Below are 54766 nucleotides of genomic sequence, written 5' to 3'. Positions count from 1 at the left end.
CCAACATCACCTACATCCAGGTGGTGAAGGCCGACAGCTACCGCACCGACTCCCGCAACCAGCGCGTGCTCTACGACGAGTACGCCCGTCAGCGCGGCAGCATCATCTCGCAGTACGACGGCCAGGTGCTCGCCGACGTGGTGGCCACCAACGACAAGCTGAAGTTCCAGCGCCGCTACCTCAACGGGCCCATGTACTCGCCGGTCACCGGCTACTACTCGGTGAACTACGGCGCGGGCGGACTGGAGAAGTCCGAGGACGACATCCTCAACGGCTCCGACCCGCGGCTGTTCGTGCGGCGCCTTTCGGACATGGTGACCGGCCGCGATCCGCGTGGCGGCAACGTGCAGCTGACGATCAACCCGGCGGTGCAGCAGGCCGCGTACAACGCGATGACCTCCAAGGGCTACACCGGCGCCGTCGTGGCGATGAACCCGAAGACCGGCGAGATCCTGGCCATGGTGTCGACCCCGTCCTACGACCCGAACCCGCTCGCCTCGCACGACAGCACCGAGCAGCGCAACGCGTGGAACCAGTTCGCCAACGACCCGAAGAACCCGATGCTCAACCGCGCGATCTCGGAGACCTACCCGCCGGGTTCGACGTTCAAGCTCGTGGTGGCCGCGGCGGAGCTGGCGAACGGCGCCAAGCCGACCGACCAGGTGAGCACAGCGCCGAACGTGCAACTGCCCGGCACGAACGTGACGCTGGAGAACTACGGCGGCGAGACGTGCCCCGGCAACACCTTCGCCGACGCGCTCGCGCACTCGTGCAACGTGCCGTTCGCGACGTTCGCGGGCCAGCTGGGCGCGGACAAGCTGCGCCAGACGGCCGCGAACTTCGGCATCGGCATGACCGACCTGACGATCCCGCAGAAGGTCGCGGCCTCCGGCCTGGGCGCGCTGGACTCGACCGCCGCGCTGTACCAGAGCGGCATCGGCCAGCGCGACGTCCGGCTGACGCCGCTCCAGGACATGCTGATGGCCGCGACGGTCGCCAACGGCGGCATGGCCATGAAGCCGCAGCTGATCAAGAAGCTGCTCGCGCCCGACCTTTCCGACCTCGAGGGCTACACGCCGCAGGAGCTCACCGGCCAGCCCGCGATGTCCCAGGCCAACGCCGACATCCTCAAGCAGATGATGGAGGCCTCGGAGAACAACACCGCGGGCGGCGGCAAGCGCGCGAACGTCAAGATCGCCTCCAAGACGGGTACCGCCGAGCACGGCAACGACCCGAAGAACACCCCGCCGCACGCCTGGTACACCGCGTTCGCCCCGGCCGACGACCCGCAGATCGCGGTCGCGGTGATCGTCGAGTCCGGTGGTAACCGCGGGCTGGAGGCGACCGGTGGCACCGTGGCGGCCGAGATCGGCCGTGCCGCGATCAACGCCCAGCTCGGGGGTGGATAGCGGATGCTGTCCACCGGTCAGCTCGTGGCGGAGCGTTACCGCTTGGTCAGCCGGATCGCCGTCGGTGGGATGGGCGAGGTCTGGCAGGCCAGCGACACCCGGTTGGACCGCATCGTCGCCGTGAAGGTGCTGAAGGCCGAGCTTTCCGGGGACGCCGAGTTCCTGCACCGGTTCCGCACGGAGGCGCGCACCACGGCCTCGTTGAACCATCCCGGCATCGCCGCCGTGCACGACTACGGTGAGAGTTCGGCCGCGGCGGGCGGCACGACCGACGAGCCTTCGATCGCGTACCTGGTCATGGAGCTCGTCGAGGGCGAGCCGCTGGCCGGCATTCTCGCGCGCGAGGGCAGGCTGGCCGCCGACCGCGTGCTCGACATCCTGGAGCAGGCAGGCAACGCGTTGCAGGCCGCGCACGAACGCGGCCTCGTGCACCGCGACATCAAGCCGGGCAACATCCTGGTCACGCCCACCGGCACGGTCAAGATCACCGACTTCGGCATCGCGAAGGCGGCACACGCCGCACCCGTGACGAGGTCCGGCATGGTGATGGGCACCGCGCACTACATCGCGCCGGAGCAGGCGCTCGGCCACGACGCCGAACCCGCCAGCGACGTGTACTCGCTCGCGGTGTGCGGCTACGAATGTCTCGCCGGGCGCCGCCCTTTTCTGTCCGAGCATTCGGTGACCGTCGCGATGATGCACATCCGGGACCTGCCGCCGCCGCTGCCGCCCGACGTGCCACCCGGGGCGCGGGCCGTGATCGAGGCCACGTTGGTGAAGGATCCCCGGCAGCGTTATGCGACCGGTGGCGAGTTCGCGGCCGCGGTGGCCGCGGTTCGTGGCGGGCACCCCTTGCCTACGCCGTCCGGCCTGGTACAGGCTTACGCCCCGAACCCGATGGCGGCACCGATGGCGCCGACGGGCCCGAGTTCGCGTCCGTCGATGCAGCCGGTCAGTCCACCACCGATGGGACACCCGAGCGGCGTCGTACCGATGGCGGCCCCTCGGCGGCGGAACCTGACTCCGCTGTGGGTGCTGCTGGCGGTGTTGTTCGTGGGACTGGTCGTGGCCGCCCTGCTGCTCGTGCCTCGCTGGCTGAGCTCGCCAGGCGGCCAAAGACCGGATCCCCCGGCCCACACCGGCAACACGGTGCCCGGCGGGCTACAGGTCCCTCCCACCGTAGGAAGCTTCTACAGGGCATGATGAGCACACCTTGGACTGAATGGACAGGCTTTCCCCGATGAGCGCACCCAGATTGCTCTCCAATCGCTATGAACTGGGCGACACGCTCGGCTACGGCGGCATGTCCGAGGTTCACCACGGAACGGACGTCCGGCTAGGGCGCGAGGTCGCGGTGAAGATCCTTCGTGCCGATCTCGCCCGAGACCCCCAGTTCCAGGAGCGGTTCCGCCGCGAGGCCCAGAACGCCGCGGCGCTGAACCACCCCGCGATCGTCGCGGTGTACGACACCGGTGAGGCGCAGACCGAGTACGGCCCGCTGCCCTACATCGTGATGGAGTACGTCAACGGTCGCACGCTGCGTGACATCGTCAAGACCGAGGGTCCGATGTCGCAGAAGCGGGCGATGGAGGTCATGGCCGACGTCTGCGCGGCGCTGGACTTCTCGCACCGGCACGGCATCGTGCACCGCGACGTCAAGCCGGCGAACGTGATGATCACCAACCACGGCGCCGTGAAGGTCATGGACTTCGGCATCGCGCGAGCGATGCACGACGGCCAGGCCGCCATGACGCAGACCGCCGCGGTGATCGGCACGGCGCAGTACCTCTCGCCGGAGCAGGCACGCGGTGAGGGTGTGGACGCGCGGTCGGACGTGTACGCCGCGGGTTGTGTGCTCTACGAGCTCATCACCGGGGAGCCGCCGTTCACGGGTGACTCGCCGGTCGCGGTGGCCTACCAGCACGTGCGGGAGGACCCGAAGGCGCCGTCGTCGGTGAACCCAGCCGTGTCGCCGGAGCTGGACGCGATCGTGCTCAAGGCGCTGGCCAAGGGGCCGGCGAACCGGTACCAGTCGGCCGCGGAGATGCGGTCGGACATGGTGCGTGTGCTGTCCGGGCAGCGCCCGTCGGCGCCGATGGTCATGACCGCCGACGAGCGCACGCAGGTGCTGACCGGTGGCGGCCCGCCGGGGCACGCCGCCGACTACGAGGACTACGCCGGCGCCGACGAGGAGGATCCGAGCCGCCGTCGCCGCCGCCGGGCGTGGACCGCGGCCATCTTCGCGATCATCGGGATCGCCCTGATCGCGTTCATCGCCTGGCTCGCGGGAGCGTTCGACTCGCCGCCGGCCAACGCGTCGGTGCCCGACGTGAAGGGCCAGCAGCAGAGCATCGCGGAGCAGACGCTGCGCAACGCCGGGTTCACCAAGATCACTCCGGTGCAGGTGCCCTGCAAGATGCAGGAGAACGGGCAGCCGACCTGCAACAACCCGGACGACATCGGCCGCGCACTCGGCACGGACCCGGCGGCGGGCCGGTCGGTGAGCAAATCGACCGAGATCAAGCTGAACGTGGGCGCGAAGCCCACGCAGGTGGCGGTGCCGGACCTGAGCGGCAAGACACAGCAGGAGGCGCAGCAGGCGCTGACCGCGGTCGGGCTGTACCTGGACCAGAACGTCCAGGAGGTCGACGTGACCGACCCGAACTCCTACGGCAAGGTGGTCAAGCAGAGCGTCGGCGCGAACACCAACGTCGACGAGGGCACCACGGTCACCATCACGGTCGGCAAGACCCCGAACATGGTGCAGGTCACCGACTACACCGGTAAGCAGGTCGCGGAGGCCGAGGCCGGGCTGAAGGCCGCGGGCTTCAAGGTGTCGAAGCAGACGCAGGCCTCGGCCGCGCCGCAGGGCGAGGTCGTCAACCAGAAGCCCAACGCCGGGTCGGCGCCCGAGGGCAGCACGGTGACGCTGTGGGTGTCCGACGGTTCGCAGCAGCTGATCACCATGCCGAACGTGGTCGGCATGACGCCGGACCAGGCGCAGGCCGCGCTACAGGCCGCCGGCTGGGACGGTCAGGTGACCTACCAGGCCGACAAGGTCGCGAACAGGCAGCAGCAGGGCCTGGTCACCAGGTCCGCGCCGGCCGCGGGTACGCAGATGCAGAAGAGCCAGACGGTCACGTTGTTCGTCGGCGAGTCCGGTTCGGGTGGCAGCAGTTCGAGCAACAACCCGCCGACCTCGACCAGCGGGGGCCTGTTCCCCGGTCCCGGCGGCGGCTGATCCCCTCAGGCGCGGTGGCGGTACAGCGCCGTCACCGCGCCTGAGCTGAGCACGAGCACCCCCGCACAGACGATCAGGCCGGAGAGCACCGGCGCGAGCCGCGCCGAGTCCGCGGTCATGACCCGCAGCATCGGGTTGACCAGCGGAATCCACGGGAACCGCAGCACGACGCTCAGCGCGGCCAGTGCGACGATCACCGTGTGGCCGACGCGCGGCAGCACCAGCCGCGAACACGGCAGTCCCACCGCGATCCCCGCGAACGCGCACGCGAGGTGGGCCATGGTGCCGAGCCACACCGGTTCGGCGATCACGTCGTGGTGGCGAAGCACCGAGATGACCAGCGACAGTGCCGTCAGCCCCAGACAGCAGCACAGCACCGCGGCCGCGACGCCGCCGATCAGGACACTCGTGCGCCGGGCATGAACGCGGGTGATGAGCCGCTGCACCGGATCCTCCGCGTCGACGAGTGCGATCGTCAGCCAGCACGCGACGACCAGGAGCGCGCCCGCGCTGATCGCGTACAGCGGTAGCAGTCCGCCACCCGGATCGCTGTACAGGATCCCCAGTACGACCAGAAAGGCGAGGCTCGGCGGCAGCCACCGCTGCGAATGTGCCAGCAACGCCAACTGGTATCGCGTCATGTCTCGACCCTCACCACCGAAAACCCGCGCCGCAGCGCGGTCGACAACACCGCGTCCGACCGGCCGGGCGGCACCACGAGCTCGAGCAGGTCGCCGTCCCGGCGCACCTTCAGCACGTCCGGCTCCGCGTTCCAGTCACCCGCGCCACGCAACACGACACGTACGTGCCCGCCGTCGGCCGGCCGCAACTTTCCCTCGGACAGCAGCAGGACCCGCGAAGCGTGCGCACTCGCCCTCGGCGTGCGGTGTTCGCTGAACACGACGCTCGCCCCGCGCTCGCGTGTTTCCGCGATCAACTCGGCGAGCACACCGTGCGCGGCCGGATCGAGCCCGGACCACGGTTCGTCGAGCACGAGCAGTTCCGGTTCGGCCAGCAACGCCTGCGCCAGGCCCACCTTCTGGGCGTTTCCCTTGGAAAGGCTACGGATCGGCGCCGCAGGACCACCGGCGAGGGCGAGCCGTTCCAGCAGCTCACCGGCCCGCGAGTCCACATTGGACATGCCACGGACGCGGCCGAGATGTTCGAGGTAGCCGATCGCGCTCATCCGCGTCGCGGCCGGAAACCGGTCCGGCATGTAACCGATCGTCGGCCTGCCGTCGACCTTTCCCGCACTGGGCCGGGATATTCCGGCGACTATCCGCAGCAGCGTCGACTTGCCGGAGCCGTTCGTTCCGACGACGCCGAGTACCAGGCCGGGCTCGATCTCCAGTTCAAGCCCGGACAGGACCGGTTTCCCCCGCCCGTAGCGCTTACCGACTCCGACGAGCCGGAGCAGCGCGGTCACGCAGCCGCGGCCTTTTGCAGCGTCTCGACCTCACGCACCAGAGCATCCACAGTGGACTCGGCGACCGGGTGTCCCGCGCCTGCCATCCAGTTCGCGAGCATCAGGTGCCCACCCTGGGTCAGCACCGACTCCGGGTGGAACTGCACGCCCTCGACCGGCAGTTCCCGATGCCGCATGCCCATCACGACACCGGATTCGGTGCGCGCGGTGACCTCGAAGACGTCCGGGATCGTGTCCGGCAGCACCGTCAGCGAGTGGTAGCGGGTCGCGGTGAACGGGTCCGGCAGACCGGCCAGCACGCCGGCGCCCTCGTGCCGCACCTGACTGGTCTTGCCGTGCAGCAGCTCGGGAGCGCGGTCGACGGTGGCGCCCCAGGCGACGCCGATGGCCTGGTGGCCGAGGCATACGCCGAGCACCGGGGTGCGGGTGTCGGCACAGCGGCGTACCACGTCGATGCTCTGCCCCGCGCGCTCCGGCGTGCCGGGTCCTGGCGAGACGAGCACCCCGTCGAAGTCGGGTACGCGTTCGAGGTCGACCACGTCGTTGCGCCAGACGGTGCAGTCGGCGCCGAGCTGGGCCAGGTATTGGACCAGGTTGTAGACGAAGCTGTCGTAGTTGTCGACGACGAGTACGCGCATGGCGCAAGAATACTGGTGTCCAGATCGTGGACGGTACTTCATATCACAGTGAAAGTTAGGATCACCTCACTTTACCGTTGAAGGTGTGAGTCGTTCCCTTCGTGTCGCGATCGTGGGTGCCGGTCCAGCCGGTATCTACGCCGCCGACCTCCTCGACAAATCCACCGCCGAGGTCAGCGTCGACCTGTTCGAGCGCCTGCCCGCGCCGTTCGGCCTCATCCGCTACGGCGTCGCGCCCGATCATCCGCGCATCAAGGGCATCGTCACCGCGCTGCACAAGGTGCTCGACAAGCCCAACATCAGGCTGCTGGGCAACATCGACTACGGCACCGACATCAAGCTCGACGAGCTGCGCCAGTTCTACGACGCGGTCATCTTCGCGACGGGCGCGATGAGCGACCGCGCGCTCGACATCCCCGGCATCGACCTGCCGGGCAGCTACGGCGCCGCCGACTTCGTGTCCTGGTACGACGGCCATCCCGACGTGCCGCGCACCTGGCCGCTGGAGGCCCGCGGCGTCGCCGTCCTCGGCGTCGGCAACGTGGCGCTGGACGTGGCGCGCATTCTCGCCAAGACCGCGGACGAACTGCTGCCGACCGACATCCCGGCCAACGTCTACGAGGGCCTCAAGGCCAGTCCGGTCACCGACGTGCACGTCTTCGGCCGCCGCGGTCCGGCGCAGGCCAAGTTCACGCCGATGGAACTGCGCGAACTCGACCACTCGCCCAACGTCGAGGTCATCGTCAACCCCGAGGACATCGAGTTCGACGAGGGCAGCGTCGCCGCGCTGCGGGCGTCGAAACAGATCGACATGGTGGTCAAAACCCTGCAGGAGTGGGCGATCCGCGACCAGGGCGACCGGCCGAAACGGCTGCACCTGCACTTCTTCCACTCGCCGGCCGAGATCCTCGGTGGCGACAGGGTCACCGGCCTGCGCACCGAGCGCACCGAGCTGACCGGCGACGGCAACGTCCGCGGCACCGGCGAGTTCCACGACTGGGACGTGCAGGCCGTCTACCGCGCGGTGGGTTACCTGTCCTCGCCGCTGCCGGAGATCCCGTTCGACAACCGCACCGGCACCGTGCCCAACCGGGCGGGCCGCGTCCTCGACATCGACGAGGCCCAGATGCCCGGCGTGTACGTCACGGGCTGGATCAAGCGCGGACCGGTCGGCCTGATCGGGCACACCAAGGGGGACGCGGCGGAGACCGTGGAGTGCCTGCTCGCGGACGCGGAAAGTCTGACCCCGCCCAAGCAGGACGACATCCTCGGCTTCCTCGAAGAGCGAGGTGTCCCGTACACGACATGGGACGGCTGGGCCAGGCTCGACGCACACGAGCGCGCCCTCGGCGAGCCGCACGGCCGGGCGCGCGTCAAGGTCGTGGCGCGCGAGGAGATGGTGCGCGTCTCCCGCGACTAGCTAGTTGGGCACCGACACCTGGTTGAACGGCAGCAACGGGTCCACCCAGGGGAAGATCACGAAGAACAGCAAAGCGACGATCCCGACGACGAGCACGATCGAGATCACCAGCTTCGCGGCGAGCGGGCCGGGCAGGTGGCGCCAGATCCAGCCGTACATCTATCCCTCACCAATCGCTTGCAGGAGCTGCGCGTAGGTCGAACCCGGCGTCTTCGGATACTGATCGGTCAGCACGGCGTGCACGATCAGCCGCTGGCGGTCGGAAAACCGCGGGTGGCACGTGGTCAGCGTGAGCAGCGAGACCTCTTGCGCCGTCGGCAGGATGTCCACGGGCTGATGCGGCACCGGCGAGACCACGTCGCCCTGCGTCGGGCTGACGATCTCCCGGCCCGTGGTCTTCGCGTACGCGCCGCCGTCCGGCGCGTTGGTGCGCAGCGTGCTGACCCGTGCGCACTGCGGCTGCTTGCCCTTGCCGGTGGCCCAGTTCGCGATCTCGTCGTCGTGCGGCAGCACGCGGTAGACGAAGTAGTCCGTCTGCGTCTCCACGACGATCGCGTCGCACGAGTTGAGCAGGTCGATGTCGTTGAACGGAGCGCCCTTGCCGACGCGGTGCCCGGCGACGGCGAAGTTGCCCGGCTCGCCCGGCAGCGCGGTGCCCTTGTAGTGGCCGGGCCCGACCTCGAGCGCGGCCGCGTCGGTGCCTTCCTGGATGGTGAAGTGGTAGTCGGCGCCGAAGCTGGGGATGTAGAGCTTGGCGAAGGCCTTGCCGTCGATCAGCTCCGGGTGCAACTGGCGGCCGTTCGCCCAGTCGTTGTCGAGCGCGGATGTCGCGCTCGCCTGCTTCTGCGCGGAGAAGAGGTCGGTGACGTACAGCTCGTAGACCACGAACAACAAGACCACGAGCCCGGCCGTGATCAGCAGCTCACCGGCCGTGCGAATCGCCTTGACACCGCCTCCACGCGACGCTTTCGGCGGTGGTGCGTCCAGGATCGCCACGCGTGCTCCTCTCCGATTCCCGCTTACGTTAACGTGTGAGGAAGAAGGTGGGTGCGCGCGACGACGCCATGACCACCGGCGAGACACCGAGCACGCGAGGTTCCGATGCCGAAGTCCAAGGTTCGCAAGAAGACGGCGTACACCCCGCCCGCTGATCGGCGCACGCCTGTCAAGGTGCGTGCCGCGGGGCCGTCGCATCCGATCTACAAGATCGTCATGTTCGGGCTCATGTTGATCGGGCTGGCCTGGCTGGTGGTCAACTACATCGCGGGCGACAAGATCTCGTTCATGGCGGACCTCGGCAACTGGAACTTCGCCATCGGCTTCGCGCTCATGATCTCGGGTCTGCTGATGACGATGCGTTGGCGCTAGGTCAACAGAAGTTCATCCAAGTACTCCGAACGGCCGCTTGACACCTAATTACACCGATGTGACTAATCCCCATTGTGGATAACGCCTGTGGATAACTCCGCCGTGAGCTGGGCTCCCCGGCCCGCTCTGGTCGCCCTCGGGTGGGTCGGTGCGGCACTCGCGGCAGGCGGCGCGGTCTTCTCCGGCAGCCGGATGAGCGTCGTGTTGTTCTCCGTCGCGGCGCTCGCGCTCGTGCTGCTGTCCGCGCACGGCACGTTCGTCCGGCCCCGGCTGGTCGCCGACGCCGAGGGCCTGCGGGTCCGGGCCCTGCGCGGCACGCTCGAGCTGCGCTGGCCGGACACGCTGACCCTGCTGCGCTCCAACAAGCGGTTCGGGCGGGACAGCAGGACGCTGGAGATCTCCTCCGGCGACCATCTTTTCGTCTTCGGCTGGGTCGAGCTGGGCGCCGACCCAGCCGAAGTCATGGACGAGCTGAACCGCCTCAGGTAGAGCAGACCACCTGACCGCCACGCACGTAGCCGCAGGACAGGTTCGCCAGTTGCGCGTCACGCAGCAGCGCCAGGCCGACCAGCGCCACCACGAGCACGACGATGGCGCCGACCTGCCACTGCGTGCGCCGCTTCTCCGGCGCATACACCAGCGCCACCGTCGCGAGCGCCCCGACGATGAGGCCACCGAGATGCGCCAGCAGTGAGATGTTCGCGATCGACACCGAGATGACCAGGTTGATCACGATGATGCCGATCGCGGGCGCGGGGTTGAGCCGCAGCCGCAGCACCGCGACGAGAATGCCGCCGAGCAGCCCGTAGATCGCGCCCGACGCGCCCGCCGCCTGCTGCAGGACGTTGTCGAACAGGAAGACCGCCAGCGAGCCGCCCAGCAGCGAGACCAGGTACACCGCGGTGAACCTGATCTTGCCCAGCAGCGGCTCCAGCTCCCGGCCGAGCACCCACAGCGAGAACATGTTCACCGCGATGTGGATCAACCCGTAGTGCAGGAAGCCCGTGGTGAACAGCCGCCACCACTCGCCGTAGAGCACGATCGAGGCAGGCTGCTCGACCCAGTCCAGGAACAGCGGCGAGGCCTGGTTGTTCATCGCGCTGCCGGCCTGCGCCGCGGTGATGGCGTAGATCAGCACGTTGAGCGCGATCAGCACCGGCGTCACGATCAGGCGCTGTGACAGCCGCGCGCCCGCGACCGTGCGCGAGCCGTACCCCGCCGAGCGGTACCGCCGCCGCTGCGTGTGGGACTCGCGTCGGGCGAGCTGCACACAGTCGATGCACTGGTAGCCGACGGAGGCCTCGCGCAGGCAGTCCGGACAGGCCGGGCGCCCGCAGCGCACACAGCTCAGCCCGGTCTGCCGGTTCGGATGCCACCAGCAGCCCGGCAATTCCGTCGACGGGGTATGCGGAGAAGGAGGCTGAGTCACGATGCCTCCAACGTACCGGTTTGGTCAGCTTTCGCGGATGATCTCCACGCGCTCGATCACCACGTCGGCCAGCGGGCGGTCGGCGACACCGGTGGCGGTGTTGGCGATCCGGTCCACGACGTTCTGCGAGTCCTGGTCGGCCACCTCACCGAAGATGGTGTGCTTGAAGTTGAGGTGAGTGGTCGGGCCGACCGTGATGAAGAACTGCGAACCGTTGGTGCCCGGACCCGCGTTGGCCATCGCCAGCAGGTACGGACGATTGAACTGCAGCTCCGGGTGGAACTCGTCATCGAACTCGTAGCCGGGACCGCCACGTCCGGTGCCGGTCGGGTCCCCGCCCTGGATCATGAAGCCGGAGATGACGCGATGGAAAATCGAGCCGTCGTAGAACGGCCCCGACTTCTCACCTTTGGCGTTGGGCCGGGTGTACTCTTTCGTGCCTTCGGCGAGGCCGACGAAGTTGGCCACGGTCTTGGGCGCGTGATCAGGGAAGAGGTTCAGCCGGATGTCACCTTGGTTGGTGTGCAGAACGGCCTTGACCTTCGCACCAACGAGGGATTCATTGCTCTCAGTCACGCGGTCATCGTGCCATCCGCAGCGAGATCCGCCGGAAACGGGCAGGATAGGTAACAAGGAAACGACGATAAATCGAACGATTGACGAGGTGAAGGCCATGACCCGAGCCGCAGACTCGGTCGGCGAGCCGGTCAAGTCCGGCTTGTTGGGCCTGCGCAAACGCGCCGCGGAAGCCGGAAAGGCGGGCGCGGACGTGGCAGGCCGCGCCGTGCAGGCGGCCGAGCAACTGCTCGTGGAGAACACCGAAGAAGTACGCAAGGAGGCCGGCAAGCGCGGCCGCAAGGCCCGCAAGGAACTGGCCAAGGCCGGCCAGCAGGCGCGCAAGGAGGCCGCGGAGCGGCTCGCCGAGATGCGCAAGCCCGGCCGCAAGGCGCGTAAGGCCGCCATCAAGGCCGCGAAGTCGGCAGGCGACTCCAAGCGGAAGGCCAAGCGTGACTTCAAGGACGCCAAGAAGGACTTCAAGGCCGCGATGATCGAGGCCAAGGCGGCCGCGAAGGGCGAGCGGAAGCGTCGGAAGTGGCCGTGGCTGCTGGGGATCGCCGTCGTCGCGGGCGGGGCCGCGTTCGCGGCGCTGCGCCCGAAGCCGGAGCCCCCCGTGGCCGCGGAGCCGCCGCGCGCCGCGCCGAAGCCCGCCGAGCCGGCGCCTTCGGGCAACGGGCAGGCCACGGCTCCGTCCGGGGCACAGAAGAAGAACTAGGCAAAGCGAAGGCCGCCATCCCGCGCCGAGCGGAATGGCGGCCTTCGTGCTGCCTGGCGCCGTGAAATCAGGCGTTGGCGGCGTGCTTGTCGATCAGCTGGCCGAGCCGGGGCAGCGCCTCCTCGACGTTCTTCTTCCCGTTCGGGCGCAGCTTGCCGTAGACCTTCTTGATGCCGTCGCGGTTGCTCTGCTCCGCGCGGGCGTCCGTGACCGTCAGCAGCGCGTCGGCGGCCTCGTCACCGCGACCGGCGAGGTAGGCACCGAAGTCGCCGCCGCCCTGGCCCTTGAAGTCGGCATAGAACGGCTCGAGCTTGAAGGTGAACTCGTCGAGCAGGCTGTCGACGGCGGCACCGATGATGCCCGGCTTGATCTTCTTCACGGCCGCGAAACCGGTCTTGATCACGGCACCCGAAACGCCGCCCTTGTCCGAAACCTCTGCGTCGACCAGGGTCTCCAGGTCGGTGACGACGGTCGGGCGCCTGCTGGAGTCGAGCAGGATTTCCTTGAGGGTGTCAGCCACGGATGTAGTCCTTCTTTACGTTGCGGTACACGGGAATACCCACGGCCCCGAAGCAGCCCGACCCCGGGTGCTGGTCCTCCCCGGCCACGGGTGGCGCTCAGCGTAGTACAAGATCGATTTGACACTTCACCGCATCGGCTTTAGAGGCCCAGGACGGAAATTGTTTGTTTCGTAACGGTCCGGGCCTTGACTGTTTGCTGCTGGTCGGTGGTCACCACGACGGCCGAGCCACCCTTCGCGACGGCGTACACGGCGCCGCCGCCGGTCGCCTGGTAGCCGCCCTGCCAGCCCGCCGGGTCGGTGGCCGGATTGCTCGTGTCGACCGGCGCCGCCTTGTCCACGAGCGCCTTCGCGACGGCGGGGTCGCCGACGTAAACCCTCACCGTCAACTGGAGCTTGCCGGAGAGCGCGTAGAAGAAGCACGCGGGATGCGGTTTGTCCGCCGAGGTCTGGACCTTCGAGACGTGCTGCCCGTTGGCGTCGGCGACGAACGAGGTGTCCAGATACGGGCACGGACCACCGGCGGTCGGTTGCGGATCCGGCGGCAACGCGACGGTCGAAGACGGCGGCGGTGCCGTCGTCGTGGCCGGCGCCCCGGCCGGTGGCGTGGTCTCGGAACAGGACGTCGCCACCAAGGCGGCCAGTCCGACGGCAAGCACGACTCGTCGCATGGCCCCCATCTTGAGCCACAGACAATTAGTCTGAATTTCTGACATACTGTCCAGGTGAACCTTGACGACATCCGCGCGGCGGCCGGGCGCATCGCCGGGCACGCGTACCGGACGCCCATCCTCACCTCCCGCACGCTGGACGAGCGCGTCGGCGCGCGGGTGCTGCTCAAGTGTGAGAACTTCCAGCGGATCGGCGCGTTCAAGTTCCGCGGCGCCTACAACGCGCTGGCGCAGCTGTCGGCCGAGCAGCTGGCGCGCGGGGTCGCCGCGTACTCGTCGGGAAACCACGCACAGGCGGTCGCGCTCGCGGCGGCACTGCTGGGCACGAAGGCCACCATCCTGATGCCCGCCGACACACCACAGTCCAAAAAGGACGCAGTGCTCGGATATGGCGGCAGGATCGTCGAGTACGACCGCTACACCCAGGATCGGGTCGCTCTCGGCACGGAGCTGGCCGAACGCGAGGGCCGCGTGCTGATCCCGCCGTACGACCATCCGCACATCATCGCCGGGCAGGGCACGGCGGCACTGGAGTTCCTGGAGGAGACGGGCGCGCTGGACGCGCTCATCGTGCCGCTCGGCGGTGGTGGGCTGATCGCCGGCAGTGCACTGGCGGCGACGAGCCTGATGCCGGGTATCGAGATCGTCGGTGTGGAGCCGGAGGCCGGCGACGATCACCGGCGTTCGTTCGAGGCGGGCGAGCGCGTGAGCATCGAGGTGCCGCGCACGATCGCGGACGGGTTGATGTCGGCGGTGCCCGGCGAGCTGACCTTCCCGATCAACCGGAAGCTGGTGTCCTCGGTCGCGACAGTGACCGACGACGAGATCCGCGACGCGATGCGATTCCTGTTCGAGCGGCTGAAGATCGTGGTCGAACCGAGTGGCGCGGTGGGCGTCGCGGCCCTGCTGTCCGGGAAAGTTCTGTTGCCCGGCAAGGAGATCGGTGTGCTCATCTCCGGCGGCAACATCTCGGCGGAGCGGTTCGCGCAGCTAGTTCTTTGACGGGCCCAGCGGATCGCCGGGCAGCGGCGGCGCCATCATCGGCGATTCGTCGGTGAGCGGTTTCGCCCTGGCCGCGAAGTTTTCCAGGTCCACCCCCGCGACGCAGCGCGCCGGAAAGGCCGCCGACGCCGCCCGAGCCGCGACAGCCTCGACGGGCAGCTCGTTGGCCGACGCCGCGAGCACCACGTTGCCGAAGCGGCGGCCACGCAGCACTCCCGGTTCGGCGAGCAGCAGGGCGTGCGGGAAGAGCTCGGCGATGGTCGCGGTGACCCGGCGGCTGAAGAACAGGCCGGGCCCGTCGGCGATGTTCATCAGGTACGTGCCCGACGGGCGGAGCACGCGCGCGACGTCGGTGGTGAACTCTCGCGTCGCGATCCCGCCGGCGAGCGTGCCACGCTCGAAAACGTCGGCGACGACGATATCGGCCGAGTCGTCGCGGCGGGTCACGACTCCGGCGCGGGCGTCGGTGATGCGGACGCGGAGACCGGGGACGGAGCGAAGATCGAGCTGCTCGCGGACGAGTTCGATGAGCTCGCCGTCGGCGTCGAAGACGAGCTGCCGTGAGCCGGGCCGGGTGGCCGCGAGGTAGCGCGGCAACGTGCAGCCCGCGCCACCGAGGTGGAGCGCGTCGAGCGGACCGGCGGGCAGCGAGTCGACCACGTCGGCGATGCGGCGCACGTACTCGAATTCGAGGTGCGTCGGGTCGGACAGGTCCACATAGGACTGCGCGATGCCGTCGACGCTGAGCAGCCAGCTGTCGCGGCGATCGGCGTCGGCGATGAGCTCGGCGGTGCCGAACCGGACCGGATACTCGCCGGGTGTCGGGCGGACTGGCTTCTGGCGCTTGCTCATGCTCCGGTGACGCCGTCGATGCGCTCACGGAGGAGGTCGGCATGCCCGTTGTGGCGCGCGTACTCCTGGATCATGTGCAGGTAGAGGAAACGGACGGAGAACTTCTGTCCGTTGTGGAGGAAGAAGTCGTCGAGCGCCGCGTCGGCGACGGCTTTGTCGGCGAGCCGCATCTCCTCGATGAGCCGGGCGTACGCCGCGGGTGCGCCGTCGGCGTCGATGTCGTCGAAGTCCTCGTCACGCCGGGGAAACAACGGCTCGACGCCCAGCCCGGCGAACCGGATGCGGAACCAGGTGCGTTCGACCTTGGCCAGGTGCCGAATGAGCCCGAGCAACGACAGGCTGGACGGCGGCACAGCGCGCTGGGCAAGCTGCTCGCCGGTGAGCCCGCCGCACTTGCGCAACAGAATGGACCGTTGCCAGGCAAGGTAACCGGACAGCATGGCGCGTTCATCGGCCGCGGTCGATCCATCGACGTCGGTGGCTTCGGGTGCCGTCCAGGTCATACCCCGAATCTACTGGTTCGGGGATTGACCCGGCGCCGGCCGGGTAACGGACGACTATGAAGGAACGGTTGGCGAAGGTCGACGAATTCCAGCGCGAGCACAAGTCCGTGGGCATCCCGGTCGCGGTGGCGCGGAAGTTCGCCGAGGACCAGTCCACGAACCTCGCGAGCATGATCGCCTTCTGGGCGTTCTTCTCGATCTTTCCGTTGTTCCTGGTGTTCGTGACCCTGCTCGGGTTCGTGCTGCCGGCGGGCGTGAAGGGGGACGTGCTGACCAACGTGAGCCAGATGCTTCCCCTGCTGGATCCCGGCAGCGTTCGCGGGTTGAGCGGGTCGTGGTGGGCGCTGGTGCTCGGGCTGGTCAGCGCCCTGTGGAGCGGGCTGTCGGTCGTGCGGATCACGCAGTTCGCGTTCAATTCGGTGTGGGAACTGCCGATGGCCCGGCGGCCGAAGGTCACCGAGCAGATCGCCCGCAGTGTCGGGGTGCTGGTGACGATCGGTCTTGGACTGGTGGTCAGCACGCTGATCAGCAGTTTCGCCTCGGGCGCGGCGAACGCGATCGAACTGGGCTGGGCGGTCCGCGTGCTCGGCTACGTCCTGGCGATCGCGCTGGACGTGGCCTTGTTCATCGCCGCGTTCCGGATCCTGACCGACCGGGAGATCACCACCCGCGACGTGCTTCCCGGCGCGGTGCTGTCGGGCGTGCTGTTCTGGGTGCTGCAGTCGTTGTCGTCGCTGATCATCAGCCATTACCTGCAGAAGGCGCAGAGCACGTACGGCCACTTCGCGACGGTGATCACGTTGCTGTGGTGGTTCTACCTGCAGAGTGTCATCACGCTGCTGGGGGCGCAGCTCAATGTGGTGCTCAAGGACCGGCTACACCCGCGCGCGCTGACGAATGCCCCGGACACCGAGGCCGACCACCGGGCCTACGAGTCGTATGCCGAGGAACGCGCCTACCACGAGGACGAACAGGTGGACACCAGGTTCACCCGGTGACGCGTGGAGCTGAGGGGAATCGAACCCCTGACCTCTGCCTTGCAAACGTGGTTCCGTGCCGCTGACCAGGATTATTCAGTGTTGTTGCGGTGCGGAAACGTGTCGCCTTATAGCGTCGTGTCTCGGCTGGTGGTAGTGCTTTCGCTGACTTTCTGCTGACTTGATAGAGGGGTTCAGGCGGCCTTGACCGAGGCGTAGCCAACGCTCTGTGTCCCGATCGCGCCCCGTCGTCGTAACGCTGTGCGAGCAGTCGAGGATACAGGTGTACAGCGCTTTGGGAGGTCGCGTGACGGCAGGGCAAAGGTCGTTCGCTTGCAGCGGCGGCGGCCAATGGCGGTTCTACACGCGCAACGGCGTGAAGGTGCCTCTAAAGGAGATCCGAGACGAGGCAGCCATCGTTGAAGCGCGGGACGGGACAGTCGCTCGGGACCTCTTCATGGAGGACGTCAAGGCGAAGCTCCGATCCGCCGAACGAGGCGAGCTCGTCCGACCGGACGATGTTAAGACTGACATGGCACGCGCATCAGGCATCCACGAGTTGCGTTGGGAACGTGAGATGCATCCATGCGAGCTTCGCTGGTGGCGGCTCTACTACTGCGAGCCGGTGCGTCTCTACCAGCAGCGTGTCATGTTGGCACTTCGATTCGCCGAGAAGTTGTCGCCGGAAGGACAGGATTTGGACATTGACGAAGCTGTGACGCGCTACAACTGGTGGTTGCAGGATCAATAGACCTACTATCGGGTTTAACCGATACAAAGGGACCCCGTGATGGATGAGCTAGACGAGTTGCTTGGCTTCGATGAGTCGAACCCACAACAGGTGCTTGCCCGTGACCTTACCGAGGAAGACTACAAGTGGGTTCGAGAACTCGTTGAGCTGCGGAAACGTCGCGGACTCAGTCAGACTGAGCTGGGACGACTGATGGGCAGGACGCAAAGCGTTGTGTCCGACATCGAGTCAATGACCAGCGATCCACGCCTCTCGACGCTCCGCCGTTACGCGCTCGCGGTAGGCGCGCACATACGACACGAGGTGGCCGACGCGGAGCTCAGCTTCACCGTCAAGGTGCCCCGCAACGTGCACCATGTTGACGCCAAGCACGAGCCTGACCTGCCTCGTACGCACGAGGCGGTCCAAGGTTGGGCGACCGTTGCAACTCGTTCGGCCGTCAAGGGTCGTCCTATCAACGTGCGGCGAGGACGGGTTGAGGTCGGTGTCTGAGAACAACTGGACGCCCGACTACGTGCAGTGCACGGCGTATCAGGCGACTGTCGAGGAAGTCGAGTCGGATTTCGAGGGCAAATTTCGGATCGACTTCCAGTACCGGCGGGAGGGTGACGCAGCCCTGTTCCGGATAATCACGCGAGTCCGGGACGACAACCTGACAGTCTTCCAAACTCACATAGCTCGTTTCGGTGAGCATCCGCTGAGCGACGAGCCGGACGAAGACGAGATCACTCGCTTCCTTGACGATACCGTCGTGCCTGCTGTATTCCCGTTCATCCAAGAAGGCGTAGCGTCCGGCGCAACACGCGTTCGCCCTGGTCAACCGCTCTTTATTGGCTTGGAGGCCAAGCCCTTAACGCTTAAGCACGATTAGAGACCCGACGGCATTCGCTCACCTACAAGGAGGGGCTCCTTCGGCGGTCTCCTCGTCGGCTGGTGTCTGCCGATCAGGTCGTTTGGGACGCGGAGGGTCGGTCATCCGGGTGGACCGGCTTCGAGTACCAGCACCACCGGTCTCGCAGCGACGGCCGGTTCGCCCGGATGACTGTGCCCGGAGTGCCCCGAACGACCTGATAGACACCCGTCTTGCCGACGAGGAGACCGCCGCAGGAGTCCACGACGATCGCAACGAGCCTGCCCGACTGGTACCGCTCCCCCGTCGTGCTGGTCCCGGTCTCCTCGGAGGTTGCCGCCCGGCGAGGGCATCTCGTTCAGCGTGCCTGTTTGGCGGCCCCTTCGGATAAGGCCGCTGGCCACCTCACGCCACCGCCGCCCGCGGAGGACCGGCCGGCAGGCCGCATGCCTCCGCTTGGGCGGCGGTCAAAGGCGCTGAGGCCAGCGGCCCCGAAGGGGCCGCCTTGAACAAGTAAGGAAACTCTGAACACGGCACTGCGTCACGGCTGCTGGCCTTGGCTCCGAGGTGCTACCGGCCTTGCTGGATGCGCATCAGGTCGTGGCGGTACTCGTCGGCGTCACTCTGGCCGTTATAGCGCTCGGCAAGGACGCTGGCGAGATCCTGAGACACCAGGGCGATGGACGGCAGTGACTTCCGTGGGGCTTCGATCGCGCGACGGCCGTAGGTCAGGGCTTCATCAAGGTCGCCTTCGCGTGCGGCGGCCACGCCAAGCGTGATCCGTGCTTCGGCCACGCGCATCGGCTTGCGCTCGTCGCCGTTGAAGTCGGTCCCGCTCCGGATGACCTCTTGTGCGAGGGTCTCGGCTAGGCGGTCCTCACCGATGTGGCGATAGCAGTCCATGACGTAGAAGTCGTACTTCGCCGGATCGACCACGAAGTGGTTGTCCGTGTTGTCGGGATACGGCATCGCTTCGAGCATGACGCGTCCCCGTTCAAGGGCACGCTCCATCTCGTCCTTGCGGCCAAGTCGAGCCCAAGCCTTCGCCTCCTGGGCGATGAGCTGTACTCCGACGCTGTGGTTTCCCGCGGCTACCTGGCCCGCCTCGGCCGCGGCAAGCACCCCGCGGTAGTCGCCGGACGTCAGGGCAAACCAGGCGCGCATCTCGTGCGCCCAACCGAGGATGCCGCCGCTTCCGACGTCTTGCCCGAGACTGAGAGCCATCTTCCGGGTGGCTTCCGCAGATCGGCGGTCGCCGAGGTCGTACTCAAGGCACCCCACAAGGAGGGCAAGCCAGCCAGCGAGTTCGAGCGTTTGCCTCCGCTGACGGAAGCTGAGGCGCTGGTCTTGCATCTCAACGATGCGGCGCAGCCACTGCCGCCCCTCGGGTATCAGGGTTTCGGGCGGCATGTAGGGGTATTCGGAGCAGAGCTTCTCGACCGTGATCCGCAGGCCTTCAAGCGTGGCGTCATTGATGTCGGAGGCTTGCAGCCTGCTGACGATTTCCATCGTGTCCATTCCCGTTGCGGTCAAGACCGTCAATCCAGACTCGGTGCGTTCGACCGGAGGAAACAGCGCAGCACTGACCGTGCCGAGTGTTGCTGCGATCAGCGGTGCGTAGTGCGGACCAGGCTTGTTCTCACCCAGCTCCCACGACTTCCACCGCCTCAGGAGGTTGTCACCCTCAGGCAGCGGCTTAGCTGCGTGCGTCCGCATTTGATTGCACGCTTCAGCCTGGGACATCCCGCGCGCCTCGCGAAGCGCGCGGATACGCCTGGCCCAGGATGGGACGTCCTCCGCCATGTCGTTCCCCCTGCCTATCGAGGTCCTCGTCATCGAGTGTGGCATTTCCGCAGCGGTGTCGGGAGGTGATGAGGTGGTGATGCGCCCGTGTCACCCTTCACGCACATGACACCAGCTATGACACTGTGCAACTGATCGTTTTCCGACGATCGTTATTGGCATGAGCGAGCAACACGACGAACTGCGCAGGATTGCGATCCGGCTGGCGGCACTGCGATCCGACGTCAACGAGGTACTGGGGCGGCTCGCCCGGCTTGAACAACGCGAATGCCAAGACATCAGTCCGAGCGTCCTTCGAGCCTCTCGACCCGCTGTGCAATATCAGCGATGGCAGCCTGAAGGGCGTCGATCTGGCGATGTACCGCCTGGATTGGGTCCAGCTCATCCTGGCTCTGAGGCTGAGGCTGCGTGATGAAGTATCCGAGACCGGCGACGACCTCGGCATATCCGTCATCCGCTAACTGAGTCAGCGCCTTCTGGGCTGTCATCGGCGAGACGCCCTGCTCCTTGGCCAGCCCGCGGACCGATGGGAGCTTCTCCCCCGGCTTGAGTTCGCCAGAGTCGATCTTTTTAGCGATCGACGCGGCGAGTGCCTGGTACGGATGACCGGCAAGTTGGGGCTGGCTCATGACTCGACTGTACCGACACGACATATAACGCGCTAGTTCACCCGAATGGGTTACTAGCACTGTCCTAGCACTGTGCTACCTTAGTTATAGGACGACATAGTACGTCACAGATCAGGAGGAGATCGAAATGAGGAACATCCCCGTCAACCTGAGCGGCTACCGGCTTCGAGTCGCGGAGGCACCGGCGATGAAGACCCGCAAGGACAAGGACGGCCGCGAGGAGGTGGTGACCGTGGATGGCGTGACTCGGTTCGCGGTGTCGCTGTTCGCGAAGGCCAGCGGGTCGAAGGGCGAGGAGATCCGCGTGACTTTGGAGACCGATCCCGGTGAGGGTTTCGAGGAGGGGCAGTTGGTCGAGTTGATCGATGCCCGGGTGTCGCCGTACTCGTTCAAGAACGACCGTGGCGAGACCGTCTCGGGTGTGGCCTTCGCCGCGGGTGGTTTGAAGCCCGCCGCCTGATCGGGAATTCGATTCCCGGGGAGCCCTTCCTAATTTCTGGTTAGTGGCCCGTTCGAGTCGGGCAAGGGCACTTTGTGTTCATTGACAATTACAGAGTGAGCCGAGCTATGCCCAAAAACGCCGTGTTTTCGCGCCTTTGTGGTGGCGCGCCTTAGTTTCCGGGCTCATTTCTCCGGAAGCTTTGGGGTTCTACCACGACAACGAATCGAGGTAATCGGAAATGCGCAACGGTGGATTGTCAATCGAATTCGAGGAGAGCTTGCCGTGATCAGCAGTCAAGGGCTGAACGCGCTGATCGAGGACTACCGGACGGCGATGGGTTCCTTGGACGGCGCTGCCCGGTCCTTGGAGTCCGCGTCAGTGTCGATCAGTGGGGCGGGTGAGCACTTCACGCGGAAGTCGGCCCACCTGATCGAGCAGGTCAACGACCTTTACACGCAGGTTTCCCGTGTGGCCAACGAATTGAGCGAGGTGAAGACCGATGGTTAGCACGCTACCGGCCCGCCTGGACGGGCTGTCCACGTTTGATCCGCACGGCCCGAAGCGGGGTGCGTGATGACGTGCCCGAACGGCCATGGTGACTGGTTCGCCTCGTGTGGGGTGTGCACCTGCACGGTGTGCGGCTGCCAGTGGAAACCCTGACAGGAGAGGAGATCAACGATGTCGAACGCATTGATGGGGCTGGTGTGGCTGGTGATCGTGGGCTGTTTGACGGTCGCGGTGCCGGTACTGGGAGTGCTCACGCTGCTGGGCTCCGCAGCGATCGCGATGAAGGTGGCGCGCTCATGACCAGGACACAGCGGGATTTGTTCGGAAACACGATCACCGCCGCCGATCAGGCTTCGGGGCGGCGAATCACGAATGACATGAGCCTGGTGGAAAAGGTGTTAGAGGTTGCTGAGCTTGAGGGCTACGTGCTGGTGGGGGTTGCCGAAAAGGTGTACCGGAAGGAATCCAAAAACCAGATCACGGCCACCACCGCCGACGAGGCCCACATGGTTCACCAATTGCTGGACACGAACTGGCTCACGAAAGGCGGTGTGCACACCTACCAGTGCGGAGGGCGCGAGGGTCCGGGCAATTCGGTGCTCGTGCCACGGAAGTCGAAAGAGAAGGCACGCCAGTGGCGGGCACTGGCCCCGATAGCAGGAAAGGACGCACGACATGCAGTCGCAGACGATCAACGAGCAGGCTAGGCGCCGCTATCAGCAGTTCGAGGAGGCCATCAACACCACCCGGCTGGCCGTGGACGAGCTGACCGCGCTGTCGAAGAAGATGCGCGAGGGCGGCGGGGGCAACCGCTTCGAGGGCTGGCAAGTGCCCACCAAGGCCGAGGTCACCGCCGCGCTGCGCAAGGCCTCCGCGGACCTGGACACCCTGCGCCAAGCCTCGATCGAGTACAAGGCCGAACTGCTCTCCCGCGCCTGGCGCGTCTAAAGCCCGCTAAACCCCACCTGTTTCGGAAAGGACTGTCCGTGATGACGCAACGCCAGCTTGATGACCGGTTGATGGATGTGGATAAAGCCATGCGTGGCCTGCGCGAATCGATGCGCGGTATCCCGATCCGCTTCGCCGGGTTCAAAAAGGACCACGACCACGTGGCCCGCTCCATCGCCAACGCGACGGTGCTACTCGAAGGCGCCAAGCCGATGTTCAGCAACCACCCGGTCAAGGCCAGGCGCCACTAGCACCACCGTCGCCCATTTCCCCATGACAACCGCATATCGGGACGTAGCTGGGCCGTGACCCCCACCAGTCGGTGACCACACCGCGGGGGCGCGGCCCTTTCTCGTCCCGGCCCACCTTCTGTGTTTCGACTACCTGGGAGATCACCACTCATGGCCACCCGCAACAACACTCAGAACCGTCCGAGCGGCAAGCGGCGCGGCGCGGAAGTCCGTGCGGCCGCCTGGCTGGCCCGCCACCCCGGCGTGCTCGCCACCCCGACCGCGGTCACCACCAGCGTGCTGGAGCTGGGGCCGGTCACCACCGGCAGTGTCGCCGCCGGTCTGCTCACCGCCGCCGTCGCCTGGCGCCGGATCGACCCCGACACCTACCACCGGCACGCCGCACCCCGCTTCCGCGCCGTGCGGCGCCGCTGGACCCGCTACCACGGCTACCCGTGGCGCCGGAACCTCGACGCCTGCGAACTGACCCGCATCGACCGCCGCACCGGCGCCTGGCAGGTCCCCCGCGTGCTCAAGGTGACCTCCCCGACCCCGACGATCGATGTAGTCACGGTGAAGCTGTGCCGCGGCCAGTCCGTGCGCACCTTCCAAGGCCGGCGTGACGAGCTGGCCGCCGCCCTCGGCGCCGAAGTGCTCGCGATCGAGAACGCCAAACCGCGGGTCATCACCATCACCGCGGTCTACGGCAATCCGTTCACCGAGATCGTGCCCGCCGTCGAGATCCCCGACGAGGCCCACGAGGTGGACCTGACGGCGCTCGAGTTGGGCGATACCGAGCACGGGCAGGCCTGGAGCGAACCCCTGCTCGGCAACCACTGGCTAGTGCACGGCGCCACCGGCTCCGGTAAGGGCGGGCTGCTGTGGAACCCGCTGCGGGCGATGGGGCCGATGATCCGCGACGGCCTGGTCAAGGTCTGGATGATCGACCCCAAGGGCGGCATGGAAACCGAGCAGGGACGGCCCCTGTTCCACCGCTACGCGACCAGCACCGACCCCAATGTCGTGCTCGAACAGACCGGAGAGCTCGAAGACGAGACCGACGCCATGGTCGCCCTGATCACCCGGTTCCGCGACGCCATGAAACAGCGTCAGGAACTACTGCGGGACCAGGGACTACGCAAGGTCGAGGTCTCGGCAGAAACACCCCTGCACGTGTTGATGATCGACGAGCTGGCGATGCTGACCGCCCTCGGTGGACGCAACGTCACCTACCAGGTCAACAAGCTGCTGGGCGAGATCATGACCCAAGGCCGCGCAGCCGGATTCGCGGTGTGCGCCTACGTGCAGGAACCCACCAAGGACATCGTGCCGATCCGGGACCTGTTCACCGTGCGGATCTGCCTGCGCACCACCTCCTCGGACTACGTGGACATGGTGCTGGGCGACCACGCCCGCCTACGGGGCGCGATCGCCGACGAGATCCCGATGACCGAGGACTACGCCGGAATCGGCTACCGGATCACCAACACCACCCGCACCCCGATCCGGGTGCGCGCCGGACTGGTCACCGACGAGGACATCGCCGAACTCGTCACCACCTGCACCCCCCTCACCCGCGACGACGGCGACGACCCGACCGGCGTGGTCGTCCCCATCGCCGCCTGACCCACATCCGTCCAGAAAGGACACCTGTCACCATGACCACCGCACTCACACCGCTGGCGACCGTGCCGAAACTGGCCGCCGCGGTCATCCGCTACGTCCACGCCACCCCCGCACCCGAACCGGTCGCGGTCACCCTGGCCCCACGTGATCACGAGGTCTCCCTCCAGCCCCGGCACAGCAGCGACCCCGTGCACACCCTCGGATCGCTGCTGGTCTGGACGCACCGGCTGACCGGCGTCACCGGCGACTGGTGGCACACCGCCAGCAGGGACCTGCACATCACGCTGACCGGCCGTGGCCCGCACGGCATCACCTTCCGCGTCTACGCCGGAATCCCGCACCGGCTGGTCAAGCGGCATGTCCGGCTGGCCCCCGGTGCGCGCGAATCGGTCACCCCGGACGAGGTGTACCGGCTGGCCCTGACCTTGCGGGACGAACAGGACCGGAGGGCTGTGGCGTGATCACCCTGTCGTTTCTGTGGTCCTGGACCAAACTCACCCTCGCCGCCATCCTCGCCGTCGTCATCGAACAAGCCGTGATCAGCGGGTTCTGGGGCTTCGCCCTGGCTGCTGCCATCACCTTCACCGCCTGGCTGGTGATCAGCGTGGGCCTGTTCCGCGAGTGGCGCGCCCACGCTGCGGGCTACCGGCACGAGGTCAACAGCATCCGCCGCGAAACCAGCCGATAACTCGAAAGGAGAACCGGTCGTCATGCCCACCCCCGACACCACACCGCGGCGCAACCTCGTCACCGGTATCCGTCTGGCCGTCACCATCGTGCTCGGCGGGATCGGCGCGGCCGCGGGTTTCACCCACACCCACGACTGGGCCGTCCACAACGGACAAGCCGGATGGCTCGCCTGGGCCGACGCCGTGGTGATCGAGGGCATGGCGATCGTCGCCGGATTCGAACTCCACCGCGACCACCGCACCGGCACCGACCGCCGCCGCATCACCTTCCCCGCCGTGGTCCTGGTCGCCGGAATCGTCATCCAGATGGCCGCGCAAGTCGCCTTGGCACCCCGCACCCCTGCGGGTTGGCTGCTCGCGGCCATGCCCGCGCTGGGATTCCTCGTCGTGGTCAAGCTCCTCATGCGCCGAGCACCCCACGACACCGACCAGCCACCGCCACCGGCTGAGTCGGCACCGGCCAGCGCAGCCACCGCGTCACGTCCGGCACACGTGCCGGCCGAAACGAAGGGCTCAACCCTGGCGAAACTGCCGGCCGGTGTCCGGGCCAACCTCACCCGCGCCACCGAAACCGCGCACCAGGCTGGCCGCCCCGTCACCGCCGACGACATCACTGCCGCGGTGAACCTGCCCGACGCCCTGCTCACCACCCTCGTGGACGAGCTCAACACCAGCGTCAACCACCACCCCGCAACCACCTAAACCCGCGCGGACTCCTCCCCGCGCGCCCCCGGAAAGGGCGGGCCACCGGCACCCCTCACGCCGCGTCGGCCCGCCCTTTTCCCATTCCCGCACGACCCCAGGGAGCACCCATGGCCCTCACACCCGTTGATCTCGACCTCGCGGCCCGCATCCAGCACCGCCTGGCCGCACCCGACTACCGGCGCTGGCGGGCACGCGTGGAAGCCACCGGAGGATGCCTCAAACCCGTGCACCTCACCGGCCAGCGCACCCTGATCGACCACACCACCGGCCACGTCCTCGACCGGCACATCGGCACCATCTACGCCCCCTGCGGCAACCGCCGCTCCTCGGTTTGCCCCGCCTGCTCCGAGCGCTACGCCGCCGACGCCTTCCACCTCATCCGCGCCGGAGTCGCCGGAGGCAAAACCATCCCCCACGAGGTGGCCGACAAGCCGCGCTTGTTCGTCACCCTCACCGCCCCCTCCTTCGGCACCGTGCACACCCGCCCCACCACCCGGCACGGCAAACCGCGGCCTTGCCCGTGCGGCCAGTTCCACCACCCCGACGACCCCCGGCTGGGCACCGCGATCGATCCCGGCGCCTACGACTACCGCGGCGCGGTGCTGTGGCAAGGCCACGCCAGCGAACTGTGGCACCGCTTCACCATCCAGCTCCGCCGCGAACTCGCCACCGCCGCCGGACTGCGCGCCAACGACTTCGGCCAGCATGCACGCCTGTCCTATGCCAAAGTCGCCGAATACCAGCGCCGCGGACTCGTGCACTTCCACGCCGTCATCCGCCTCGACGGCCCCGAAGGCGCCCACGACCCCGCCCCCGACTGGGCAGACACCGAACTCCTCGACCACGCCGTACGCGCCGCCGCGGAAACCACCCGCGTCACCAAAACCCTCACCCTCGACGGCGGCGAGGAGGAACACACCTTCACCTGGGGCACCCAACTCGACATCCGCGTGATCAACCGCCCCGACCACGTCGAGGACGGGCGCGGGCAGCTCAGCGACCAGGCGCTAGCGGGCTACATCGCCAAATACGCCACCAAAGGCACCTCCACCAGCGAAACCCCCGACCGGCCCGTGCGCTCCGAACGCGACATCGAGCACCTCACCGTGCACCCCCACCACAAACGCATGATCACCGCCGCCTGGGACCTCGGCGCGAACGAGGATCTGACCTTCCTGCGCCGCTGGGCGCACATGCTCGGCTTCCGCGGCCACTTCCTCACCAAAAGCCAGCGCTACTCCCTGACCTTCAAGCACCTCCGCACCGAACGGCGCCTCTGGCAACACCACGCCGCCCTGGAAACCCTCGGCGCCCAACCCGACACCGTGCTCGTGGTCAATCACTGGAAATTCACCGGCACCGGCCACGCCAACGACGCCGAACGTGAACTCGCCGAAGCCATCTACCAACGCAAACGCACAACCCGCAAACAGAAAAAGGAGAACGAATCATGAGTCAGAAGGTCACCTACACCGTGGATGAGGCCGCCGAACTGCTCGGCATCAACCGTGGAGTTGCTTACCAGCAGGTTCGCGAGGGCCACATTCCCGCTGTTCGACTCGGCAAGCGATGGCTGATACCGCGTGACCGGTTCCACGCATGGCTTGACGGCGGGGAAGGAGCGGCCTGATGGGCTTCATCAACAAGACCCCTGCCGGAAGCTGGCGGGCCAACTGGCGTGATCCGGCTGGAAAGCAGAAGGCAAAGACGTTCCCGACCAAGCGCGAGGCTCAGCGGTTCCTCGCCGAGATCGAGACGGCCAAGGCCAGCGGTTCGTACGTCTCGCCAGCGGCCGGTAAGACTCGCTTCCGAGACCACGCTGAGCCTTGGATTGCAGCACGGACCACCGAGGCGACAACAACCGCCCGCGATATCTCGGTCATGCGAACCCACGTCCTCCCCAAGTGGGGTGACTGGCAGCTTGCCAAGATCACGCATCTGGCGGTCCAGCAATGGGTGACGGAGCTGGCTCGGCACTTGTCCCGCTCCATGGTGAGCAAGTGCCTGCAACTCACCTCGAACGTCATGCGCTCCGCAGTACGAAACCGGCTGGTCACGCTCAACCCATGCGAGGACGTCACCCTCCCGAAGATCCGCCAACGCGACACCGACGACCGGATCATCAGCCGGGAGGAGTTGCGTGAATTCCTGCTGCCCGTCGTCCCAGATCGGTACCGGGCTCTTGTCGCGGTCGCCGCGGGCACCGGACTTCGCTGGGGCGAGGTGGTGGGGCTGCGCACCGATGCGGTGAACCTGGGCGACAAGCCCGCGGTTCGAGTGATCCGCACAGTGATCGAGGTCAGCGGGCACACCTCGTTCAAGCCGTATCCGAAGTCCCGTGCTGGAGCGCGCACAGTGCCCTTGCCGAATTGGGCTGCTGACCTGTTGCGAGAGCACCTCACGCGGTATCGGCCGGAAGATGGCGGACTGATCTTCGCCAACGAAGCCGGTCAGCCGCTACGGCGCACGTTGTTTCGGTCTCGGGTCTGGCGACCGGCTCTTGTGCGGGCGGGGCTACTGGGTGAGGTAAAGATCTATGACGATGAACGCTTCGAGGCCATCTGGACGGACGCGGACGGCAATAAGCAGTCACAGCATTTCGACAAGCGCCGGGAGGCGGTCATCCACGTGGCCCGCCACCAGGCAGGGGGTATTCGCTTCCACGACCTGCGGCACTCCTACGGCACCTGGCTTGCCGACGACGGCGTTCCGCCAAACAAGTTGCAGAAGGTCATGGGGCACGAGAGCGTCACCACCACGCTGAAGTTCTACGTCCGCAAGACGGAGGATCATGACGCCATCCTCGACGTGCTCAACGATCCCGAGGACGACGACCCGGAAGACGACGACCCGGAAGACGACGAGAAGGCCTCATAGCCCGCGATGCTGACTTTTCGCTGACTTCGCGGGTTTCGCGGCGGGCAGAAGATCATGCCGGAGTGGACAAAGCCCCCTGAACCTGCTGGTCAGAGGGCTTTATCCTTTGTGGAGCTGAGGGGAATCGAACCCCTGACCTCTGCCTTGCAAAAGCAGCGCTCTACCAATTGAGCTACAGCCCCTGACGCGGGCGGCTGGGCGCCCGCGGAAGTTCAGTTGTTGTGGCCCGCGCCGGCAGCCTTGGCCGGGGTGGAGCCGTTCGTGGAGACGGTGCTGAACGGCTTGTCGCTCGGGGCGGTGGCCTCGCGCCACAGTTCAGCTTCGGCCTTGGCGTCCTTGTTGCGCTTGATCACGAACAGCACACCACCCGCGATGACCGCGAGCGCCAACAGCTTCTTCACGTGAAGCCCCTTCTCGAAGTTCCCGCTGACCTCATCGATGCTACTGCACGTCGTTCACGGGCCTTCGCATGGTCGTCAGCACGAATAGTCACCACGGGGCCGGGTAGCCGGATAGCGAAGGCGATCGACAAGGAGCGACAGGAATGACCGACAAGGAAGACCGCCAGGAAGGCGTCAAGGGTGCCGTCGAGGACGTGAAGGGCCGGGTCAAGGAGACCCTCGGCACGGTCCTCGGCAACGACTCCGCCCAGCGTGAGGGACGTGCGCAGCAGGAGAAGGCCGCTGCGCAGCAGGAGGTATCCCAGCGTGAGGCCGAGGCCGACGAAGCGCGTCAGCGCGCCGAGGCCAAGGAGGCACGCGAGCGCACCGAACAGTAACGACGCCCCCAAGCTACGGCCAGGGCTGACGCGGCAAGGTTCCCCGTCCGCCCTGGCCGTTCCACGTGGAACCGTGGCAGCGTTGACCTTCCCCCGGGGCAAGGGTGAGCCGTGAGGAGGTCACTGGGGGGGTTCCTGACCATCGGCGCGTTCGCTCGTGCCGCGCATTTGTCACCCAAGGCGCTCCGGCTTTACGACTCGTATCGAGGCGGTACTGCGCTCGCCTTCGCGCGGCCACCGAGATTGCGGCTTACCGGACCGATGTCGAAGCCGATGGTCACCTGCGGCAGTTGACACGACGAGCTGATCGAACTGGCCAACCGCAACGGCGGCGCCGACAACATCGCCTGCGTCGTTGCCGACGTCGGTTAGGCGCGCGTCGCCTGGATGTCGAGTTGGATTTCGACGGTCGAGCCGACCACGACGAGGCCCTTGGCGATCGTCTGTTGCCAGTTGATCGTGAAGTCCTCGCGATGCAACTCGGTCGTCGCGACCGCGCCGAGGCGGTCGCCGTTCCAGCTGCGCAGGCCCAGGTAGGTCGCGTCGAGCCGGACGCCGCGGCTCGCGCCGCGCAGGTTCAGCGTGCCGTCGAACTGCCACCGGTCGCCCGCCACCTGGCGAACGCGGTCGCTGTAGAAATGCAGCTTCGGGAAGCGATCGACGTCGAGAAAATCGGCGGAGCGCAGGTGTTCGTCGCGTTTGTCGGCCGCGGTGTCGATACTCGCGGCGTCGATGACGACCTCGACGGCCGAGTCCTCGATCCGCTGCCCGACGTTGATCCGCCCCTGGAAACTCGTGAACCGGCCATGCACGCGGGACAGCCCGATGTGCCGGGCGACGAATCGGATCGACGAATGGTCCGGGTCGATGGTCCACTCGCCTGGTTCGGGCAGCCGCAGCCCGGTGTCCGGCTGGAGTTCGACGTCGCCGAGCGCGGTGTGGTCACCACTGGCCACCTCGACCAGGTGACTGGACTCGCGATAGCCGCCCGCGCTCAGAGCGACGCCGTACGTGCCGGCCGACGCCGTGCAGACGGCCAGCCCGAAGTCGTCCGCCTTGACCGTGCTCAGCCGCTGCGAACGTTTGTGCCGCAGCGTCATTTCGGCACCGGAGAGCGGGCGGCCGCGCTCGTCGCGGACACGTGCACTCACCAGGCCGACGCCACCGTCGAAAGTGACCGGCTCACCTTTGCGGCCGTCCTTGCGCAGCAAGCGCCCGAACATCGCTGACTCCCATCCTGTTCGCAGGCCCCCAACGGCACCTTAGACAAGCAGGGAAAAGTGACACCGATCCCCGTAACGCACGACACACCACGACTACTCACTCGAGTGCGCGGATCGCGTTGCGTAACTCGTCCAGCGCTTGACGTGCGAGTTCGGTGAAAGTCCGTTCGTTGGCGGGCTCGACCCACCGGGTGAACGCGCGGGAGAACGCACGGGCACCGAGATCGGCGGCCAGGTTCGCGGCGAGCTCCTCGACCCCGCGCTTGCGCAGCGCGTCCGTCATGGCCGCCGCAAGGTGGGCGCGCTTGAACACCTCGCGCTCCTGCAGCTCGGTGTGTCCAGCGATGACCGCCTGCAGTCGTGGCCCGAACTCGCGCTGCGCCTGGGTGAAACTCGCGGTGACCTCGTCCAGACCGGCCGCGACCGCCTGGAGTGGGGTGGCGGCCTCGGGTGCGCCGGCGATCCCGTCCGCGACAAGCCGGCCGTGGATGTCCTGACCGGCGAAGAGCACCTCTCGCTTGTTCGGGAAGTGCCGAAAGAAGGTGGTCTTGGTGAGCCCGGCCCGCTCGGCGATCTCGGCGACCGTCGTGTCGTCGTATCCCTGCTCGGTGAACAGGTCGAGCGCGGCTACGACCAGCCGCTGCCTCGCGTTCGGCTCCCAACGTGCCATGAGTACACGATAGGTGATGTGACTCAGTACCGTCACTCTTGCTATAGTGATGTTACCAAGTCACATCACTAGACGGGAGAACAAATCATGCGTGTCCTGGTCACCGGCGCGAGCGGTCACATCGGCTGGGCCGTCGTTCCTGAACTAGTCAAGGCCGGGCATGAGGTCGTCGGCCTCGCCCGGTCCGAGGCGTCGGCCGCGGCGGTGAAGGCGCTTGGCGCCGAGGTGCGGCGCGGCGACCTGACCGATCTGGACGGCCTGCGTGAGGCGGCTACCGAAACGGATGCGGTCGTCCACCTCGCGTTCGATCACGAAAGCATGCGGGCCGGAGACTTCGCCGGTGCGGCCGACAGGGATCTGGCCGTGGTCCAGGCCTTCGGGGACGCGCTGGCCGGCACCGGCAAGGCCTTCATCGGGATCGGTATGGGACTCACCGGTGCCGAAAATCCCTCGCTCGCGGCCGCGAACCCCCGATTCGCCGTCGGTCGCGCGGTCGGCGAACTCACCGACCGCGGCATCCGTTCGATCCGGATCGCGATCCCGCAGGTCGTCCACAGCACGCGAGACAGGTCGGGGTTCGTGCCGACGTTGATCGGAATCGCCCGGCGCACAGGCGTTTCCGGCTATCTCGGCGACGGGACGAACCGGTGGCCGGCCGTGCACACCAAGGACCTCGCGCGCCTGTACCGGCTGGCGCTGGAGAAAGCAAAGGCCGGCGCGCAGTTGCACGCCACGACCGACGAGGGCGTGCCCGTGCGCGAGATCGCCGAGACGATCGGCCGCCACCTCGGCGTCCAGGCGAAGAGCATTCCCTCGGAGAAGGCCGCGGACCACTTCGGGTACTTCGCCCCGTTCATGACGATCGACAACGCCATGTCCAGCGCCGAAACTCGCGAGCTGCTGGGCTGGGAGCAGGTTCACCCCGGTCTGCTGGCGGACCTCGATAACGGGCACTACTTCACCGGGGAATGACGAACTGGAGCTGCCTTCTCCAGCTCGACCGCCTGTTGCTCGGTCAGTGTGTCGACATGGGCGCCGAAATCGCAGAAACCGCGCTCGGATCGTGAACGTGGTCGTCCTACTCATCGCCGCCCCAACAAAAAGACCGGCCCACGACTTGCGTGGACCGGTCTTTTGTGTGGGCCCAGGAGGACTTGAACCTCCGACCTCTTCGTTATCAGCGAAGCGCTCTAACCGCCTGAGCTATGGGCCCCTGGAACGTCAAGAAGACTACAGGATGCCTTCTACTCCCTTTCAGAGAGGGTGACCTCCAGGCCGCCGGCCAGGTCGGCGGACACGTTGTAGATGAACGCGCTCACCGTGGCCAGTGCCGAGAGCAGCACGATGTTGATCGCGCCGAGGATGGCTGCGATGCCGAACACGCGGCCCGCGCTGATGAGCGGGTCGGCGGGCGCACTGCCGCCCTCGCCGGACACCAGGGACGAGTACGTGCCGTTCAGCTTGTCCCACACGCCCATGCCGTCCAGCACCGTGTACAGCACACCGACCGCGACCAGCCACACGAAGAACATCGCCGCGCCGAGGACCAGCGACAGCTTCAGCACCGACCAGGGGTCGAACCGTTTGACCTGCAGGCTCGCGCGGCGCGGACCACGGCCCGGCCGCCGCAGGGCGCTCGGCGCGGAGCGTCCCTTGGTGCCAGGGCTGGTCACACTCACTGTTTCCTGCCCCCTCAGGCCGGCTAGCGCGTCCTCGTTCGGCTCCGCGGAGTTGCCGAACAACCCCTGCGCAGCCGTTCCGGTGACCACCGGTCGGGTGCCACCGTTCTGCTCCGAGTACAGCACATTTTCGCCGGACTGGCCGCTCGGGAACCACTCGGTTTTGGCTTCGGTCGTGCCGTTGCGGGTGTCCTTGCTCAGCCGCTGCCACGGCGGCGTTGCCGGTTCACCGGTTGCGGTTGGCCGTTCCGGGTTCTCGGGCGATGTCACTGATCAAGTCCTTACTGCGGCTCTTCTGCTGGGCCGGTCTCTTCGCTGGGTGTGCCCTCACCATTACCGACGCCTGAGGGCTCGTCCGCGTTGCGCGCGACCGCGAGCAGAGTGGTTCCCTCCCCGAGGTTGATCAAACGCACGCCCTTGGTCTGCCGACCTGCCTTGCGCACCTGCTCGGCCGCCGTGCGAATGACCCCACCGCTGGACGTGATGGCGTACAGCTCGTCATCCACGTCCACGATGAGCGCACCTACCAGCCTGCCACGTTTCCGGTCGTGCTGAATGGTCAGCACACCCTTGCCTCCGCGGCCCTGCACCGGGTAGTCCTCGATCGCGGTGCGCTTCGCGTAGCCGCCGTCGGTGGCGACCAGCAGAAACTTTTCCGGCTTGACCACGTTGAGTGCGAGCAGTTCGTCGCCTTCGTTGAACCGCATGCCCAGCACACCCGACGTCGCCCGGCCCATCGGCCGCAGCGCCTCGTCGGTCGCGTGGAAGCGGATCGACTGGCCCTCGGCCGACACCAGCAGCAGGTCGTCCTCGGGACCGGCCAGCACCGCGCCGACGAGTTCGTCGCCCTCACGCAGGTTGACGCCGATCAGCCCACCGGAACGGCTGGAGTCGAAATCGCTCAGCTTGGTCTTCTTCACCAGGCCGCGCTTGGTGGCGAGCACGAGGTAGGGTGCCACCTCGTAGTCGCGGATCTGGATGACCTGCGCGATCTCCTCGTCCGGCTGGAACGCGAGCAGGTTCGCCACGTGCTGCCCACGCGCGGCACGGTTGGCCTCGGGCAGTTCGTACGCCTTCGCGCGGTACACCCGGCCCTTGTTGGTGAAGAACAGGATCCAGTCGTGCGTGGAGCACACGAAGAAGTGCTGCACGATGTCGTCCTGCTTGAGCTGCGCACCCTGCACGCCCTTGCCGCCGCGCTTCTGCGAGCGGTAGAGATCGGTCTTGGTCCGCTTCGCGTACCCGGTGCGCGTGATGGTGACCACCACGTCCTCGACCGCGATGAGGTCCTCGACCGAGACATCGCCGTCGAACGGGATGATCTGGGTGCGCCGGTCGTCACCGTACTTCTCGACGATTTCGGTCAGCTCGTCCTTGACGATCTGCCGCTGCCGCTCCGGCCTGTCCAGGATGTCCTTAAGGTCGGCGATCTTGGCCTCGATCTCGGCCAGCTCGTCGATGATCTTCTGGCGCTCCATCGCGGCCAGCCGGCGCAGCTGCATCTCCAGGATCGCGTTGGCCTGGATCTCGTCCACGTCGAGCAGCTCGATCAGGCCGGTGCGGGCGATGTCCACGGTCTGCGACCGCCGGATCAGCGCGATGACCTCGTCGAGCATGTCCAGCGCCTTGACATACCCACGCAGGATGTGGGCCCGTTCCTCGGCCTTGCGCAGCCGGAACCGGGTGCGCCGGACGATGACCTCGATCTGGTGCTTGACGTAGTGCCGCACCACCTGGTCGAGCCGCAGCGTGCGCGGCACGCCGTCGACCAGGGCCAGCATGTTGACGCCGAAGTTGTACTGCAGCTGGGTGTGCTTGTAGAGGTTGTTCAGCACGACCTTCGCGACCGCGTCCCGCTTGAGCGTGACCACGATCCGCATACCGCGTCGGCTGTTGGACTCGTCCGCGATGTCCGAGATGCCGGTGAGCTTGCCGTCACGCACCAGCGACGCGATGTTCTCGACCAGGTTGTCCGGGTTGACCTGGTAGGGCAGCTCGGTGACGACCAGCGTCGTACGGCCCTTGACGTCCTCTTCGACCTCGACGACCGCGCGCATCTTCACCGAACCGCGGCCGGTGCGGTAGGCGTCCTCGATCCCGGACGTGCCGAGGATGAGGCCCTTCGTCGGGAAGTCCGGCCCCTTGATGCGCTGCATCAGCGCGGCGAGCAGTTCGTCCTCGCCGGCCTCGGGGTTCTCCAGTGCCCAGAAAATGCCGTCCGCGACCTCGCGCAGGTTGTGCGGCGGGATGTTGGTCGCCATGCCGACCGCGATGCCCGACGTGCCGTTGACCAGCAGGTTCGGGATACGCGCCGGCAGGACGTCCGGCTCCTGGGCGCGGCCGTCGTAGTTGTCGGAGAAGTCGACGGTCTCCTCGTCGATCTCCCGCAGCATCTCCATCGCCAGCGGGTCCAGGCGGCACTCGGTGTACCGCATGGCCGCGGCGGGGTCGTTGCCCGGCGAGCCGAAGTTGCCCTGCCCGTCGATGAGCGGGTACCGCAGTGCCCACGGCTGGGCCAACCGCACGAGCGCGTCGTAGATCGCGGAGTCACCGTGCGGGTGGTAGTTGCCCATCACGTCGCCGACGACGCGGGAGCACTTGTTGTAGCCGCGGTCCGGCCGGAAACCCGAGTCGTACATGGAGTAGAGCACGCGACGGTGCACCGGCTTGAGACCGTCGCGCACGTCCGGCAGCGCCCGCGACACGATCACGCTCATGGCGTAGTCGATGTAGGAGCGCTGCATCTCCTGCTGGATGTCGACCGGTTCGGTGCGATCGTGATCCGGCGGCAAGGTTTCCGTCATGAGGTCCTTCTCAAAGGAAAAGCAGAGTCAGTGCACTGTGGACATTGGGCTGATCAGACATCGAGGAAGCGGACGTCCTTGGCGTTACGGGTGATGAACGAGCGGCGTGCTTCCACGTCCTCGCCCATGAGCACGCTGAACAGTTCGTCGGCCGCGGCCGCGTCGTCCAGCGTCACCTGCAGCAGCAGCCGGTGCGCCGGGTCCATGGTGGTTTCCCAGAGCTCTTCGGCGTTCATTTCGCCGAGACCCTTGTAGCGCTGGATGCCGTCGTCCTTCGGCAGCTTGCGCCCGGCCTCGGCACCCGCGGCCAGCAGTCCGTCGCGTTCCTTGTCCGAATACGCGAACTCCGGCTCCGACCGCGGCCACTTGATCTTGTACAGCGGCGGGCAAGCGAGATAGACGTGGCCGTGCTCGATGAGCTGGGGCATGAAGCGGAACAGCAGCGTCAGCAGCAGCGTGCGAATGTGCTGACCGTCCACATCGGCGTCGGCCATCAGCACGATCTTGTGGTAGCGCAGCTTGGAAATGTCGAAGTCGTCGTGGATGCCCGTGCCCAGGGCGGTGATCAGCGACTGGACCTCGTTGTTCTTGAGGACCTTGTCGATGCGGGCCTTCTCCACGTTGATGATCTTGCCTCGGATCGGCAGGATCGCCTGGAACCGCGACTCGCGTCCTTCCTTGGCGGAACCGCCCGCCGAGTCACCCTCGACGATGTAGAGCTCGCACTCCTCCGGGTTGGTGGACTGGCAGTCCTTGAGCTTGCCCGGCAGGCCGCCGATGTCCATCGCACCCTTGCGGCGCACCAGATCCCGCGCGCGCCGCGCGGCCATCCGCGCCTGCGCGCTGGACACCGCCTTGTTGATGATCGTCCTGGCCTCGTTGGGGTTGCGCTCGAACCAGTCGGCGAGCCACTCGTTCGTCTTGGACTGCACGAACGACTTCGCCTCGCTGTTGCCCAGCTTGGTCTTGGTCTGGCCCTCGAACTGCGGTTCGGAGAGCTTGATCGAGACGATCGCGGCGAGACCCTCGCGCACGTCCTCGCCGGAGAGGTTCTCGTCCTTCTCCTTCAACAGCTTCTTGTCGCGCGCGTACACGTTGACGACGCGGGTCAGCGCGGCGCGGAAGCCCTCCTCGTGCGTGCCGCCCTCGTGCGTGTTGATCGTGTTGGCGAACGTGTGCACCGACGCGGTGAACGAGTTGTTCCACTGCATCGCGACCTCGACCTCGAGCCCGTCTCCCTTGGCGTCGAAGGAGATCACGCTCTTGTGGATCGGGTCCTTGCTGCCGTTGATGTGCTTGACGAAGTCCTCGAGACCGCCCGGGTAGTGGTAGACGCGCTCCTTGACCCGCGCCTGCTGCCCGTCGACGTCGGTCTCGGTGTCTTCTTCGCTGACGCGCTCGTCCCGCAGGGTGATCGACAGGCCCTTGTTGAGGAAGGCCATTTCCTGCAGCCGGCGCGCGACCGTCTCGGCGTTGTACGTGGTGGTCTCGAAGATGTCGGGGTCGGCCCAGAACGTGGTGGTGGTCCCGGTGGAGTCGGCGGGGCCGGCGTCCACGAGTTCCCCGGGCTTCGCGCGGTCGTAGTGCTGTTTCCACAGCCTGCCGTCGCGGCGGACCTCGACGTCGAGTGCCGAGGACAGCGCGTTGACCACCGAGATGCCGACGCCGTGCAGACCACCGGAGACCGCGTAGGAGTCGCTGTCGAACTTGCCGCCCGCGTGCAGCACCGTGTGCACGACCTCGATGGTCGGCCGCTGCTCCTTGGGGTGCATGTCGACGGGGATGCCACGGCCGTCGTCGACGACGCGGACGCCACCGTCGGCGAGCAGGGTCACCTCGACCTTGGTCGCGTACCCGGCCATCGCCTCGTCGACGGAGTTGTCGACGACTTCCTGGATAAGATGGTGGAGGCCGCGCTCGCCGGTCGAGCCGATGTACATACCCGGACGCTTCCGGACGGCTTCGAGCCCCTCGAGCACGGTGATGGAGGACGCGTTGTAGTCGTTCTGCTTGGCTGCCACAGGCCTGCTTTCTCCTCAGTCTCGCCCAAGGGATCCCCGCTCCCCTGTCCAGTCTACTTGCCCACCTTCGCTGACATGCGGCAAGGACACCCCTGATTTGGTCACAGAGCCACGAACTCAGACCCGGACGAGTGCCGACGTGGCTCTGCGTCATGTCGAGGCATCACGGCGCGTTCAAGTGTCAGCCGTAAGTGTCGCGGGGACCGCGTCCCGGAACGTGCCGCAAACCCTTGCGCCAGCTGGGCGCGGTGGGGCCGTGAATGCGCATGCGCTTGACGACTCCGTGGCCGACGGCCGCGGCGATCTTCTTGAGCAGCTGCCCCTGCAGGAGCCGAAGCTGGGTGGCCCAGGCGGTGGAGCTGGCACGGACGGTGAGCTCGCCGTCCTTGAGTGCGACCGGCTGTGCGTGCTCGGCGACCTCCTCGCCGACCAGTTGTGCCCACTCGCCGAAGACCTGGCCGTTGGCCAGCCGGGGAGCCCAGCCGCGCTCGGCGGACAGCCGCGAGACCAGGCGGCCGAGTGGCTGTGGGTCGCGAGGGTCGGCGCCGGGGCCGGACCAGCGGCGGCGCCGAGGGCTCTGTCCGTAGTCACTCGCCCGGCCCGGCTTGCGCACCCCGGGTTCCACACCTCTGGCCTCGGCCTTGGCCCTGGCCGCCGCGAGCGCCTGTCGCGCCAGGTCACGCCCGGATCCCGGTGCCTCGTTCGGCCCAGTTCCGGCGTCACGATCCGTTGCCGGTAGGGTTTGCTCCCTCGGGTTACCCCACGGTTGGGGATTCTCAGTTGCTTCGTTCAGCCGCTTGATCACGCCGGGCGATAACGCGATCACCGGGTTATCCACACTATCCACAGGGTTATCCCCAGATCGGTGGGTAAATTGTGTGGCCCCGGTCACTCCGCGTGCTTGATTGGATCTTGCTGAGGACTCATCCGGCAAGTTTGACCTCCCCGTTCGACACCGCGAACCGCGTCCCCGCCAGTTCCTCGGGGACGTCCTCGTCCACCGCCGCCGTCACCAGCACCTGTTCGGCGCCGGCCGCGACCTCGGCGAGCCTGGCCCGCCGTCGCCGGTCGAGCTCGGCGAATACATCATCCAGCAGCAACACCGGTTCACCGGTTTCGCCACGCAGCAGTTCGTACGAGCCCAACCGCAACGCGAGCGCGAACGACCACGACTCACCGTGACTGGCATATCCCTTCGCGGGGGCCTCACCGAGGATGAGCTCCAGCTCATCGCGATGCGGCCCGACCAGGCTGATCCCACGGTCGAGTTCAGCCTGCCGCACCTCGGCCAGTGCCTGCACGAGGATATCGGCAAGCTTGGCCGGATCGGCGCGTTCTTCCCCAGGATTTCCGTATCCCTCGGGAAGGGCTTCGCCCAGACTCGACCGGTAGGCGATCTTCGCGGGCCGCGAGTCCGGCGCGACCCCCATATACGCAGCCGCGGCGTGGGGCGCGAGATCGGCGACGAGGTCCAGCCGCGCCGCGAGCAACTGCCCGCCGACCGTGGCCAGATGGTTGTCCCACACCTCGAGCGTGGACAGCGCGTACGGGTCCTCGCGCGCACCTTTTCTCTTACCGGCCGTCTTCAGCAGCGCGTTGCGCTGCCGCAGCACGCGGTCGTAGTCGGACCGGACCCCCGCCCACCGCGGCGCGCGCAGCACCAGCAGTTCGTCGAGAAACCGTCGTCGCTCACCAGGATCGCCGCGTACCAGCGCCAGGTCCTCGGGAGAGAACAGCACCGTGCGCAGGATGCCGAGAATGTCGCGCGGTTTGCCGACCGCGCCCCGGTTCACTCGCGCACGGTTGGCCTTGCCGGGCGTGATCTCCAGTTCGATGGTCAGCTCGCGGTCGTCGTTGACCACGGCCGCCCTGACCAGCGCACGTTCGCAACCATGACGGATCAGCGGCGCGTCGGTGGCCACGCGGTGCGAACCCAGCGTGGCCAGATAGCCGATGGCCTCCAGCAGGTTGGTCTTGCCCCGGCCGTTCTGCCCGACCAGCACGGTCGCGCCGGGTGTCAACGGCAGGTCGACGTGCTCCCATGACCGGAAGTCCGTGACCTGAAGATGACGGAGGTACACTTCAGGCCTACTGCCCGACCTTCTTGACGGCGTGCCCGCCGAACTGGTTGCGCAGCGCGGCGACCGCACGCATCGCCGCGGAGTCCTTCTGCCGCGAGGAGAACCGGGCGAACAGCGCGGCCGAGATCACCGGCGCGGGCACCGCGTTGTTGATGGCTTCCTCCATGGTCCAGCGGCCCTCGCCCGAGTCCTCGACATAACCTTCGAGGTCGTCCAGCTCCGGGTCCTCGTCCAGCGCGCGGACCAGCAGGTCCAGCAGCCACGAGCGAACCACGGTGCCCCGCTGCCAGCCCTTGATCACGGCGGGCACGTCATTTACGACCTTCGCGGCCTCGAGCAGTTCGAAGCCCTCGGCGAAGGCCTGCATCACGCCGTACTCGATGCCGTTGTGAATCATCTTCGCGTAGTGCCCGGCGCCGACCGACCCCGCGTGCGAGAAACCCTCCTCGCGCGGGCCTTCCGGACGCAGCGCGTCGAAGACCGGCATGGCGCGCTCGACGTCCTCGCTCGCGCCACCGACCATCAGGCCGTACCCGTTGTCCTTGCCCCACACGCCACCGGACACACCGCAGTCGAGGTAACCGATCTTGTGTGCGGCCAGCGCCTCGGCGTTGCGCTTGTCGTCGGTGAACTTCGAGTTGCCGCCGTCGATCACCAGGTCGCCCTCGGACAGCAGCTCGCCGAGCTCGGCGACGGTGTCCCTGGTCGGACCGCCGGCCGGGACCATGATCCAGACGATGCGCGGACCGTCGAGCTTGGACACCAGGTCGGCCAGTGAGGAAGAATCGCTCACCTCCGCGTTGCGGTCGTAGCCGATCACCTCGTGCCCGGCGGCACGCAGCCGCTCGCGCATGTTGAAGCCCATCTTGCCGAGGCCGACAAGTCCGAGCTGAACCATTGGAAAACTCCCCTTTTGTCTTCGCGCGACCGGTCAGCCGGGCAGGCGGACCGGCATCAACAAGTAGAGGTAACCAGGAACGACCTGGCCCTGCTCGTCAGCCGGCTTGATCAAAGCCGGACGGTTGGGCGTGGTGAAGGTCAGCTCGGCACGGTCGGTGTGCAGTGCACCGAGACCGTCGACGAAGTAACCCGGGTTGAACGCGATCGTCACCGGGTCGCCCTCGTACTCCACGGGAAGTTCTTCCTCGGCGCTGCCCTCGTCGTCACCACCCGCGGACAGTCGCAACGAACCGTCCGCGAACTCCAGCCGCACCTGGGTACCACGCTCGGCGACCAGCGACACACGTTTGATCGCTTCGGACAGCGCCGACACCCCGATCACCGCTCGCGACGAGTGCTGCGCCGGGAGCAACTGACGGTAGGGCGGGAACTCGGCGTCGAGCAGCCGGGTGGTCGTGTAGCGGCCGGACCCGGCGAGCCCGAGCAGCCCCTCGCCGCTGGCGAGGCCGAGGGTCACGGTGGCGCCACTCGCGCCGAGCGACTTGGCGGCCTCGGCGAGGGTGCGCGCCGGGACGAGCACCGCGGCGTCCGCCATTCCCTCGGCGGGCTTCCAGGAGAACTCGCGCATCGCGAGCCGGAAACGGTCGGTGGCCACCAGTGTCAGTTTGTCGCCGGTGATCTCCAGCCGCATGCCGGTGAGCATCGGCAACGTGTCGTCCTTGCCCGCGGCGACGGCGACCTGGGTGACGGCCTGGCCGAAGGCGTCGCCGGCGACCTCACCGGCGAGCGAGGGCTGGGCTGGAAGCGCGGGGTAGTCCTCCACCGGCATGGTCGGCAGGCTGAACCGGGCATTGCCACACGTGATCGAGGCGCGCGCCGCGTCCACGGAGATCTCGACCGGTTGCGCCGGAAGCGACTTGGTGATGTCGGCGAGTAGGCGTCCGGAGACGAGCAGTCGTCCGCCGTCGGCGATCGTCGCCGGGACGCCGACCGTCGCGGAGACCTCGTAGTCGAACCCGGACACGGTGAGGGCGTCGGTCGTCCCGTCGGACCCGGCGTCGAGCAGCACCCCACCCAGAACCGGGACCGGTGGCCGGGACGGCAGGCTGCGCGCCACCCAAGCGACGGCGTCGGCGAGCCCGTCGCGCTCGACTCGGATCTTCATGCGCCCATCCTTTCGACAGCCGAGCCCCCTACGGCTCGAGAAGATCGACAACTGGCCCTGTCCGGCCGCGTGCATGGCCGTGACCAGGGATCTCGTCAGTGTGGTGTGGCCCGGAGCCGATGTCGCCAACGACGTGCGGGCTTGGGTGTGGATACCCACGTTAGAACGCCCGCGTCCGGTCCGTCACTTGGGGCAGGCCATCGACATGTCGACAAGACGTCACGATCCGCCGCGTTGTCCCCAAGTCCACAGCCCCCTGTTTTTGCTTTAGAAGATTTTCTTGAGGACAAGAAAGGCAGTGACAGTAATAAGGGCTGTGGGTTGTGTGGACAGCGTTCGTCGTCGCAGGTCCGACGGCGCGTCGGGATGTGGAAATCTGGGGACTGCCGGACGTGGACTACTCGGGCCCGCGGTGGATGGTTTTGAACTTCCCACAGTCCATCCACATTCATCCACAGTTGTCCACACAATCTTCCCCAGCTGTGGGTGGGTTTGTGCCCAGGGACGCGCACAGGAGCGGCCGCCGTTTCTTCACTCCTGTGAGCGACCCAGATCTTCTTTCGATGCCTTGTCGTTATTGGGATCACAGGCGAGCAACCTTCGACTACCCCGGTATAGAAGGAAGAAACGCGTCGCGTCGCGGCACTGTCCTAGTTGGACACCGGCGGGCGCGGCGTTGCCCCGCAAAAACAAGAAGGGCGGCACACCGTGGTGTGCCGCCCTGTTGAGAGGAACGGGTGTTACTGACGAGCGCGCTGCTTGATGCGGAACGTCAGCTCCTGCACCTGGTCGTAGATCCGGCGCCGCTCGGCCATTTCCTTGCGGATCTTCTTGTCCGCGTGCATGACCGTCGTGTGGTCGCGGCCGCCGAACGTCTGGCCGATCTTCGGCAGTGACATGTCGGTCAGCTCGCGGCACAGATACATGGCGATCTGCCGCGCCGTCGCGAGCGCCTTCGTTTTCCCGGGGCCGCACAGATCGTCGATCGTCACGTCGAAGAACTCGGCGGTGGTCGCCATGATCGTCGGCGCGCTGATTTCCGGCGCCTGCGAATCGGGGATCAGATCGCGCAACACGATCTCCGCGAGACCGACGTCGACCGGCTGCTGGTTCAGCGACGCGAACGCGGTGACGCGAATCAGCGCGCCCTCGAGTTCACGGATGTTCGCCTCGACACGCGAGGCGATGAACTCCAGCACCTCGCCCGGCACCGCGAGCCGGTCCTGCGCGGCCTTCTTGCGAAGGATCGCGATCCGGGTCTCCAACTCGGGCGGCTGGATGTCGGTGATCAAGCCCCACTCGAACCGCGTGCGCAGCCGGTCCTCCAGTGTTTCCAGCCGCTTGGGCGGCCGGTCGGAGGAGACCACGATCTGCTTGTTCGCGTTGTGCAGCGTGTTGAAGGTATGGAAGAACTCCTCCTGAGTTCCTTCCTTGCCTTCCAGGAACTGGATGTCATCGACGAGCAGGATGTCGATGTCGCGGTAGCGGCGCTGGAACGCGACCTTGCGGTCGTCGCGCAGCGAGTTGATGAAGTCGTTGGTGAATTCCTCGGTCGAGACGTAACGCACGCGCATGCCGGGGAACAGCCGCTGGGCGTAGTGCCCGACCGCGTGCAGCAGATGCGTTTTGCCGAGACCGGATTCGCCCCAGATGAACAGTGGGTTGTACGCGCGCGACGGTGCCTCGGCGACCGCGAACGCCGCGGCGTGCGCGAAGCGGTTGGACGCGCCGATGACGAAGGTGTCGAACGTGTACTTCTCGTTCAGTCGTGTCTTCGAGGTCTGCGGCTGCGCGGGCGCGGTGTAGGGCTGCCCCGCCACCGGCTGGCCGGAGAACATCGGCCAGATCTCGTGGGCGGCGGCGAGCGCGTCGCCTTCCTCATCGACCTCTTCGTCGCCGTCCTCATCGGGCGCGGCCGGCCGCACGGGCTCGGCCTGCACGCGAGTACGGCGCAACGGCGGCAGCAGACCGTCCTCGAGCGGCGGCATCGTGGGCCGCGCGTTCGGCGGCTCGGCCGACGCTCCGTTTTCCACGCCGTCGGGTGACGGGGAGTACTGCGGCACGGGCGGCGGTGGTGGCGCGACCTCGGCGCTGTCGACCTTGACGGCGAGCGAGACGGGCCGGCCGAGCCTGCGGGAGAGCGCGTGGGTGATCGGCTCGCGCAGTGCGCGCTCGATCGCTTCCTTCGCGAAATCGCTCGGTGCGGCGAGCAGGGCGGTGCCGTCGAGCAGGCCGATCGGCCGGGTGACACGCATCCACGCCCGCTGTTGGGGCGACAGTGTGCCGTCGGAAAGCTCCCGGACGACCTGCTCCCAGACAACCCCCAGATTGATCTGGTGTTCGGACACCGACCTAGCTCCCCTCCCCTCGTCGCCCCGGCGACCGTCCGGAATTGTGACGGTCCAAATCACCCTTGCCGGTCGCCCAGCCCACTCCATAGAGCGGCGTTACCGGCTCCCCGTAGTCACCGCGCGCAGCGGCCATCCACAGAGTTGTCCACAACTGTGCACTAATGTACGGCGGCCCGCAGCGCCTCCATCTGCGGGTTGCAACCTACGCCAGTCAGAGCCTCCACACCTTCCGACCGCGGCGCCGAGCACCTCGAACGGGTGACTCAAGAGGAGACACGCTAACAAGCTCCGGCGCTGTCCCACAAGACGCCTGGAGTAGTAAGGATTCCACGGTCTACAGCCTGTCGCCAGTCGATCCTCCGGAGTACAGACCGGGGGCCGGTGTACAAGCGGCCGGGGCGGGTGCGTACTCTCGTAAGGTCTCCCGCTCGTAGGCGGGCAGCTTTGCGTGTCCGCAGTTCGCGGGGAGACCCCAGACCTGACGGTGTCGGCCGCACTGGCCGCCCCGGTATGTCGAGACCAGGAGAAGCAGAGTCGTGAGCAAGGGTAAGCGCACCTTCCAGCCGAACAACCGCCGACGCGCCCGGACGCACGGATTCCGGCTGCGCATGCGCACCCGCGCCGGCCGTGCGATCTTGGCGGCCCGTCGTCGCAAGGGCCGCGAGAAGCTGTCCGCCTGACAACGCAGCATTGCCAGGCGCGCCATGCTGCCCGCGGCCGCACGTCTGCGGCGTAGTGAGGACTTCCGCGAAGTGATGCGCCGGGGGTCCCGCGCGGGGCGGCGTCGCCTGGTGGTGCACGCGTTGCCGGCCTCGAACCCGCCCGCCGGTTCCGTACCGGCACGGGCGGGTTTTGTGGTGAGCAAGGCCGTGGGCAACTCTGTCGTCCGGCACCGGGTCTCCCGACGGCTGCGCCACCTGGTCGCCGCCCGGCTCGGAACTGTTCCCGCCGGAAGCTCGTTGGTGATAAGGGCTCTCCCGCCGGCGGCCAAGGCTTCGAGCGCCGAGCTCGGTGCGGATCTCGACGTCGCGTTGAAGCGGTTGCGCCTGCTCCCGGACCGGCGACAGCCCGGCCCGGCCGAGAACGAGCATGATGGGTCACCGGCGTGAACGAACCCACGAGCGCGGTCGGCGACGAGCCCAGGGAAGTGACCCGGCCGGGCCCGGTCGCCTACGTCTTGCTGCTCCCGCTCCGCTTCTACCGCAAGTTCATCTCTCCCTACCTCCCGCCGAGCTGCCGGTTCTATCCCAGCTGCAGCACGTACGCGGTTGAGGCCCTGACTCGCTTCGGCGCTGCGCGCGGTACCTACCTCGCTGTGCGGCGCCTGTTGCGCTGCGGTCCGTGGACGACACCCGGCCGCGATCCGGTGCCCGAGACCTTCTCCTGGCGCCACACCAGACCTGGCATGTCAACCGAGGAGTAGCTAGTGCTCGACTTCATCTACTACCCCGTGTCCTTCATCCTGTGGTGTTGGCACAAAGTCTTCGGGTTCGTCTTAGGCGACAACAACGCGATCGCCTGGATCCTCGCGATCATGTTCCTGACGTTCACGATCCGCGGCATCATGTTCAAGCCGTTCGTGAACCAGGTCCGGTCGATGAAGAAGATGCAGGACTTCGCGCCGGAACTGAAGAAGGTCCAGAAGAAGTACGCGAACGACCGTCAGCGCCAGGCGCAGGAGATGCAGAAGCTCCAGCGCGAGCACGGCGTCAACCCGCTCGGCAGCTGCCTTCCGATGCTGCTGCAGATCCCGGCGTTCATCGGTCTGAACTGGGTCCTGCGTGCGTTCTCGATCCAGCCGAAGGACGGCAGCCCGAAGACCAACAACTACTTCTTCGACCAGCAGGGCGTGGATTCGTATCTGCACGCCAAGCTGTTCGGCGTCAACATCGGTGACGCGATCCACCACGCGACGGTGCTCGGCGGGACCGGCGGCGGGTGGAACTGGAACGTGGCCCCGGTCGCGATCCCGCTGATGATCCTCGCGAGCATCCTGACCCACCTCACCGCGCGTCACTCGGCGGCCCGGCAGAGCGCGGCTGCGGCCGAGGCGAACCCGCAGACCGCGATGATGCAGAAGCTGACGATGTACGTCTTCCCGCTCGGTGTGCTCGTCTTCGGTGCGTTCTTCCCGATCGGCCTGCTCGTCTACTGGCTGTCGAACAACAGCTGGACCCTGATGCAGCAGCGTCTCGTCTACACGAAGATCGACAAGGAAGAAGAGGCGAAGAAGGCCGCGGCCAAGGAGAAGCGCGACTCGCTCGCCCCGAAGCCGGGTGCGAAGCCGAAGCCGGGCCAGAAGCCGGTGCAGCAGACCAAGGCCACCGACACGCCCACCGACTCGGACACCGAGACCACCGACGAGACCCCGTCGGACACCAAGCAGTCCAACGGCCAGAAGGACAAGGCCGGATCCCCCCATCGCTTCGCGCAGCAAGGACAGCGTCCGCAGAACGGCAGGGCGCAGCAGCGGAAGAAGCCGGCATCCGGGGGCAAGAACTCAGGACAGAAAGGCTCGGGACAGAAGCGTCGCTGACGCCGGTCCCGGGAGAGGAGACGAATGATGTCGGAGACGGTCGAGGCGGTCGAGACCGAACAGCCCAAGGCCGAGGAGAGCACGTCCACGAGCGCCGATCTGCTGGTGCGGGAAGGCGACATCGCCGGGGACTACCTGGAGCGCCTGCTGGACCTCTTGGACTACGACGGTGACATCGACCTTGATGTGGAGGCGGGCCGCGCGGTTGTCAGCATCGACGGCGGTGACGATCTGGAGAAGCTGGTCGGTAGCCGGGGGCAGGTGCTCGAGGCGCTGCAGGAGCTGACCCGGCTCGCGGTGCAGCAGGAGACGGGCACGCGCAGCCGACTGATGCTCGACATCGCCGGATGGCGCGCGGGTCGCCGCGAGGAGCTGCGCGAGCTCGGCCGGTCCACCGCGGAGTCGGTGTTGAAGAGCGGCGAGCGGGTGCGGCTCCAGCCGATGAGCCCGTTCGAGCGCAAGGTCGTGCACGACGCGGTCGCCGCTGTCGACGGCGTGCACAGCGAGAGCGAAGGCGAAGAGCCGAAGCGTCGCGTTGTCGTTATCCCGGACAGCGAAGACTGACAGCCAGAAGACAGAGAACGCCTCGCCGGTTCCGGCGGGGCGTTCTTTTTTTGATCGGTTTCACGTGAAACGGGTCCGCCTCCCCCTCATGATGTTGGCGTCGGGGACAATCGACTTCGGTCGTGGTTTCACGTGAAACGGAGGGCGAGTGGACGTTCCCGAGGTGGCAGCCCAGGTGTTCGGCGACGGGCTGGACGGTGCCGAACGCTATGCCGAGCTGCTGACGCGGCATGGAGTCGAGCGTGGACTGATCGGTCCCCGCGAGATCGACCGGCTGTGGGAGCGTCACATCCTGAACTCCGCCGTGATCGCCGAGCGCGTGCCGCGCGATGCCACCGTGGTGGACGTCGGATCCGGCGCGGGTCTTCCCGGCATTCCGCTGGCGCTCGCCCGGCCCGACCTAGAGATCACCCTCGTCGAGCCCATGGCGCGTCGCGTCGAGTGGTTGGAGGAGGTCGTGGAGGACCTCTCGCTCGGGGTCAGCGTGGTGCGCGGCCGCGCCGAGGAGCGCACGATTCGCAAGAAGCTGGGCGCTGTCGACGTCGTAACGGCACGCGCGGTCGCTCCCCTGGCGCGTTTGGCGGGCTGGTGTCTGCCGCTGCTCCGGGAAGGTGGCATCATGCTTGCATTGAAGGGGGCGAGTGCGCGGGACGAAGTGGCCCGCGACGCGGCCGCCGTCGCCCGCGCCGGCGGTAGCACGCCCACTGTCTCCGAGTGTGGGACCGCTCTTCTCGAGACGCCCACGACAGTTGTGATTGTCGAACGAGTCCGCGCGCAGTCAAAGCGAGCGGGATGAAAAGATGGCCATGTTCCACGTGAAACCGCGCCGCCGCGCGGTTCAAGCGTCGATACCAGAGAGGTGGCTCGGCCGGTGACCCCGCCTTCGTCAGACTGGACCCCCATCGCCGAAGAAGCCGAGCGCGCGGCGCGCGTTCTGCATCCCGAACCCAACATGCTCCCGCGGCCCGACCGTCGGCGGGTGCTGACCGTGGCCAACCAGAAGGGTGGCGTCGGCAAGACCACCAGTGCGGTCAACCTGGCGGCAGCGCTCGCGGTCCACGGACTCAAGACGCTGGTGATCGACCTCGACCCGCAGGGCAACGCGAGCACGGCGCTCAACGTCGACCACCGTTCCGGCACCCCGTCCGTCTACGAGGTGCTTCTCGGTGAGGTGTCCCTCGCGGACGCGGCCGCCGTGTCCGAGCAGTCCCCCAACCTCCTGTGCGTTCCCGCCACGATCGACCTCGCCGGTGCCGAGATCGAACTGGTGGAGATGCCCAACCGGGAGTCCCGCCTCAAGGAGGCACTCTCCTCCGAGGCGATCGATCAGGTCGGCGTCGACTACGTCTTCATCGACTGCCCGCCCTCGCTCGGCCTGCTCACGGTGAACGCGATGGTGGCCGCCCGCGAGGTGCTGATCCCGATCCAGTGCGAGTACTACGCGCTGGAAGGACTCGGTCAGCTCCTCAGCAACATCGACCTCGTGCAGAAGCACCTCAACCCGGGGCTGGCGGTCTCCACGATCCTGCTCACGATGTACGACGGCCGGACCAAGCTGGCCGACCAGGTGACCGCCGAGGTGCGGGGGCACTTCGGCGACACCGTGTTGAAGACGGTCATCCCGCGCAACGTGAAGGTCTCGGAAGCACCCAGCTACGGCCAGACCGTGCTGGCGTACGACCCGGGTTCACGTGGCGCCATGAGTTACGTCGACGCGGCGCGGGAGATCGCCGAACGCGGTAGCACCAACGGATCGAGGAGCGGAACACTATGACCGAGCGCAGAGGGGGACTCGGCCGCGGCCTGGCGGCGCTGATCCCCACCGGACCCACGGTCGCCGAGGGCGCGACGGTGGAGGTGAAGACCGAGACGTCCACGCGCAACGGCGACAAGGACTGGTTCGCGGCCAACAGTTCCGTCCAGCCCCACGGCGGCGAAGTGGCGGGCGCGGTCTATCGCGAGGTCCCCCTCAGCGCGATCAAGCCCAACCCGAAGCAGCCGCGCCAGGTCTTCGACGAGGATGCACTCGCCGAACTCGAACACTCGATCCGCGAGTTCGGGCTCATGCAGCCGATCGTCGTGCGCGAGCTGCCGGGTGACGAGTACGAGCTCGTCATGGGCGAGCGCCGGCTGCGGGCGTCGCAGCAGGCGGAGCTGGAGACGATCCCCGCGATCGTCCGTCAGACCGCCGACGAGGCGATGCTGCGCGACGCATTGCTGGAGAACATCCACCGCGTTCAGCTGAACCCGCTCGAAGAGGCGGCCGCGTATCAGCAGCTGCTCGACGAGTTCGAGGTGACCCATGAGGAGCTCGCCGGACGGATCGGCCGCAGCCGTCCGGTCATCACCAACACCATCCGGCTGCTGAAGCTGCCGCTTCCCGTGCAGCGGCGAGTGGCCGCCGGTGTGCTCTCGGCCGGACACGCCCGCGCTCTCCTGTCGCTGGAGGAGGCGGAGGCGCAGGAAGACCTCGCGGCCCGGATCGTGGCGGAAGGCCTGTCGGTGCGTGCCACGGAGGAGGCGGTCACGCTCAAGAAGAGCGAGGCTCCTGCCAAGCCGAAGGCGCAGCCGCGCAAGGCGATGCAGTCCCCCGGTCTTCAGGATTTGGCCACTCGTCTGTCGGACACCTTCGACACTCGCGTGAAGGTCGATCTCGGTCGTCGCAAGGGCCGCATCGTCGTCGAGTTCGGTTCGGTGGACGACCTGGAGCGAATTGTGTCGCTCATGGCGCCGGAAGCGGCAAATCGGACACCGCTGACCGATGATGAATGACACCAGGTCGTTTCGTCACGGTGATGAATAGCGAAAGGCCCCCTTCGCGGTGAACTGCTCCCCGAAAGCTGGAACTGAATTTTCAGTCCAACTTCCGGGGAGCAGTTCACGGTGCGAAGGGGGCCTTCGAACGTGAGATCAGGCCTCGCGAGCGATGGCGCGGTTGACCAGATCGGCGAACACCTCGCCGAGTGAGGCGCCGGAGGTCTCGATCGCCATCGGGACGGTCGACGTCTCGGTGAGACCGGGCGACGAGTTCACTTCGAGGAACTGGACCGTGCCGTCGGCGGCGACGATCGCGTCCGTGCGTGAGATGTCGCGCAGGCCCAGCAGCCGGTGCGCCGCGACCGCCAGCTCCCCGACCGCCTTCGCCGCCGCCTCCGACAGTCGTGCCGGCGCGAAGAAGTCCGTCAGTCCCGCGGTGTAGCGCGACGTGTAGTCGTAGACGCCGCTCTCCGGAACGATCTCCACGGCAGGCAGCGCCTGCGGCCCACCATCCCGCTCGACGACGGCGACCGCGACCTCGACGCCCTCGATGTACTGCTCGGCCAGAACGGTGTCCCCGTAGGCGAAGCAGGCGACCATCGCCGCGGGAAGCTCGGCCGCGTCACGCACCACCTGCGCGCCCAACGCCGACCCGCCCTGGTCCGGCTTGAGAATCAGCGGCAGCCCGAGATGATCGACGATCGCGTCGAGCACGCCCTGCGCGCCGAGTTCGCGGAAGGTGCTGTGCGGCAGCACCACCCAGTCGGGCGTCGAGTACCCCGCCTGCGCCAGCAGCGCCTTCGCGGTCGGCTTGTCCCAAGCCCGGCGGCAGCCCTGCGAGCTGGTGCCCACGTAGGGCACCTTCAGCATCTCCAACACGGTCTGCACCGAGCCGTTCTCGCCCTCACCACCGTGCAGCGCGACGACCGCGGCGTCCGGGCGCTGATTGCGCAACCGGTCGAGCAGCCCCGCGTCGGTGTCCCATTCCTCGACCGTCAGGCCCTGCCCGCGCAGGGCGGCGGAAAGCCGACGGCCGGAACGCAGGGAGACATCGCGCTCGTGCGAAAGCCCGCCTGCGAGAACTGCGATGGTGGGCAACACCACGCCGTACTCCCTTGAGTGTCTATTGTGGACTCAGGCCGTGTCCGGCGAGGGATTCTCCGGCCCGGAGATCGGTTTCATGCTGACGTTACCGAACGTGCGGACGAGGTCCATTTCGGACTCGAGCACGCCGGCAAGCCGTCGCACACCTTCCTTGATCCGCTCCGGCGTCGGGTAGCAGTAGGACAGGCGCATCTGCCTGCTGCCGAAACCGTCGGCGTAGAAACCGGTGCCGGAGGCGTACGCGACGCGCGCCGTGACCGCCCTGGGCAACATCGCCTTCGTATCGACGCCCTCGGGAACCGTGACCCACACGTAGAAGCCACCGTCGGGATGCGTCCAGGTGCAGCCCGCCGGCATGTGCTGCTCCAGCGCCGAGATCATCGCGTCCCGGCGCTCGCGGTAGTTCTCCTGGAAGGTCTTGATCTGGCCCTTCCAGTCGTGCGTCTCCAGGTAGCGCGAGACGATCATTTGGTTGAGCGATGGCGGGCACAGCGTCGCCGACTCGGCCGCCAGCACCAGCTTCTCGCGCACCGCGTGCGGCGCGAGCACCCAGCCGACCCGCAGCCCGGAGGCGAAGGTCTTGGAGAACGAGCCGAGGTAGACCACGTTCTCCGGATCGAGCGACCGCAGCGCCGGGTAGGTCTGGCCGTCGAAGCCGAGCAGCCCGTACGGGTTGTCCTCGACCACCAGCACGCCGTGCTCACGGCAGATCGCCAGGATCTCGGCGCGACGGCCGGTGGCCAGCGTCACGCCGGCGGGGTTGTGGAAGTTCGGGATCGTGTACAGGAACTTGACGCGCTTACCCGCGCGCTCCGCCTGGTCCAGTGCCGCACGCAGCGCCTCCGGCACGAGCCCGTCGTCGTCCATCGTGACGTGCAGGACCTGCGCCTGGTAGGCGGCGAACGAGCCGAGGGCGCCGACGTAGGACGGGCCTTCGGCGATCACGACGTCCCCGGGGTCGCAGAAGAGCCGAGTGACCATGTCGAGCCCCATCTGGGAGCCCACGGTCACCACGACGTCGTCCGGGTGGGCTGAGATGCCCTCCAGGGCCATGATGTCGCAGATCTGCTCCCGGAGTACCGGAATGCCCTGCGCGGAGCCGTACTGGAGCGCTACGAGCCCTTCTTCGGCGATCAGCTCGCCGACCTGTGCGGAGAGGCTGTCCAACGGCAGCGCCGCGAGGTTCGGCATACCACCCGCCAGCGACACGACCTCCGGCCGGCTGGCTACCGCGAACAACGCTCGGATCTCCGAGGCCGTCATGCCCTCGGTACGCGCGGCGTACCGGGCAAGATGCGGATCGAGGTTGTGGCGACCAGTTCTCTCGGGCGGCAAGGCAGTCATAGCACTTCGCAAGCGTGTCGGCGGGCAGTCAGTCGAGTGTAACCACCCGGTCTTGTGACTTTCCCTGCCTTTCGGCGTGCGTCACATGCGCCTATCCTCAGAAGCGGCTATTAGGCAGTGGCGGTCCGTCGTGCCCGTGAGCCGGTCACACACGCAATTCTGGGAGGTCGGGTGTCGCGTCGCGTCGTGGGCGTCACGCTGGACAACCTGGAACAGCTACCCAAGCACTGTCGGCGTTGCGTCTACTGGGAGCTCGCGCCGCACATGAAGGCGCAGGCGGAGGAGTTCGGGCAGACCGAGGTCGAGAAGGAGGCCTGGGTCTCCAGCGTGCTGCTCGAGTGGGGCTCCTGCGGCCGGCTGATCTACAGCGACACGCTGCCGGTCGGCTTCGTGCTCTACGCGCCGCCGAACGCCGTGCCGAGGGCCAGCGCCTTCCCCACCTCGCCGCCCAGCGCGGACGCCGTGTTGCTGACCGGGTTCCACGTGCTGCCGGAGTTCCGCGGCGGCGGCCTCGGTCGCACGCTGGTGCAGGCCGTGGCGAAGGATCTCACCCGCCGTGGCGTGCGCGCCATCGAAGCCTTCGGCGATGCGAGCCCCGATGACGCGGGCAACGACGTACTGGGCCACACCTGCGTGGTTCCGGCGGACTTCCTGACCGCGGTCGGGTTCAAGACCGTGCGGCCGCATCCGAAGTGGCCGCGGCTGCGCCTGGAACTGCGCTCGGCGATCTCGTGGAAGGCCGACGTCGAGGCCGCGCTGGAACGTCTCCTCGGCCAGGTCACCATCTCGACGGCGGAACCGAGCACCGCCCGCGCCTGAGTTATCCACAGAACTGTGGATGGAATTCGAGGTTGTCCACAGCCTTGTGGGCTGTTCGGGTGGATCATGCTGGTTTCGCCGATTCGGATGCGTTCGTTGAACGACGATCAACCGCTGTGGGGAAACCAGATGGCTTCTACAAGGACGCGCAGGGACGGACGCGGCCGCGTTTCAACAAGAAGGGCGGCGTCGCGGTAGCCGCGACCGCGCTGGCCGGGACGGTCGCTTTCGGGGCGAGCGGCATCGGCGGAGCGGGGGCCGGAGGCGGCACGGCGGCCGACTCCGTCGCAGGTCAGAGCCTGCACACCAAGACCGAGAGCGGCAAGAGCGAGGCGCGCAAAGGACGCTCCGAACAGGCCTGGAGCCGGATGGGCTGGCAGCAGCTCCGTCGCAAGATCGAGCACGCCGCCGAATGCGCCGTCAACTCCTACGGCCAGGTGCGGGAGTTCTTCGTCCGCGACCCGTGTAAGTCCCTCGACCGCACGCTGCTGGCGGTCGCGGACGGGAACGGCAACACGATCGTCGTGTCGATCGCCTGGGTGCGGATGGCCAGTGGAACCGCCGCGCGCAAGCTCACAGACCTCGCGGACACCGATGGCACCGGGAACGTCTCTCCGCTCGGCGCGGCCGCACTCGGCCTGGAGGGCATCCGCTTCACCGGGCGGTACTACAGCTCCGACCGCAGGGGCGCGCTCGCCGTCATCTCCGAAGCCGCCCCGGCCAGTGGGCATCCGGACGGCGAGGAGATGGACGCGGCGACACAGATCGCGGTGCTCCTGCCGCCGCCGTGACTACTCCGCCTTGGCGAGTTCGTGCGCGAGCACGTCGGCGAAGGTGAACGTGCCCGTCGGCTGGTCGCCCTCGCCGAGCAGGTACAGGCGCTTGACCGCGACGAGGATCCCCTCCGCGACCACATCGCGGAACGCCGGATCCGACATCCGCGCGCGGTCGTTCGGGTTCGTCAGGTAGCCGATCTCGATCCGCACCGCCGGGCACCGGGTCAGGCGCAGGATCTCCCACGTCTTCGCGTGCGTGCGGCAGTCCAGCAGGCCCGTCCGGGCGGCCAGCTCACGCTGGATGTAGCCCGCGAGCAGCTCACCCACCGTCGACGTGGTGCCGTAGCCGTTGCCGAAATGGAACGTCGCGACGCCCTGGGCGTGTGGCGAGGAGTTGGCGTCGCAGTG

64 protein-coding genes and 2 tRNA genes (2 of these 66 cut by a window edge) are annotated in these 54766 nt (G+C 67.2%); 37 read left to right on the top strand and 29 right to left on the bottom strand.

Features of this window, described 5'->3' with window-relative positions:
• The 3 genes in view from HFP15_RS10675 to pknB are tightly spaced (at most 37 nt apart) and all read left to right on the top strand, a layout consistent with a single transcriptional unit that may run on beyond the window.
• Positions 1–1409, top strand: the 3' portion of a protein-coding gene (locus HFP15_RS10675; RefSeq protein WP_168514191.1) for a peptidoglycan D,D-transpeptidase FtsI family protein. 61 nt of this gene lie to the left of the window's left edge; only the last 1409 of its 1470 coding nucleotides appear in the window; its start codon lies beyond the left edge, outside the window; it ends in the stop codon at positions 1407–1409.
• A gap of 3 nt (positions 1410–1412) precedes the next feature.
• Entirely contained in the window at positions 1413–2612 is a 1200-nt protein-coding gene (locus tag HFP15_RS10670; protein WP_168514189.1) for a serine/threonine-protein kinase, read from the top strand.
• A 37-nt stretch (positions 2613–2649) separates the two neighbouring features.
• Positions 2650–4650, top strand: a complete 2001-nt coding sequence (gene pknB, locus HFP15_RS10665) for a Stk1 family PASTA domain-containing Ser/Thr kinase (protein ID WP_168514187.1) — start codon at positions 2650–2652, stop codon at positions 4648–4650.
• A 5-nt stretch (positions 4651–4655) separates the two neighbouring features.
• Here the strand turns inward: pknB and HFP15_RS10660 are convergent, their stop codons facing one another.
• From HFP15_RS10660 to HFP15_RS10650, 3 genes are read right to left on the bottom strand one after another with little or no spacing between them, the layout of a single operon-like run.
• Positions 4656–5291, bottom strand: a complete 636-nt coding sequence (locus HFP15_RS10660; RefSeq protein ID WP_168514185.1) for a hypothetical protein — start codon at positions 5289–5291, stop codon at positions 4656–4658.
• Positions 5288–6067 (bottom strand): ABC transporter ATP-binding protein, encoded by a 780-nt coding sequence (locus tag HFP15_RS10655; RefSeq protein WP_168514535.1) that lies wholly within the window; start codon positions 6065–6067, stop codon positions 5288–5290. Before HFP15_RS10655 ends, HFP15_RS10660 begins: the two co-directional genes overlap by 4 nt.
• 5 nt (positions 6068–6072) lie before the next feature.
• On the bottom strand, positions 6073–6714 hold the full coding sequence (locus HFP15_RS10650; protein WP_168514183.1) for an aminodeoxychorismate/anthranilate synthase component II: 642 nt from the start codon (positions 6712–6714) through the stop codon (positions 6073–6075).
• Positions 6715–6826: 112 nt separating this feature from the next.
• On the opposite strand from HFP15_RS10650, the gene HFP15_RS10645 reads away from it, so the two are divergent.
• Entirely contained in the window at positions 6827–8134 is a 1308-nt protein-coding gene (locus HFP15_RS10645; RefSeq protein WP_168514533.1) for an FAD-dependent oxidoreductase, read from the top strand.
• Here HFP15_RS10645 and HFP15_RS10640 read toward each other — a convergent pair whose 3' ends face one another.
• Positions 8135–8293 carry a hypothetical protein gene (locus tag HFP15_RS10640; RefSeq protein ID WP_168514181.1) on the bottom strand — a complete coding sequence of 53 codons (159 nt, stop codon included), beginning with the start codon at positions 8291–8293 and terminating at the stop codon, positions 8135–8137. It lies immediately after the preceding gene.
• Positions 8294–9130, bottom strand: a complete 837-nt coding sequence (locus tag HFP15_RS10635; protein WP_168514179.1) for a class E sortase — start codon at positions 9128–9130, stop codon at positions 8294–8296. It lies immediately after the preceding gene.
• A 105-nt stretch (positions 9131–9235) separates the two neighbouring features.
• On the opposite strand from HFP15_RS10635, the gene crgA reads away from it, so the two are divergent.
• Entirely contained in the window at positions 9236–9502 is a 267-nt protein-coding gene (crgA, locus tag HFP15_RS10630) for a cell division protein CrgA (protein WP_168514177.1), read from the top strand.
• 102 nt (positions 9503–9604) lie between these two features.
• Complete coding sequence (locus tag HFP15_RS10625) at positions 9605–9991, top strand: PH domain-containing protein (protein ID WP_312871527.1); 387 nt, start codon at positions 9605–9607, stop codon at positions 9989–9991.
• Here HFP15_RS10625 and HFP15_RS10620 read toward each other — a convergent pair.
• Together HFP15_RS10620 and HFP15_RS10615 are read right to left on the bottom strand one after the other, a co-directional pair.
• The gene (locus tag HFP15_RS10620) at positions 9984–10931 is read right to left on the bottom strand and encodes a rhomboid family intramembrane serine protease (protein ID WP_168514173.1); all 948 of its coding nucleotides are present in this window, start codon (positions 10929–10931) and stop codon (positions 9984–9986) included. The two genes, HFP15_RS10625 and HFP15_RS10620, sit on opposite strands and share 8 nt — an antisense overlap.
• A 24-nt stretch (positions 10932–10955) precedes the next feature.
• Positions 10956–11507, bottom strand: a complete 552-nt coding sequence (locus tag HFP15_RS10615; RefSeq protein ID WP_312871547.1) for a peptidylprolyl isomerase — start codon at positions 11505–11507, stop codon at positions 10956–10958.
• Between the two features lie 97 nt (positions 11508–11604).
• On the opposite strand from HFP15_RS10615, the gene HFP15_RS10610 reads away from it, so the two are divergent.
• On the top strand, positions 11605–12204 hold the full coding sequence (locus HFP15_RS10610; RefSeq protein ID WP_246271588.1) for a hypothetical protein: 600 nt from the start codon (positions 11605–11607) through the stop codon (positions 12202–12204).
• Positions 12205–12271: 67 nt separating this feature from the next.
• Here the strand turns inward: HFP15_RS10610 and HFP15_RS10605 are convergent, their stop codons facing one another.
• Both HFP15_RS10605 and HFP15_RS10600 read right to left on the bottom strand, forming a co-directional pair.
• Complete coding sequence (locus HFP15_RS10605) at positions 12272–12724, bottom strand: DUF6918 family protein (protein ID WP_168514169.1); 453 nt, start codon at positions 12722–12724, stop codon at positions 12272–12274.
• Between the two features lie 140 nt (positions 12725–12864).
• Positions 12865–13395 carry a DUF2020 domain-containing protein gene (locus HFP15_RS10600; protein WP_168514167.1) on the bottom strand — a complete coding sequence of 177 codons (531 nt, stop codon included), beginning with the start codon at positions 13393–13395 and terminating at the stop codon, positions 12865–12867.
• Positions 13396–13449: 54 nt separating this feature from the next.
• On the opposite strand from HFP15_RS10600, the gene HFP15_RS10595 reads away from it, so the two are divergent.
• Entirely contained in the window at positions 13450–14397 is a 948-nt protein-coding gene (locus HFP15_RS10595; protein WP_168514165.1) for a pyridoxal-phosphate dependent enzyme, read from the top strand.
• Here HFP15_RS10595 and HFP15_RS10590 read toward each other — a convergent pair.
• Complete coding sequence (locus tag HFP15_RS10590; RefSeq protein WP_168514163.1) at positions 14386–15249, bottom strand: spermidine synthase; 864 nt, start codon at positions 15247–15249, stop codon at positions 14386–14388. The two genes, HFP15_RS10595 and HFP15_RS10590, sit on opposite strands and share 12 nt — an antisense overlap.
• Entirely contained in the window at positions 15246–15752 is a 507-nt protein-coding gene (locus tag HFP15_RS10585) for a DinB family protein (RefSeq protein ID WP_168514161.1), read from the bottom strand. The genes HFP15_RS10590 and HFP15_RS10585 overlap by 4 nt, the downstream gene beginning before the upstream one ends.
• 56 nt (positions 15753–15808) lie before the next feature.
• Here HFP15_RS10585 and HFP15_RS10580 point away from each other — a divergent pair, with 56 nt between their 5' ends.
• The 4 genes from HFP15_RS10580 (at position 15809) to HFP15_RS10565 (ending at position 18351) form a co-directional block, all read left to right on the top strand.
• A complete protein-coding gene (locus tag HFP15_RS10580; protein ID WP_168514159.1) occupies positions 15809–16750 on the top strand; it encodes a YihY/virulence factor BrkB family protein in 942 nt (313 codons plus the stop codon).
• A gap of 286 nt (positions 16751–17036) precedes the next feature.
• Positions 17037–17480, top strand: a complete 444-nt coding sequence (locus HFP15_RS10575) for a hypothetical protein (RefSeq protein WP_168514157.1) — start codon at positions 17037–17039, stop codon at positions 17478–17480.
• 39 nt (positions 17481–17519) lie between these two features.
• A complete protein-coding gene (locus HFP15_RS10570) occupies positions 17520–17972 on the top strand; it encodes a helix-turn-helix domain-containing protein (protein ID WP_168514155.1) in 453 nt (150 codons plus the stop codon).
• Positions 17965–18351, top strand: coding sequence for a hypothetical protein (locus HFP15_RS10565; RefSeq protein ID WP_168514153.1), 387 nt, complete (start codon positions 17965–17967; stop codon positions 18349–18351). Before HFP15_RS10570 ends, HFP15_RS10565 begins: the two co-directional genes overlap by 8 nt.
• A 549-nt stretch (positions 18352–18900) precedes the next feature.
• Here the strand turns inward: HFP15_RS10565 and HFP15_RS10560 are convergent.
• On the bottom strand, positions 18901–20133 hold the full coding sequence (locus HFP15_RS10560) for a helix-turn-helix domain-containing protein (RefSeq protein WP_210717026.1): 1233 nt from the start codon (positions 20131–20133) through the stop codon (positions 18901–18903).
• Positions 20134–20411: 278 nt separating this feature from the next.
• Complete coding sequence (locus HFP15_RS10555) at positions 20412–20762, bottom strand: GntR family transcriptional regulator (protein ID WP_246271587.1); 351 nt, start codon at positions 20760–20762, stop codon at positions 20412–20414.
• A gap of 127 nt (positions 20763–20889) precedes the next feature.
• Here HFP15_RS10555 and HFP15_RS10550 point away from each other — a divergent pair, with 127 nt between their 5' ends.
• The 13 genes from HFP15_RS10550 (at position 20890) to HFP15_RS10495 (ending at position 28786) form a co-directional block, all read left to right on the top strand.
• On the top strand, positions 20890–21222 hold the full coding sequence (locus HFP15_RS10550; protein ID WP_168514149.1) for a hypothetical protein: 333 nt from the start codon (positions 20890–20892) through the stop codon (positions 21220–21222).
• A gap of 264 nt (positions 21223–21486) precedes the next feature.
• Positions 21487–21711, top strand: coding sequence for a hypothetical protein (locus HFP15_RS10545; RefSeq protein WP_168514147.1), 225 nt, complete (start codon positions 21487–21489; stop codon positions 21709–21711).
• A 171-nt stretch (positions 21712–21882) separates the two neighbouring features.
• A complete protein-coding gene (locus HFP15_RS43455; RefSeq protein WP_281355539.1) occupies positions 21883–22011 on the top strand; it encodes a hypothetical protein in 129 nt (42 codons plus the stop codon).
• On the top strand, positions 22008–22418 hold the full coding sequence (locus HFP15_RS10540; RefSeq protein ID WP_168514145.1) for a hypothetical protein: 411 nt from the start codon (positions 22008–22010) through the stop codon (positions 22416–22418). Before HFP15_RS43455 ends, HFP15_RS10540 begins: the two co-directional genes overlap by 4 nt.
• The gene (locus HFP15_RS10535; RefSeq protein ID WP_168514143.1) at positions 22387–22659 is read left to right on the top strand and encodes a hypothetical protein; all 273 of its coding nucleotides are present in this window, start codon (positions 22387–22389) and stop codon (positions 22657–22659) included. The genes HFP15_RS10540 and HFP15_RS10535 overlap by 32 nt, the downstream gene beginning before the upstream one ends.
• A 38-nt stretch (positions 22660–22697) precedes the next feature.
• The gene (locus HFP15_RS10530; RefSeq protein ID WP_376768864.1) at positions 22698–22910 is read left to right on the top strand and encodes a hypothetical protein; all 213 of its coding nucleotides are present in this window, start codon (positions 22698–22700) and stop codon (positions 22908–22910) included.
• A 150-nt stretch (positions 22911–23060) separates the two neighbouring features.
• On the top strand, positions 23061–24515 hold the full coding sequence (locus tag HFP15_RS10525) for an FtsK/SpoIIIE domain-containing protein (RefSeq protein ID WP_168514141.1): 1455 nt from the start codon (positions 23061–23063) through the stop codon (positions 24513–24515).
• Between the two features lie 32 nt (positions 24516–24547).
• Positions 24548–24976 (top strand): hypothetical protein, encoded by a 429-nt coding sequence (locus tag HFP15_RS10520; RefSeq protein WP_168514139.1) that lies wholly within the window; start codon positions 24548–24550, stop codon positions 24974–24976.
• Positions 24973–25203, top strand: coding sequence for a hypothetical protein (locus HFP15_RS10515; protein WP_168514137.1), 231 nt, complete (start codon positions 24973–24975; stop codon positions 25201–25203). The genes HFP15_RS10520 and HFP15_RS10515 overlap by 4 nt, the downstream gene beginning before the upstream one ends.
• A gap of 22 nt (positions 25204–25225) precedes the next feature.
• Positions 25226–25906 carry a DUF2637 domain-containing protein gene (locus HFP15_RS10510; RefSeq protein ID WP_168514135.1) on the top strand — a complete coding sequence of 227 codons (681 nt, stop codon included), beginning with the start codon at positions 25226–25228 and terminating at the stop codon, positions 25904–25906.
• Between the two features lie 110 nt (positions 25907–26016).
• A complete protein-coding gene (locus HFP15_RS10505) occupies positions 26017–27363 on the top strand; it encodes a replication initiator (RefSeq protein WP_168514133.1) in 1347 nt (448 codons plus the stop codon).
• A complete protein-coding gene (locus HFP15_RS10500; protein WP_168514131.1) occupies positions 27360–27539 on the top strand; it encodes a helix-turn-helix domain-containing protein in 180 nt (59 codons plus the stop codon). The genes HFP15_RS10505 and HFP15_RS10500 overlap by 4 nt, the downstream gene beginning before the upstream one ends.
• A complete protein-coding gene (locus tag HFP15_RS10495) occupies positions 27539–28786 on the top strand; it encodes a tyrosine-type recombinase/integrase (RefSeq protein ID WP_168514129.1) in 1248 nt (415 codons plus the stop codon). The genes HFP15_RS10500 and HFP15_RS10495 overlap by 1 nt, the downstream gene beginning before the upstream one ends.
• 109 nt (positions 28787–28895) lie before the next feature.
• Here HFP15_RS10495 and HFP15_RS10490 read toward each other — a convergent pair.
• Both HFP15_RS10490 and HFP15_RS10485 read right to left on the bottom strand, forming a co-directional pair.
• Positions 28896–28968 (bottom strand) — tRNA-Ala (locus tag HFP15_RS10490).
• Positions 28969–28998: 30 nt separating this feature from the next.
• Complete coding sequence (locus HFP15_RS10485) at positions 28999–29187, bottom strand: DLW-39 family protein (RefSeq protein ID WP_168514127.1); 189 nt, start codon at positions 29185–29187, stop codon at positions 28999–29001.
• Between the two features lie 143 nt (positions 29188–29330).
• Here HFP15_RS10485 and mbp1 point away from each other — a divergent pair, with 143 nt between their 5' ends.
• Positions 29331–29564, top strand: coding sequence for a microaggregate-binding protein 1 (gene mbp1, locus HFP15_RS10480; protein ID WP_168514125.1), 234 nt, complete (start codon positions 29331–29333; stop codon positions 29562–29564).
• 368 nt (positions 29565–29932) lie between these two features.
• On the opposite strand, the gene HFP15_RS10475 is transcribed toward mbp1, so the two are convergent.
• Together HFP15_RS10475 and HFP15_RS10470 are read right to left on the bottom strand one after the other, a co-directional pair.
• The gene (locus HFP15_RS10475; protein WP_168514123.1) at positions 29933–30787 is read right to left on the bottom strand and encodes a YceI family protein; all 855 of its coding nucleotides are present in this window, start codon (positions 30785–30787) and stop codon (positions 29933–29935) included.
• A gap of 97 nt (positions 30788–30884) precedes the next feature.
• Positions 30885–31457, bottom strand: a complete 573-nt coding sequence (locus tag HFP15_RS10470) for a TetR/AcrR family transcriptional regulator (RefSeq protein WP_168514121.1) — start codon at positions 31455–31457, stop codon at positions 30885–30887.
• 87 nt (positions 31458–31544) lie between these two features.
• Between HFP15_RS10470 and HFP15_RS10465 the strand changes: the two genes are divergently transcribed.
• Positions 31545–32429 (top strand): SDR family oxidoreductase, encoded by an 885-nt coding sequence (locus HFP15_RS10465; protein ID WP_168514119.1) that lies wholly within the window; start codon positions 31545–31547, stop codon positions 32427–32429.
• A 167-nt stretch (positions 32430–32596) separates the two neighbouring features.
• Here HFP15_RS10465 and HFP15_RS10460 read toward each other — a convergent pair.
• The 9 genes from HFP15_RS10460 to dnaA all read right to left on the bottom strand — a co-directional run bounded on the left by HFP15_RS10460 (position 32597) and on the right by dnaA (position 44455).
• Positions 32597–32670, bottom strand: a tRNA-Ile gene (locus tag HFP15_RS10460).
• 31 nt (positions 32671–32701) lie between these two features.
• Positions 32702–33406: a DUF3566 domain-containing protein gene (locus HFP15_RS10455; RefSeq protein ID WP_168514117.1), complete on the bottom strand. Its 705-nt coding sequence runs from the start codon at positions 33404–33406 to the stop codon at positions 32702–32704.
• 11 nt (positions 33407–33417) lie between these two features.
• A complete protein-coding gene (gene gyrA / locus HFP15_RS10450; RefSeq protein WP_168514115.1) occupies positions 33418–35940 on the bottom strand; it encodes a DNA gyrase subunit A in 2523 nt (840 codons plus the stop codon).
• A gap of 53 nt (positions 35941–35993) precedes the next feature.
• Entirely contained in the window at positions 35994–37961 is a 1968-nt protein-coding gene (gyrB, locus tag HFP15_RS10445; RefSeq protein WP_168514113.1) for a DNA topoisomerase (ATP-hydrolyzing) subunit B, read from the bottom strand.
• Between the two features lie 181 nt (positions 37962–38142).
• Positions 38143–38637 (bottom strand): DciA family protein, encoded by a 495-nt coding sequence (locus HFP15_RS10440; RefSeq protein WP_168514525.1) that lies wholly within the window; start codon positions 38635–38637, stop codon positions 38143–38145.
• Between the two features lie 247 nt (positions 38638–38884).
• Positions 38885–40042 (bottom strand): DNA replication/repair protein RecF, encoded by a 1158-nt coding sequence (gene recF, locus HFP15_RS10435; protein WP_168514111.1) that lies wholly within the window; start codon positions 40040–40042, stop codon positions 38885–38887.
• A gap of 7 nt (positions 40043–40049) precedes the next feature.
• Complete coding sequence (gnd, locus tag HFP15_RS10430; RefSeq protein ID WP_168514109.1) at positions 40050–40940, bottom strand: phosphogluconate dehydrogenase (NAD(+)-dependent, decarboxylating); 891 nt, start codon at positions 40938–40940, stop codon at positions 40050–40052.
• Positions 40941–40973: 33 nt separating this feature from the next.
• Positions 40974–42107, bottom strand: a complete 1134-nt coding sequence (gene dnaN / locus HFP15_RS10425) for a DNA polymerase III subunit beta (RefSeq protein WP_168514107.1) — start codon at positions 42105–42107, stop codon at positions 40974–40976.
• 740 nt (positions 42108–42847) lie between these two features.
• Positions 42848–44455, bottom strand: coding sequence for a chromosomal replication initiator protein DnaA (dnaA, locus tag HFP15_RS10420; protein ID WP_168514105.1), 1608 nt, complete (start codon positions 44453–44455; stop codon positions 42848–42850).
• Positions 44456–44994: 539 nt separating this feature from the next.
• On the opposite strand from dnaA, the gene rpmH reads away from it, so the two are divergent.
• From rpmH to HFP15_RS10380, 8 genes are all read left to right on the top strand, one after another.
• Positions 44995–45138, top strand: coding sequence for a 50S ribosomal protein L34 (rpmH, locus tag HFP15_RS10415; protein WP_027941633.1), 144 nt, complete (start codon positions 44995–44997; stop codon positions 45136–45138).
• 24 nt (positions 45139–45162) lie between these two features.
• On the top strand, positions 45163–45567 hold the full coding sequence (rnpA, locus tag HFP15_RS10410; RefSeq protein WP_168514103.1) for a ribonuclease P protein component: 405 nt from the start codon (positions 45163–45165) through the stop codon (positions 45565–45567).
• A complete protein-coding gene (gene yidD, locus HFP15_RS10405; protein ID WP_168514101.1) occupies positions 45564–45881 on the top strand; it encodes a membrane protein insertion efficiency factor YidD in 318 nt (105 codons plus the stop codon). Before rnpA ends, yidD begins: the two co-directional genes overlap by 4 nt.
• A gap of 3 nt (positions 45882–45884) precedes the next feature.
• Complete coding sequence (yidC, locus tag HFP15_RS10400) at positions 45885–46994, top strand: membrane protein insertase YidC (RefSeq protein WP_168514099.1); 1110 nt, start codon at positions 45885–45887, stop codon at positions 46992–46994.
• 27 nt (positions 46995–47021) lie between these two features.
• Positions 47022–47558, top strand: coding sequence for a Jag family protein (locus HFP15_RS10395; protein ID WP_168514097.1), 537 nt, complete (start codon positions 47022–47024; stop codon positions 47556–47558).
• 148 nt (positions 47559–47706) lie between these two features.
• Entirely contained in the window at positions 47707–48354 is a 648-nt protein-coding gene (gene rsmG / locus HFP15_RS10390) for a 16S rRNA (guanine(527)-N(7))-methyltransferase RsmG (RefSeq protein ID WP_168514095.1), read from the top strand.
• A 75-nt stretch (positions 48355–48429) separates the two neighbouring features.
• On the top strand, positions 48430–49332 hold the full coding sequence (locus HFP15_RS10385) for a ParA family protein (protein WP_312871526.1): 903 nt from the start codon (positions 48430–48432) through the stop codon (positions 49330–49332).
• Positions 49329–50330, top strand: coding sequence for a ParB/RepB/Spo0J family partition protein (locus tag HFP15_RS10380; protein WP_168514091.1), 1002 nt, complete (start codon positions 49329–49331; stop codon positions 50328–50330). Before HFP15_RS10385 ends, HFP15_RS10380 begins: the two co-directional genes overlap by 4 nt.
• A gap of 138 nt (positions 50331–50468) precedes the next feature.
• Here HFP15_RS10380 and HFP15_RS10375 read toward each other — a convergent pair whose 3' ends face one another.
• Positions 50469–51419, bottom strand: coding sequence for a D-alanine--D-alanine ligase family protein (locus tag HFP15_RS10375; protein ID WP_168514089.1), 951 nt, complete (start codon positions 51417–51419; stop codon positions 50469–50471).
• Between the two features lie 30 nt (positions 51420–51449).
• Positions 51450–52763, bottom strand: a complete 1314-nt coding sequence (locus tag HFP15_RS10370) for an aminotransferase-like domain-containing protein (protein ID WP_168514087.1) — start codon at positions 52761–52763, stop codon at positions 51450–51452.
• Positions 52764–52934: 171 nt separating this feature from the next.
• Between HFP15_RS10370 and HFP15_RS10365 the strand changes: the two genes are divergently transcribed.
• A complete protein-coding gene (locus tag HFP15_RS10365; RefSeq protein ID WP_312871525.1) occupies positions 52935–53582 on the top strand; it encodes a GNAT family N-acetyltransferase in 648 nt (215 codons plus the stop codon).
• A gap of 116 nt (positions 53583–53698) precedes the next feature.
• Positions 53699–54373 carry a hypothetical protein gene (locus tag HFP15_RS42685; RefSeq protein ID WP_168514085.1) on the top strand — a complete coding sequence of 225 codons (675 nt, stop codon included), beginning with the start codon at positions 53699–53701 and terminating at the stop codon, positions 54371–54373.
• On the opposite strand, the gene HFP15_RS10355 is transcribed toward HFP15_RS42685, so the two are convergent.
• Positions 54374–54766 carry the 3' end of an N-acetylmuramoyl-L-alanine amidase gene (locus HFP15_RS10355; protein WP_168514083.1) on the bottom strand. 753 nt of this gene lie beyond the right edge of the window, so the window shows 393 of its 1146 coding nt (coding positions 754–1146); the start codon falls outside the window, past its right edge — the gene reads right to left on this strand; the stop codon is at positions 54374–54376. It abuts the gene before it with no gap.

The sequence above is a fragment of the Amycolatopsis acididurans genome (genome assembly GCF_012328925.1).
Taxonomy (GTDB): domain Bacteria; phylum Actinomycetota; class Actinomycetes; order Mycobacteriales; family Pseudonocardiaceae; genus Amycolatopsis_E; species Amycolatopsis_E acididurans.
The sequence above is the reverse complement of the archived record's forward strand: the minus strand, read 5'-3'. Positions and strand labels throughout refer to the sequence as shown.

What these genes read in the sequence shown, in the direction of transcription:
- HFP15_RS10670 (WP_168514189.1), top strand. Translation starts at nt 1,413, where the DNA reads ATGCTGTCCACCGGTCAGCTCGTGGCGGAGCGTTACCGCTTGGTCAGC.
- pknB (WP_168514187.1), top strand. Translation starts at nt 2,650, where the DNA reads ATGAGCGCACCCAGATTGCTCTCCAATCGCTATGAACTGGGCGACACG.
- HFP15_RS10660 (WP_168514185.1), bottom strand. Translation starts at nt 5,291, where the DNA reads ATGACGCGATACCAGTTGGCGTTGCTGGCACATTCGCAGCGGTGGCTG.
- HFP15_RS10650 (WP_168514183.1), bottom strand. Translation starts at nt 6,714, where the DNA reads ATGCGCGTACTCGTCGTCGACAACTACGACAGCTTCGTCTACAACCTG.
- HFP15_RS10640 (WP_168514181.1), bottom strand. Translation starts at nt 8,293, where the DNA reads ATGTACGGCTGGATCTGGCGCCACCTGCCCGGCCCGCTCGCCGCGAAG.
- crgA (WP_168514177.1), top strand. Translation starts at nt 9,236, where the DNA reads ATGCCGAAGTCCAAGGTTCGCAAGAAGACGGCGTACACCCCGCCCGCT.
- HFP15_RS10610 (WP_246271588.1), top strand. Translation starts at nt 11,605, where the DNA reads ATGACCCGAGCCGCAGACTCGGTCGGCGAGCCGGTCAAGTCCGGCTTG.
- HFP15_RS10600 (WP_168514167.1), bottom strand. Translation starts at nt 13,395, where the DNA reads ATGCGACGAGTCGTGCTTGCCGTCGGACTGGCCGCCTTGGTGGCGACG.
- HFP15_RS10590 (WP_168514163.1), bottom strand. Translation starts at nt 15,249, where the DNA reads ATGAGCAAGCGCCAGAAGCCAGTCCGCCCGACACCCGGCGAGTATCCG.
- HFP15_RS10585 (WP_168514161.1), bottom strand. Translation starts at nt 15,752, where the DNA reads ATGACCTGGACGGCACCCGAAGCCACCGACGTCGATGGATCGACCGCG.
- HFP15_RS10580 (WP_168514159.1), top strand. Translation starts at nt 15,809, where the DNA reads ATGAAGGAACGGTTGGCGAAGGTCGACGAATTCCAGCGCGAGCACAAG.
- HFP15_RS10570 (WP_168514155.1), top strand. Translation starts at nt 17,520, where the DNA reads ATGGATGAGCTAGACGAGTTGCTTGGCTTCGATGAGTCGAACCCACAA.
- HFP15_RS10560 (WP_210717026.1), bottom strand. Translation starts at nt 20,133, where the DNA reads ATGGCGGAGGACGTCCCATCCTGGGCCAGGCGTATCCGCGCGCTTCGC.
- HFP15_RS10555 (WP_246271587.1), bottom strand. Translation starts at nt 20,762, where the DNA reads ATGAGCCAGCCCCAACTTGCCGGTCATCCGTACCAGGCACTCGCCGCG.
- HFP15_RS10550 (WP_168514149.1), top strand. Translation starts at nt 20,890, where the DNA reads ATGAGGAACATCCCCGTCAACCTGAGCGGCTACCGGCTTCGAGTCGCG.
- HFP15_RS43455 (WP_281355539.1), top strand. Translation starts at nt 21,883, where the DNA reads ATGTCGAACGCATTGATGGGGCTGGTGTGGCTGGTGATCGTGGGCTGT.
- HFP15_RS10540 (WP_168514145.1), top strand. Translation starts at nt 22,008, where the DNA reads ATGACCAGGACACAGCGGGATTTGTTCGGAAACACGATCACCGCCGCC.
- HFP15_RS10535 (WP_168514143.1), top strand. Translation starts at nt 22,387, where the DNA reads ATGCAGTCGCAGACGATCAACGAGCAGGCTAGGCGCCGCTATCAGCAG.
- HFP15_RS10525 (WP_168514141.1), top strand. Translation starts at nt 23,061, where the DNA reads ATGGCCACCCGCAACAACACTCAGAACCGTCCGAGCGGCAAGCGGCGC.
- HFP15_RS10520 (WP_168514139.1), top strand. Translation starts at nt 24,548, where the DNA reads ATGACCACCGCACTCACACCGCTGGCGACCGTGCCGAAACTGGCCGCC.
- HFP15_RS10510 (WP_168514135.1), top strand. Translation starts at nt 25,226, where the DNA reads ATGCCCACCCCCGACACCACACCGCGGCGCAACCTCGTCACCGGTATC.
- HFP15_RS10505 (WP_168514133.1), top strand. Translation starts at nt 26,017, where the DNA reads ATGGCCCTCACACCCGTTGATCTCGACCTCGCGGCCCGCATCCAGCAC.
- HFP15_RS10500 (WP_168514131.1), top strand. Translation starts at nt 27,360, where the DNA reads ATGAGTCAGAAGGTCACCTACACCGTGGATGAGGCCGCCGAACTGCTC.
- HFP15_RS10495 (WP_168514129.1), top strand. Translation starts at nt 27,539, where the DNA reads ATGGGCTTCATCAACAAGACCCCTGCCGGAAGCTGGCGGGCCAACTGG.
- mbp1 (WP_168514125.1), top strand. Translation starts at nt 29,331, where the DNA reads ATGACCGACAAGGAAGACCGCCAGGAAGGCGTCAAGGGTGCCGTCGAG.
- HFP15_RS10475 (WP_168514123.1), bottom strand. Translation starts at nt 30,787, where the DNA reads ATGTTCGGGCGCTTGCTGCGCAAGGACGGCCGCAAAGGTGAGCCGGTC.
- HFP15_RS10470 (WP_168514121.1), bottom strand. Translation starts at nt 31,457, where the DNA reads ATGGCACGTTGGGAGCCGAACGCGAGGCAGCGGCTGGTCGTAGCCGCG.
- HFP15_RS10465 (WP_168514119.1), top strand. Translation starts at nt 31,545, where the DNA reads ATGCGTGTCCTGGTCACCGGCGCGAGCGGTCACATCGGCTGGGCCGTC.
- gyrA (WP_168514115.1), bottom strand. Translation starts at nt 35,940, where the DNA reads ATGACGGAAACCTTGCCGCCGGATCACGATCGCACCGAACCGGTCGAC.
- gnd (WP_168514109.1), bottom strand. Translation starts at nt 40,940, where the DNA reads ATGGTTCAGCTCGGACTTGTCGGCCTCGGCAAGATGGGCTTCAACATG.
- dnaN (WP_168514107.1), bottom strand. Translation starts at nt 42,107, where the DNA reads ATGAAGATCCGAGTCGAGCGCGACGGGCTCGCCGACGCCGTCGCTTGG.
- rnpA (WP_168514103.1), top strand. Translation starts at nt 45,163, where the DNA reads ATGCTGCCCGCGGCCGCACGTCTGCGGCGTAGTGAGGACTTCCGCGAA.
- HFP15_RS10395 (WP_168514097.1), top strand. Translation starts at nt 47,022, where the DNA reads ATGTCGGAGACGGTCGAGGCGGTCGAGACCGAACAGCCCAAGGCCGAG.
- HFP15_RS10380 (WP_168514091.1), top strand. Translation starts at nt 49,329, where the DNA reads ATGACCGAGCGCAGAGGGGGACTCGGCCGCGGCCTGGCGGCGCTGATC.
- HFP15_RS10370 (WP_168514087.1), bottom strand. Translation starts at nt 52,763, where the DNA reads ATGACTGCCTTGCCGCCCGAGAGAACTGGTCGCCACAACCTCGATCCG.